Source organism: Streptomyces sp. CBMA29, from assembly GCF_014596445.1.
In the GTDB taxonomy this organism is placed as follows: domain Bacteria; phylum Actinomycetota; class Actinomycetes; order Streptomycetales; family Streptomycetaceae; genus Actinacidiphila.
Map to the genome: position 1 here is coordinate 1 of NZ_MECL01000211.1, position 55954 is coordinate 55954.

50 protein-coding genes, 1 tRNA gene and 5 pseudogenes are annotated in these 55954 nt (G+C 72.9%); 30 read left to right on the forward strand and 26 right to left on the reverse strand.

Annotated features, from left to right (window positions below):
- The first annotated feature begins 82 nt into the window (after window positions 1-82).
- From BGM09_RS27800 to BGM09_RS39230, 7 genes and pseudogenes are all read left to right on the forward strand, one after another.
- Window positions 83-1363: an exopolysaccharide biosynthesis polyprenyl glycosylphosphotransferase gene (locus BGM09_RS27800; RefSeq protein WP_411158376.1), complete on the forward strand. Its 1281-nt coding sequence runs from the start codon at window positions 83-85 to the stop codon at window positions 1361-1363.
- A 3-nt stretch (window positions 1364-1366) separates the two neighbouring features.
- On the forward strand, window positions 1367-2848 hold the full coding sequence (locus tag BGM09_RS27805) for an O-antigen ligase family protein (RefSeq protein WP_188284461.1): 1482 nt from the start codon (window positions 1367-1369) through the stop codon (window positions 2846-2848).
- Window positions 2845-4653: a murein biosynthesis integral membrane protein MurJ gene (gene murJ / locus BGM09_RS27810; RefSeq protein WP_188284462.1), complete on the forward strand. Its 1809-nt coding sequence runs from the start codon at window positions 2845-2847 to the stop codon at window positions 4651-4653. The genes BGM09_RS27805 and murJ overlap by 4 nt, the downstream gene beginning before the upstream one ends.
- A gap of 358 nt (window positions 4654-5011) precedes the next feature.
- A pseudogene (locus BGM09_RS27815) lies at window positions 5012-5695 on the forward strand (polysaccharide deacetylase family protein); the annotation flags it as partial.
- A gap of 176 nt (window positions 5696-5871) precedes the next feature.
- Window positions 5872-7080, forward strand: a complete 1209-nt coding sequence (locus BGM09_RS27820) for a glycosyltransferase (protein ID WP_188284463.1) — start codon at window positions 5872-5874, stop codon at window positions 7078-7080.
- A gap of 8 nt (window positions 7081-7088) precedes the next feature.
- Window positions 7089-7790 (forward strand): lipopolysaccharide biosynthesis protein, encoded by a 702-nt coding sequence (locus tag BGM09_RS27825; RefSeq protein ID WP_188284464.1) that lies wholly within the window; start codon window positions 7089-7091, stop codon window positions 7788-7790.
- Between the two features lie 824 nt (window positions 7791-8614).
- Window positions 8615-9697 carry a GNAT family N-acetyltransferase gene (locus BGM09_RS39230; protein ID WP_188284530.1) on the forward strand — a complete coding sequence of 361 codons (1083 nt, stop codon included), beginning with the start codon at window positions 8615-8617 and terminating at the stop codon, window positions 9695-9697.
- Window positions 9698-10287: 590 nt separating this feature from the next.
- Here the strand turns inward: BGM09_RS39230 and BGM09_RS27835 are convergent.
- Window positions 10288-11505, reverse strand: a pseudogene (locus BGM09_RS27835) (glycoside hydrolase family 26 protein); the annotation flags it as partial.
- A gap of 400 nt (window positions 11506-11905) precedes the next feature.
- On the opposite strand from BGM09_RS27835, the gene BGM09_RS27840 reads away from it, so the two are divergent.
- Together BGM09_RS27840 and BGM09_RS27845 are read left to right on the forward strand one after the other, a co-directional pair.
- Window positions 11906-12379: a tyrosinase cofactor gene (locus BGM09_RS27840; protein WP_223187708.1), complete on the forward strand. Its 474-nt coding sequence runs from the start codon at window positions 11906-11908 to the stop codon at window positions 12377-12379.
- A gap of 128 nt (window positions 12380-12507) precedes the next feature.
- Entirely contained in the window at window positions 12508-13377 is an 870-nt protein-coding gene (locus tag BGM09_RS27845; RefSeq protein WP_188284465.1) for a tyrosinase family protein, read from the forward strand.
- A 92-nt stretch (window positions 13378-13469) separates the two neighbouring features.
- Here BGM09_RS27845 and BGM09_RS27850 read toward each other — a convergent pair whose 3' ends face one another.
- Complete coding sequence (locus BGM09_RS27850; RefSeq protein ID WP_188284466.1) at window positions 13470-13733, reverse strand: chaplin; 264 nt, start codon at window positions 13731-13733, stop codon at window positions 13470-13472.
- A gap of 242 nt (window positions 13734-13975) precedes the next feature.
- Window positions 13976-14692 (reverse strand): hypothetical protein, encoded by a 717-nt coding sequence (locus BGM09_RS27855; protein ID WP_188284467.1) that lies wholly within the window; start codon window positions 14690-14692, stop codon window positions 13976-13978.
- Between the two features lie 289 nt (window positions 14693-14981).
- On the opposite strand from BGM09_RS27855, the gene BGM09_RS27860 reads away from it, so the two are divergent.
- On the forward strand, window positions 14982-15485 hold the full coding sequence (locus tag BGM09_RS27860; RefSeq protein ID WP_188284468.1) for a DUF5949 family protein: 504 nt from the start codon (window positions 14982-14984) through the stop codon (window positions 15483-15485).
- Between the two features lie 130 nt (window positions 15486-15615).
- Here BGM09_RS27860 and BGM09_RS27865 read toward each other — a convergent pair whose 3' ends face one another.
- Window positions 15616-15888 carry a hypothetical protein gene (locus BGM09_RS27865; RefSeq protein ID WP_188284469.1) on the reverse strand — a complete coding sequence of 91 codons (273 nt, stop codon included), beginning with the start codon at window positions 15886-15888 and terminating at the stop codon, window positions 15616-15618.
- A 254-nt stretch (window positions 15889-16142) separates the two neighbouring features.
- On the opposite strand from BGM09_RS27865, the gene BGM09_RS27870 reads away from it, so the two are divergent.
- Window positions 16143-17225, forward strand: coding sequence for a hypothetical protein (locus tag BGM09_RS27870; RefSeq protein WP_188284470.1), 1083 nt, complete (start codon window positions 16143-16145; stop codon window positions 17223-17225).
- Here BGM09_RS27870 and BGM09_RS27875 read toward each other — a convergent pair.
- The 3 genes and pseudogenes from BGM09_RS27875 to BGM09_RS27885 all read right to left on the reverse strand — a co-directional run bounded on the left by BGM09_RS27875 (window position 17213) and on the right by BGM09_RS27885 (window position 20050).
- Window positions 17213-17794 carry a hypothetical protein gene (locus BGM09_RS27875; RefSeq protein WP_317452924.1) on the reverse strand — a complete coding sequence of 194 codons (582 nt, stop codon included), beginning with the start codon at window positions 17792-17794 and terminating at the stop codon, window positions 17213-17215. The genes BGM09_RS27870 and BGM09_RS27875 overlap by 13 nt on opposite strands.
- 141 nt (window positions 17795-17935) lie before the next feature.
- Window positions 17936-18331: pseudogene (locus BGM09_RS27880) on the reverse strand (DUF1992 domain-containing protein); the annotation flags it as partial.
- Window positions 18332-18379: 48 nt separating this feature from the next.
- Entirely contained in the window at window positions 18380-20050 is a 1671-nt protein-coding gene (locus BGM09_RS27885; protein WP_317452925.1) for a SpoIIE family protein phosphatase, read from the reverse strand.
- Between the two features lie 262 nt (window positions 20051-20312).
- On the opposite strand from BGM09_RS27885, the gene BGM09_RS27890 reads away from it, so the two are divergent.
- Both BGM09_RS27890 and BGM09_RS27895 read left to right on the forward strand, forming a co-directional pair.
- Complete coding sequence (locus tag BGM09_RS27890; RefSeq protein WP_188284473.1) at window positions 20313-21407, forward strand: alpha/beta fold hydrolase; 1095 nt, start codon at window positions 20313-20315, stop codon at window positions 21405-21407.
- A 101-nt stretch (window positions 21408-21508) separates the two neighbouring features.
- The gene (locus tag BGM09_RS27895; protein ID WP_188284474.1) at window positions 21509-22054 is read left to right on the forward strand and encodes a GNAT family N-acetyltransferase; all 546 of its coding nucleotides are present in this window, start codon (window positions 21509-21511) and stop codon (window positions 22052-22054) included.
- 27 nt (window positions 22055-22081) lie between these two features.
- On the opposite strand, the gene BGM09_RS27900 is transcribed toward BGM09_RS27895, so the two are convergent.
- The gene (locus tag BGM09_RS27900; RefSeq protein ID WP_188284475.1) at window positions 22082-23770 is read right to left on the reverse strand and encodes a helicase HerA-like domain-containing protein; all 1689 of its coding nucleotides are present in this window, start codon (window positions 23768-23770) and stop codon (window positions 22082-22084) included.
- A gap of 97 nt (window positions 23771-23867) precedes the next feature.
- Between BGM09_RS27900 and BGM09_RS27905 the strand changes: the two genes are divergently transcribed.
- Window positions 23868-24164: a type II toxin-antitoxin system VapB family antitoxin gene (locus tag BGM09_RS27905; RefSeq protein WP_188284476.1), complete on the forward strand. Its 297-nt coding sequence runs from the start codon at window positions 23868-23870 to the stop codon at window positions 24162-24164.
- A 21-nt stretch (window positions 24165-24185) separates the two neighbouring features.
- On the forward strand, window positions 24186-24905 hold the full coding sequence (locus BGM09_RS27910; protein ID WP_188284477.1) for a LytR C-terminal domain-containing protein: 720 nt from the start codon (window positions 24186-24188) through the stop codon (window positions 24903-24905).
- A 151-nt stretch (window positions 24906-25056) separates the two neighbouring features.
- Here the strand turns inward: BGM09_RS27910 and upp are convergent, their stop codons facing one another.
- Complete coding sequence (gene upp / locus BGM09_RS27915; RefSeq protein ID WP_188284478.1) at window positions 25057-25692, reverse strand: uracil phosphoribosyltransferase; 636 nt, start codon at window positions 25690-25692, stop codon at window positions 25057-25059.
- 169 nt (window positions 25693-25861) lie between these two features.
- Between upp and BGM09_RS27920 the strand changes: the two genes are divergently transcribed.
- The 4 genes from BGM09_RS27920 (at window position 25862) to BGM09_RS27935 (ending at window position 27495) form a co-directional block, all read left to right on the forward strand.
- Window positions 25862-26074, forward strand: a complete 213-nt coding sequence (locus BGM09_RS27920) for a hypothetical protein (protein ID WP_188284479.1) — start codon at window positions 25862-25864, stop codon at window positions 26072-26074.
- A 293-nt stretch (window positions 26075-26367) separates the two neighbouring features.
- On the forward strand, window positions 26368-26907 hold the full coding sequence (locus BGM09_RS27925) for a hypothetical protein (RefSeq protein ID WP_188284480.1): 540 nt from the start codon (window positions 26368-26370) through the stop codon (window positions 26905-26907).
- A gap of 32 nt (window positions 26908-26939) precedes the next feature.
- On the forward strand, window positions 26940-27374 hold the full coding sequence (locus tag BGM09_RS27930) for a nucleoside deaminase (protein ID WP_188284481.1): 435 nt from the start codon (window positions 26940-26942) through the stop codon (window positions 27372-27374).
- Window positions 27375-27405: 31 nt separating this feature from the next.
- A tRNA-Ser gene (locus tag BGM09_RS27935) sits at window positions 27406-27495 on the forward strand.
- A 102-nt stretch (window positions 27496-27597) separates the two neighbouring features.
- Here BGM09_RS27935 and BGM09_RS27940 read toward each other — a convergent pair.
- Entirely contained in the window at window positions 27598-28203 is a 606-nt protein-coding gene (locus BGM09_RS27940) for a Uma2 family endonuclease (RefSeq protein WP_317452926.1), read from the reverse strand.
- Between the two features lie 352 nt (window positions 28204-28555).
- Between BGM09_RS27940 and BGM09_RS27945 the strand changes: the two genes are divergently transcribed.
- The 6 genes from BGM09_RS27945 to BGM09_RS27970 all read left to right on the forward strand — a co-directional run bounded on the left by BGM09_RS27945 (window position 28556) and on the right by BGM09_RS27970 (window position 34147).
- Window positions 28556-30460, forward strand: a complete 1905-nt coding sequence (locus BGM09_RS27945; RefSeq protein WP_188284482.1) for an alkaline phosphatase family protein — start codon at window positions 28556-28558, stop codon at window positions 30458-30460.
- Between the two features lie 205 nt (window positions 30461-30665).
- On the forward strand, window positions 30666-30806 hold the full coding sequence (locus BGM09_RS27950; RefSeq protein ID WP_223187731.1) for a hypothetical protein: 141 nt from the start codon (window positions 30666-30668) through the stop codon (window positions 30804-30806).
- A gap of 83 nt (window positions 30807-30889) precedes the next feature.
- Window positions 30890-31183 (forward strand): Dabb family protein, encoded by a 294-nt coding sequence (locus tag BGM09_RS27955; RefSeq protein ID WP_188284484.1) that lies wholly within the window; start codon window positions 30890-30892, stop codon window positions 31181-31183.
- 257 nt (window positions 31184-31440) lie between these two features.
- On the forward strand, window positions 31441-32262 hold the full coding sequence (locus BGM09_RS27960) for an RNA polymerase sigma factor SigF (RefSeq protein WP_391042301.1): 822 nt from the start codon (window positions 31441-31443) through the stop codon (window positions 32260-32262).
- A 167-nt stretch (window positions 32263-32429) separates the two neighbouring features.
- The gene (locus BGM09_RS27965; RefSeq protein ID WP_093712083.1) at window positions 32430-33272 is read left to right on the forward strand and encodes an RNA polymerase sigma factor SigF; all 843 of its coding nucleotides are present in this window, start codon (window positions 32430-32432) and stop codon (window positions 33270-33272) included.
- 53 nt (window positions 33273-33325) lie between these two features.
- Window positions 33326-34147, forward strand: a complete 822-nt coding sequence (locus BGM09_RS27970) for a hypothetical protein (RefSeq protein ID WP_223187710.1) — start codon at window positions 33326-33328, stop codon at window positions 34145-34147.
- Window positions 34148-34281: 134 nt separating this feature from the next.
- On the opposite strand, the gene BGM09_RS27975 is transcribed toward BGM09_RS27970, so the two are convergent.
- Window positions 34282-34467 (reverse strand): hypothetical protein, encoded by a 186-nt coding sequence (locus BGM09_RS27975; protein WP_188284486.1) that lies wholly within the window; start codon window positions 34465-34467, stop codon window positions 34282-34284.
- A 279-nt stretch (window positions 34468-34746) separates the two neighbouring features.
- Between BGM09_RS27975 and BGM09_RS27980 the strand changes: the two genes are divergently transcribed.
- The 3 genes and pseudogenes from BGM09_RS27980 to BGM09_RS27990 all read left to right on the forward strand — a co-directional run bounded on the left by BGM09_RS27980 (window position 34747) and on the right by BGM09_RS27990 (window position 37723).
- Window positions 34747-35229: a MarR family winged helix-turn-helix transcriptional regulator gene (locus tag BGM09_RS27980; protein WP_188284487.1), complete on the forward strand. Its 483-nt coding sequence runs from the start codon at window positions 34747-34749 to the stop codon at window positions 35227-35229.
- 12 nt (window positions 35230-35241) lie between these two features.
- Window positions 35242-36927 (forward strand): annotated as a pseudogene (locus BGM09_RS27985) (MDR family MFS transporter); the annotation flags it as partial.
- Window positions 36928-37261: 334 nt separating this feature from the next.
- On the forward strand, window positions 37262-37723 hold the full coding sequence (locus BGM09_RS27990) for a PPOX class F420-dependent oxidoreductase (RefSeq protein ID WP_188284489.1): 462 nt from the start codon (window positions 37262-37264) through the stop codon (window positions 37721-37723).
- 103 nt (window positions 37724-37826) lie between these two features.
- Here the strand turns inward: BGM09_RS27990 and BGM09_RS27995 are convergent, their stop codons facing one another.
- From BGM09_RS27995 to BGM09_RS28045, 11 genes and pseudogenes are all read right to left on the reverse strand, one after another.
- A complete protein-coding gene (locus BGM09_RS27995; RefSeq protein ID WP_188284490.1) occupies window positions 37827-39056 on the reverse strand; it encodes an ABC transporter permease in 1230 nt (409 codons plus the stop codon).
- 157 nt (window positions 39057-39213) lie between these two features.
- Window positions 39214-39783, reverse strand: coding sequence for a hypothetical protein (locus tag BGM09_RS28000; protein ID WP_188284544.1), 570 nt, complete (start codon window positions 39781-39783; stop codon window positions 39214-39216).
- Between the two features lie 91 nt (window positions 39784-39874).
- A pseudogene (locus BGM09_RS28005) lies at window positions 39875-40564 on the reverse strand (ABC transporter ATP-binding protein); the annotation flags it as partial.
- 32 nt (window positions 40565-40596) lie between these two features.
- Window positions 40597-41667, reverse strand: coding sequence for an efflux RND transporter periplasmic adaptor subunit (locus BGM09_RS28010; protein WP_188284491.1), 1071 nt, complete (start codon window positions 41665-41667; stop codon window positions 40597-40599).
- Window positions 41660-42187: a hypothetical protein gene (locus BGM09_RS28015; protein ID WP_188284492.1), complete on the reverse strand. Its 528-nt coding sequence runs from the start codon at window positions 42185-42187 to the stop codon at window positions 41660-41662. Before BGM09_RS28015 ends, BGM09_RS28010 begins: the two co-directional genes overlap by 8 nt.
- 90 nt (window positions 42188-42277) lie before the next feature.
- Entirely contained in the window at window positions 42278-43531 is a 1254-nt protein-coding gene (locus BGM09_RS28020; RefSeq protein WP_317452927.1) for a HAMP domain-containing sensor histidine kinase, read from the reverse strand.
- Window positions 43528-44220 carry a response regulator transcription factor gene (locus tag BGM09_RS28025; protein ID WP_188284493.1) on the reverse strand — a complete coding sequence of 231 codons (693 nt, stop codon included), beginning with the start codon at window positions 44218-44220 and terminating at the stop codon, window positions 43528-43530. The genes BGM09_RS28020 and BGM09_RS28025 overlap by 4 nt, the downstream gene beginning before the upstream one ends.
- Before the next feature lie 161 nt (window positions 44221-44381).
- Entirely contained in the window at window positions 44382-46625 is a 2244-nt protein-coding gene (locus tag BGM09_RS28030) for an ArnT family glycosyltransferase (protein WP_188284494.1), read from the reverse strand.
- Window positions 46622-48061 carry a bifunctional glycosyltransferase family 2/GtrA family protein gene (locus BGM09_RS28035; protein ID WP_188284495.1) on the reverse strand — a complete coding sequence of 480 codons (1440 nt, stop codon included), beginning with the start codon at window positions 48059-48061 and terminating at the stop codon, window positions 46622-46624. The genes BGM09_RS28030 and BGM09_RS28035 overlap by 4 nt, the downstream gene beginning before the upstream one ends.
- A 25-nt stretch (window positions 48062-48086) precedes the next feature.
- On the reverse strand, window positions 48087-49727 hold the full coding sequence (locus BGM09_RS28040) for a sensor histidine kinase (protein ID WP_188284496.1): 1641 nt from the start codon (window positions 49725-49727) through the stop codon (window positions 48087-48089).
- Between the two features lie 20 nt (window positions 49728-49747).
- Window positions 49748-50524: a response regulator transcription factor gene (locus BGM09_RS28045; protein ID WP_188284537.1), complete on the reverse strand. Its 777-nt coding sequence runs from the start codon at window positions 50522-50524 to the stop codon at window positions 49748-49750.
- 252 nt (window positions 50525-50776) lie between these two features.
- Here BGM09_RS28045 and BGM09_RS28050 point away from each other — a divergent pair, with 252 nt between their 5' ends.
- On the forward strand, window positions 50777-51673 hold the full coding sequence (locus BGM09_RS28050) for an MEDS domain-containing protein (protein ID WP_188284497.1): 897 nt from the start codon (window positions 50777-50779) through the stop codon (window positions 51671-51673).
- Here the strand turns inward: BGM09_RS28050 and BGM09_RS28055 are convergent.
- From BGM09_RS28055 to BGM09_RS28065, 3 genes are all read right to left on the reverse strand, one after another.
- Window positions 51633-52118, reverse strand: coding sequence for a cytidine deaminase (locus tag BGM09_RS28055; protein ID WP_188284498.1), 486 nt, complete (start codon window positions 52116-52118; stop codon window positions 51633-51635). The two genes, BGM09_RS28050 and BGM09_RS28055, sit on opposite strands and share 41 nt — an antisense overlap.
- 42 nt (window positions 52119-52160) lie before the next feature.
- Window positions 52161-53420, reverse strand: coding sequence for a helix-turn-helix domain-containing protein (locus tag BGM09_RS28060; RefSeq protein ID WP_188284499.1), 1260 nt, complete (start codon window positions 53418-53420; stop codon window positions 52161-52163).
- A 70-nt stretch (window positions 53421-53490) separates the two neighbouring features.
- Complete coding sequence (locus BGM09_RS28065; RefSeq protein ID WP_188284500.1) at window positions 53491-54336, reverse strand: AraC family transcriptional regulator; 846 nt, start codon at window positions 54334-54336, stop codon at window positions 53491-53493.
- 114 nt (window positions 54337-54450) lie between these two features.
- On the opposite strand from BGM09_RS28065, the gene BGM09_RS28070 reads away from it, so the two are divergent.
- Window positions 54451-55287, forward strand: coding sequence for an alpha/beta fold hydrolase (locus BGM09_RS28070; protein ID WP_188284501.1), 837 nt, complete (start codon window positions 54451-54453; stop codon window positions 55285-55287).
- Here the strand turns inward: BGM09_RS28070 and BGM09_RS28075 are convergent.
- On the reverse strand, window positions 55265-55474 hold the full coding sequence (locus tag BGM09_RS28075) for a hypothetical protein (protein ID WP_188284545.1): 210 nt from the start codon (window positions 55472-55474) through the stop codon (window positions 55265-55267). The genes BGM09_RS28070 and BGM09_RS28075 overlap by 23 nt on opposite strands.
- Between the last annotated feature and the right edge of the window lie 480 nt (window positions 55475-55954).

Consider the following 55954-nt stretch of genomic DNA (forward strand, 5'->3'; position numbering starts at 1 on the left):
GTTTCGGCAGCGGGTGGCGGGGCCGCTGGTGGCGGCGGACTGTGCGGCGGCGCTCGTGGGGGCGTTCGCGGTGCGGGCCGATGTGGGGCCGCTGCTGCTGGCGCCGCTGCTCGGGTGTCTGGTCCCGGCGCTGCGCAGGGCGCGGCTGTACCGGCCGGGGTTCGCCCCGACGGCGTCCGACGAGCTGCCCGCGCTGGCGCTGTGCGCGACGCTGGCGTGGGGCCTGGTGGCGGTGACGGCCGCGGCGACCGCGCCCGAAAGCGCCCTCGGGTGGGGCGAGTTGCTGACGGCGCTCGTACTGACCGTGCTGGGCCAGTGGGCGCTGCGCGGGGTCGTGCACGGCGCGCGGCGCCGGTACGCGCGGCTGCACCCCGGATCGACGCTGATCGTGGGCGGCGACGGGTCCGTACGGGAGGTCGCCGCCGTGCTGCACGCGCATCCCGAGTACGGGATGCACCCGGTCGGCATCGCGGCCACCGGCCAGGTGCCGGGGCAGGAGCAGGGCCCGGGGCCAGGACACGGCACCGCGCCCGACGACTTCCCGCTGCCGGTGCTGACCGGCCACGGCGACATCACGCGCGCGGTGATCCAGAACTCGGTGCGGTACGCGGTCGTCGCGGGACCGCAGCCGCTCGACGCGCGCACGACCGCGACGGTACGGCTGCTCGCCGCGCAGGGCGCCTGCGTGTGGCAGGTCACCGCGGGCCCCGGCAGCGGCCAGGCGGCGCCCGGCCACCTGTGGGGCTTCGCGTGCCGCCGCCTCGACCCGTATCCGCCCGCGCCGCCCGGCCGTTGGGGCAAACGCGCCCTCGACATCGTGCTCGCCTCGGCCGCGCTGCTGGCGCTCGCGCCGGTCCTCGCGGGATGCGGCCTCGCGGTACGGCTGACCGACGGCCCCGGCGTGCTGTTCCGGCAGGAGCGCATCGGCCTGGGCGGACGCCCGTTCACGCTCCTGAAGTTCCGCACGCTGCGGCCCGCGGACCCCGGCGAGTCCGCGACGCGCTGGAGCATCGCGCACGACCGCCGGGTGAGCCCGGTCGGCCGGCTGCTGCGGCGCACCTCGCTGGACGAGCTGCCGCAGTTCTGGAACGTGCTGCGCGGCGACATGAGCCTGGTCGGCCCGCGCCCCGAACGCCCGTACTTCGTCGAGCAGTTCAGCCAGACCCACCCCGGCTACCAGGACCGGCACCGGATGCAGGTCGGCATCACCGGGCTCGCCCAGGTGCACGGGCTGCGCGGCGACACCTCGATCGCCGACCGCGCGCGGTTCGACAACCACTACATCGACAGCTGGTCGCTCTGGCAGGACGTCAGAATCCTCGCCCGCACGGCGACTTCGCTCTTCCGGCTCGGTGGGAGCTGAATCATGGCCACGATCGCCACGCCCGCGCCCGCGCCCACGCCCACGCCCGCGCGACACGCGGTGCCCGCGCACAGCGCAGGGCCCGCCCCCCGTATCCCCCCGGGCCTCGCCCGATACCGCTGGCTGGCACCGCTGTTGCCCGCCCTGGCGACCGTGCTGCTGCTCGCGGCGCCGGTCAGCACGGGTGACGTCAGCACCTCGGGCAAGGTCACCCCGGCCGACGCCGCCTCCGCCGTACTCATCCTGACCGTCGCCGTACGGCTGCTGCGCGACCGGGCACGGCCGCTGACCGCGACCGCCGCGATGGTGCTGGGCGCGCCCGTCGTCGGCTTCGCGCTGTCCGCGATGACCTCGGTCGACCCGGCGGCCGGACTCGCCGGATTCCTGCGCTACGCCCAGGTGTTCGTGCTGGTGCCTGCCTCGCTGGTGCTGCTGCTGCGCGACCGGCGGGACTTCGCGGTGGTGGCCGGAGCGGTCGTCGCGGTCGCCCTCGTTCAGGGCGCGATCGGCGTGTGGCAGTACGCGACCGCGACCGGCGCCTCCTACATGGGCGAGGACATCAGGGCGGTCGGCACCTTCGGCCCCTCGGACATCATGGGGATGGCGACGGTCGTCGCGTACGGCCTGGTCATCGCCACCGGCTGCGCGCTCGTACCGGCCGCGGCGGGCGCGCCCCGCTGGCTGCGCCCCACCGCGCTGGCCTGCGCGGCGGCGCTGCTCGTACCGCTGGCGGTGTCCTTCAGCCGCGGTACGTGGATCGCCACGGCCGTCGCGTGCGCGGCGATGATCGTGCTGTCGGGACGGCGCCAGGCGCTGCGCGTCTTCGGCGTACTGACCGCCTCCGCCGTGCTGTTGGTCGGCGGGCTCGGCGTGGGCTCGCAGATGATCGGGCAGCGGGTCAGCAGCATCACGCAGGTCACCGCGGACCCGGACCCCTCGGTCACCGACCGGTACACGCTGTGGGCCGCCGCCGTCAGCATGTGGCGGCAGCACCCGGCGACCGGCGTCGGCCTCAAGCGCTTCCCCGACGAGCGCGACGGGCACGCGTCGCTCGCGCTGTCGTCGGGCAGCGACACGGCGGGCGCCGGGCAGCGCTTCACCCGTGAACCGCTGCTGTCGCCGCACAACATGTACCTGCTCGCGCTCAGCGAGCAGGGCCTGATCGGCTTCGCTCTCCTCGTCGGCGGCTGGGCCGCCTTCCTCACCCGCGGCACCGACCGGCTGCTGCGCGCCCGCCGCGCGGGCAACCGCGCACCGGGCGCCGCCGCGAGCGGGCTGGCCGCCGTCGGGCTGCTGATCTGGCAGTGCGTCGACTTCCTCTACGCCGACATCGGCGGGCCCTCCACCGTGCTGACCGCGGTGCTGCTCGGCCTGACGGCCTGGTGGGCGCTGTCGCCCGCGGCGGACGCCGCTGCCGACCTCCGTACTGGCCTCGGTACTGGCCTCGGTGCCGGTGCCGGTGCCACGGACGGCCGCCGCCGATGACCGCGAGTGCGGCGACCGCCGCCCACGAGGACGACGCGCCGACCGGCCGTACGCTCCGGGCCCCGGGGACGGCCCCCGGCGGCGGCACGGACGTCGATTCCGGGGGCGGCGCCGGTTCCGGGGGCGGCTCGGGAGGCGACCGGGGGTCGAAGGGCCTCGCGCGGGCCGCCCTGGTCACCGCCGTGCTGTCGGTGGCCGGTTCCGTGCTGGGGCTGGTGCGTGACCAGGCCATCGCCCACCTCTTCGGAGCCGGGGCGGCCAGCGACGCGTTCCTCGTCTCCTGGACGGTCCCGGAGCTGGCGGCGACCGTCCTGATCGAGGACGCGATGGCGCTGCTGCTCGTACCGGCCTTCGCCGCCGCCCTCAGCAGGCGGGCGGACGGAAGGGCGGCCGACGGCCGGACGGCGCGGGCGGGCGATCCCGTACGGGCCCTGCTGGCCGCCACTTTGCCCCGGCTGACGCTGCTGCTGGCCGCCGTCGGAGCCGCCATCGCGGTGGCCGCGCCGCTCGTGGTCGACGTGCTCGCGCCGGGACTGACCGACCACCGCCTCGCGGTGGACTGCACGCGGCTGACCGCCGTGACGGTCTTCACCTTCGGCCTCGCCGGATATCTGAGCGCCGCGCTGCGCGCCCACCGCCGCTTCCTGCCGCCCGCCGCGATCTACGTGGCGTACAACGTCGGCATCATCGGCACGCTGTTCGCGCTGCACGCCCACTGGGGCGCACGGGCCGCGGCGGCGGGTGTCGCGGTCGGCGGCCTGCTGATGGTGCTCGTCCAACTGCCCGCGTTTCTTGCCGAGTTGCGTATGGGCCGGCAGAGCGTACCGGCGGCGACCGCGGCCATTCCCGAACAGCCGCAGCACGAGGGGCAGTTCAGGGACAGGGCCCGGTCCCACCGGGCCCCCCGCGTCCGGCGCGGGCCCCCACTCCCCTCGCGCCCCAAGGCGTCCCGCCTCGGCCTCGCCCTGGTCGCGCCCGTCATCTTCTTCACCGTCAGCCGCCAGGCCCAGGTACTGATCGAGCGGTTCTTCGCCGCGCCCCTGCCGTCGGGCGCGATCTCGCACCTCAACTACGCGCAGAAAGTGGCGCAGATGCCGATGGCGCTGTCGGTGATGATCTGCACGGTCACCTTCCCCGTCGTCTCGCAGGCGCTCGCCCGCGGCGACCGGGAGCGGGCCAGGCGGCAGGTGCAGCGCGACCTGACGGTGGTGTGCGTCGTGGTGCTGCTCGGCACCGCCTTCATCATCGGCTGCGCCCCGCAGATCATCCACGTGCTCTTCCAGCGCGGCGCGTTCGACGCCTCCGACACCGCGGCGACGGCCGCCGTGATGCGGGTGTACGCGCTCGGGCTGCTCGGCCAGAGCCTGGTCGGCGCGCTGATCAGGCCGTACTTCTCGGCCGCCCGGCCGACCTGGTATCCGGCCGCCGCGATGTCCGCGGGCCTGCTCGTCACGATCGGGGCGGACGTGGCGACGGTCGGGGCGTGGGGCGCGTACGGGATCGCGGCGGGCAACGCCGCCGGGATCACCGTGACCGCGGGACTGCTGGTCCGCGGCCTCGCGGCGCACACCATCGCGATCGGCGCACGCCAACTCCTCACCGGCGTAGGCCGGATCACGCTTGCCGCGGCGGTGGCCACCGCCGCCGGCTGGGGCCTCGGATCCCTGATCCCCGATCCGCTGGCCGCGACGGCGGTGTGCTGCATCGCCGTGCCCGTCACCTTCGCCGCGGCGGCCGCCGCGGTGCGGGTGCCGGAGGTTCCGCACCTGCTCGCCACAGCGAAACGAAGGCTGTCCCATGCCTAGTTCGAACGCCATGCCCGGCTCCGCGCCGGAATCCGTACTCCGTTCCGTCCGCAGGCCGTCCCCCGGCCCGCTCCCCGAAGCCGCGCCCGTGTCCCCCTGCGCACAGACCTCCGCACAGACCCCGGTACACACCTCGGCACCCACCTCCGCACAGACCCCGGTACCCACCTCGGCACAGACCTCGGTGCGTACCAGCGCGCGTACGACCGCGGTCCGCCCGTCGCCCGTGCGCGTCTCCGGCGCCCGCTCCGGCTCAGGACCCGTCCCAGGTCCCCGGCCCGACGGCGCCGCCGACCGGGCCCGCGCGCACAGCGCAGCGCGCAGCCGCAGGCGGCAGGCCGCGCTGCCGTGGACGCTGATGTACCACTCGGTGGGCGACTGCCGGGACGACCCGTATCTGGTGACCGTCTCGCCGGAACGGCTCGGCCGCCAACTGGAGTGGCTGCGCCGCAGGGGCCTGACCGGCGTCGGCGTCGGCGAGTTGATGCGCGCGCACGCGGCCGGACGCGCGAGCCGCATGGTCGGGCTCACCTTCGACGACGGTTACGCCGACTTCCTGGAGTACGCCGTCCCGCTGCTGCTCCGGTACGGCCACACCGCGACGGTCTTCGTGCTGCCCGGCAGGCTCGGCGGCGTCAACGCCTGGGACGAACAGGGCCCGCGCAAGCCGCTGTTGACCGCCGACGGCATCCGCGCGGCGGCGGCGGCCGGCATGGAGGTCGGCTCGCACGGCCTGCTGCACCTGGACCTCACCGCGGTCGACGAGGACGAGCTGACCGTCGAAGTCACCGAGAGCCGCGACCTGTTGCGGGAGATCACCGGCCGCGAGCCCGACGGCTTCTGCTACCCGTACGGCGCGACCGACGCCCGCACGGTGGCCGCCGCCCGCGGCGCCGGTTACCGCTACGCGTGCTCGGTCGACCCCGGCCCGCTCGCCGGGACGTTCGCGCTGCCGCGCGCGTACGTCGGCCAACGGGACGCGGCGGGACGGCTGAACGCCAAGCGGCTGCTGCACAAGCTGCGGACGGCGACGGCCGCCGGAGGGCCGCCCGCCGCGCCCGCGCCGACTCCCGTGCCGGGAGACGGGATCAGCGTCCTGCCCGGCGGGCGGGACGGCGCGCGGGACGGCGTCCTGCCCGGCGGGCGGGACGGCGCGCGGGACGGCGTCCTGCCCGGCGGGCGGTCCGGCCGGGGCACGGCCGCTCCTGAGGAGCCCAGGTGAAGGTCCTGCACATCATCACCGGTCTGGGCATCGGCGGCGCGGAGCAGCAACTGCGGCTGCTCGTACGCCACCTGCCCGCCTCGTGCGAGAGCGAGGTGATCACCCTCACCAACCCCGGTCCGGTCGCGGACGCGCTGCGCGCCGACGGCGTACGCGTCACGCACCTGGGCATGACCGGCAACCGCGACCTGTCCGCGCTGCCCCGGCTGACCCGGCTGATCAGGGCGGGCCGGTACGACGTCGTGCACACCCACCTCTACCGCGCCTGCGTGTACGGCCGCCTCGCCGCGCGGCTGGCCGGGGTGCGTACGGTCGTGGCCACCGAGCACTCGCTCGGCGACTCCCAGATCGAGGGCCGCCCGCTCACCCGTGGCACCCGCGCGCTGTACGGGGCGACCGAACGGCTGGGTGTCGCCACCGTCGCCGTCTCCTCGACGGTCGCGCGCAGGCTGCGCGAGTGGGGCGTGCCCGACCCCCGTATCCACCTGGTGCCCAATGGCATCGACCCGGCCCGCTTCCGTTTCGACCCGGCGGTACGCGCCGTCACTCGGGCCCAACTCGGCCTGCCTGAGCGGGCGTTCGTCGTCGGCGGGGCCGGCAGGCTCGTACCGGGCAAGAACTTCGACACCGTCGTCCGCGCGCTGGCCGGTGTCCCGGACGCCCATCTCCTCGTCGCGGGCACCGGGCCGGAGCACGACGCCCTGCTGCGGCTGGCCCGTTCGACGGGCGTCGGGCCGCGCGTCCATCTGGTGGGCGCGGCGGGCGGGGACGACGGCGGCGGTGTCATGCCCGACATGCCCGCGCTGCTGTCCGCGATGGACGTCTTCGTGTCCGCGTCGCGCGAGGAGTCCTTCGGGCTCGCCATGGTCGAGGCGCTGGCGGCCGGGCTGCCGGTGCTGCACACCGCGTGCCCGGCGATCGAGGACCTGCCGCCGGACAGCGCGCCCGGCGCCCGCCGGATCGGCACCCGCCCGCGGGACCTCGTCTCCGCACTCCACGCCCAACAGGGCGCGGGCGTAAGGCGGTTGCCGGTGCCCGCCGCCGTCGACAGCTACCACATCGCCCGCACCGCCGACCGCGTGATGGGGCTGTACGCATCCGCATCCGCATCCGCGACCGCGACCGCGACCACATCCCCGACCGCAACCGCAACCGCAGCCGCGGAAGCCACCGCCACCGGCGTGGGGCCGGGACAGAAGAAATGAGACCGCTCATGCAGGACACCGCAGTGCAGGAGAAGGCCGCGATCCGCGACGAGGGCCGCGCCCCCGCGGGCAGGCAGGGACGCGGGCGCCGCGCTTCGTGGCGGACGCCGCCGCGCTGGCTGCCGCTGCCCCTGTGCCTGGGCATCGGCCTCGCGGGCGGCCTCGGTTACGGCCTGACGGCGGCCCCGCAGTACGCCGCCACCAGCTACGTCATCGTGGTGCCGCAGCACGGCGACGCGACGACCACCACCGGTTTCGCGCAGGCGTACGGGCGGGTCGTCACCGGTTCCGCGGTGCTCGCGGGGGCGCAGGCCGCGTCCGGGATGGCGGTGGACGACCTCAAGGGCAGCGTGCAGGCCGCGACCTCGCCCGACGCGCCGATGATCTCGATCACCGGGACGGGCCGGCGCGGCGCGACCGCCGCGAAGGTCGCCAACGCCGTCGCCGATTCGCTGGCCGCGACCGGCAACCGCAACGCCGCCAGCACCGGCGTCCGCCTGCTGGTCTTCTCCCCCGCCACCGCTCCGACCTCGCCCTCCTCGCCCTCCACCGCCCTGTCCGCGGCGGTCGGCGCGAGCGCGGGCGGCCTCCTCGGCGCGCTCTTCCTCCTGGTCCGCCCCCGCTCCCGCCGCGAGCCCGCCTACGGCGCCTCCCTCCCGGCCCCCACCCCGGGCCACGCCCCGACAGCGATGCCCAGGGAATCCGTATGACCACCCCCACCGCCGCCGGCTCCGCCACTCCCCACGAACCCGCCACCGCGCCCACGCCCGTCCGCCCACGGCCTGCGCCCGAGACGACACCGGAGCCCGCGCCCGCCGCCGAACCCCTGCCCGGACGCACGGCCGACGCCGAGCCCGCGGCTACAGCTACGGCTACGCCCGGCACCCCCGTCGCGCGCGAAGCTGCGCCCGCGCCAGCACAGACACCGCAGACGCCCACCGGCAGCACGGACGGCAACCCAGGCGCCGACATCGGCGCACCAGCCGCCCGCGAGACCTCGCCCGCCTCGGCGGAGGCACCGCAGACGCCCACCGGCAGCACGGACAGCGGCGCGGCCACACGCGTATCCGAGCCACGCACCACACCTGACACCCAGGTCGCGCGCGAAGCTGCGCCCGCGCCAGCACAGACACCGCAGACGCCCACCCGCAGCACGGATGGCAACCCAGGCGCCGACATCGGCGCACCGGCCGGGCGCGAGACCTCGCCCGCCTCGGCGGAGGCACCGCAGACGCCCACCGGCAGCACGGACGGCGGCGCGGCCACACGCGTATCCGAGCCACGCACCACACCTGACACCCAGCTCGCGCGCGAAGCCGCGGCAGCGCCAGCACAGGCAACCACCGGCGGCACAGGCCGCGGCTCGGCCGGACGCGTATCCGAGCCACGCACCGCCCCGGGCGCCGGCGTCGGCGCCCAGGCCGCCCGCGAGACCTCGCCCGCGTCGGCGGAGGCACCGTGGGCAGCCGACGACCGCGCGGCCGGGGACGGGCTCAGGGTCGAGGTCTGGCGGGATGCCGAGGAGTTCGGGGGGATGGCCGCGCAGTGGGGGCGGTTGTACGGGCGGTGCGGGGCGGCGACGCCGTTCCAGAGTCACGCGTGGCTGTATTCGTGGTGGCTGTCGTACGGCAGGCGCGGGCGGCTGCGGGTCGTGGTGGTGCGGCGGGGCGGGGAGTTGGTCGCGGCGGCGCCGTTGATGGTGACGTACCGGCCGGTGCCGGTGCTGGTGGCGCTCGGCGGGGCGATCACGGACTACGCGGACGTGCTGGTGGACGACGCGGATCCGGCGTACGCGACGGCGTTGACCGGGGCGCTGCGGCGGTTGGCGCGGACGGCCGTGATCGACCTGCGCGAGGTGCGGCCCGGCGCGGCGGCCGAGCGGGTGTACGGCGCGTGGCGCGGTCCGCGCAAGGACCTGGAGGACTCGGTCTGCCTGGAGCTGCCGGGCCTGCCGATGGACGGGCTGATCGCGAGGGTCGGCAGCTCGCGCGGCCAGCGCATCCGCTCGCAGTTGCGCAAGCTGGACGCGGCGGGCGTCGAGGAACGCGCGGTGCCCGCGCACGACGTGGCGCCCGCCGTCGAGACGATGCTGCGGCTGCACCTGCTCCAGTGGCAGGGCCGCGGGGTCACCCCGGAGCACGTACGCCCGCGCTTCGCCGAGCACCTGACCCGCGCCGCGCGGCTGATGGTGGCGAGCGGCGACGCGGCGATCACCGAGTTCAGCCTCGGCGGCGAGGTGGTGGCCGCGAATCTCACCGTGCTCTGCCCGAGCCTGGCGGGCGGCTACCTCTACGGCGCCCACCCCGGCCTGCGCGCCGCCAAGGTCGACGTCACGACACTGCTGATGCGACACGGCGTCCGGCAGACCCAGGACGGCGGCCGGGCCGCCCTCAGCCTGCTGCGCGGCGCGGAGCCGCACAAATTCCACTGGCGCCCCGACCACCTCGCCAACCGTCGCCTGCTGCTGACCACCCGCCCGCTGGCCGTCGTCCTCCACACCCGCGTCGCCCTGGCCGCCGCCCGCACCCGTCTCACCGCGACCGCCAAGCGCCGCCTGCCGGTGCTGCGCGCCTGGCGGGCCGGACTGAACGACCGGCTCGCCAGGCGCGGCGACTAGGACGTGGCCGTCGGCGGCAACGTCGGTGTCGGTGTCGTCGGCACGGTCGGTGTCGGCGACTCAGGCATCGGCACGGTCGGAGTCGGTGACTCAGGCGTCGGCACGGTCGGAGTCGGCGTCGCCGTCTGCTCGCCCGGCGCCTTCGGTTGCAGCTTGATACAGACCTGACCGCTGGCGTACTGCTTCTGCATCTCCTCGCTGAGCTGGAGCGGCAGGCACGCCTCCACCACGGGCGGCAGCGGCGAGGGCCCGGCCTGCGGTACGGGCGTCGGGCCCGGCGTGATGGCCGGAAGCGTCGGTACGGCCACGGGAGTGAGCGCCGGGGTCGGCGTCACGGGCGGCAGCACGCTGGGCGTCGGGCTCGCGCTCGGGCTGACCGCCGGGCTCGGCGACAACTCGGGGGACGGCGACACCGAGGGCGTCGTCGGCGCTGTCGGAGTCGGGCTCGGCGACAGCGACGGCTCCGGGGTGAGCGTGCCGCTCGGCGTCGGCGTCGGCGTCACCGTGGGCGTATCCGTGGGCGTCGGGGTCTCCGTCGGCGTCGCGGACGGGCTGACCGAGGGGGTCGGCGTGTCCGTGGGTGTCGCCGTCACCGTGGGCGTATCCGTAGGCGTCGGAGTGCCGGACGGCGTATCGGTGGGAGTCGGCGTGACGGTCGGCGTCGGGGTCTCCGTCGGCGTCGGAGTCGGCGTAGGCGTCGGCGTCTCCGAAGGCGTCGGCGCCGGCTTCAGGTCGAACAGCGCGTTGCGATACACCTTCGAGGACTTCGGGTTCTCCGTGCACTGCCACACGCCGTGCGGGCAGTAGTCGGTGATGGTCTGGTACACCGGCTGGTGGTCGTTGATCCACTGGAGCATCTGCCGCATGTAGTCGGGGTTGTCGCCGTTCCTGAACAGGCCCCACTCCGGGTACGAGATCTCCTTGCCGTGCCGGTCGGCGAAGTCGACCTGGGCCTGGAGCCCGTACGCCTCGTTGACCTGGTCGTAGAAGGTCTCGCCGGGGGGCTGGTCGTAGGAGTCCATGCCGACGATGTCGACGGTGGCGTCACCGGGGTAGCACTCGGTCCAGCCGATGGCGTCCTGGCCGCGGTTGGGGGTGAAGTCGAAGCGGAAGCGCTGGCCGGGCACGGCGCGCATGGCCTTGACGATCCGGTTCCAGTACGTCTTCCAGCCGGACGGGTCGGGGCCGCAGCGGTGGGTGTACGTGGTGCCGTTCATCTCCCAGCCGAGGACGATCACGGTGTCGGGCACGCCGAGGTCGACCAGCCGGTGGGCGAGCCGGGTGAAGTGGCCGTCGAAGTCGCCGCGCGCGCCCTCCTGGATCAGCTCGCGTACGTCGCGGTCGGGGACGCGGTCCTCGTTGTGCTCCTGCATCGGCACGTTGAGGACGAAGAGCCGGTCGGGCTTCGCGCGTTTCCAGGTGGCCCACGGCTGGAGCAGCCCGCCGCTGCCCTCGATGCCGGACCAGTCGTCGCCGGGCAGATACGTATGGCCGACCGTCGCCTCCGTACCGCCGAGCCAGGACTCCAGGGCGCCGATCCGTGCCACGCCCTCGGCGCCGGAGTCGGTGAAGGCACCCATGGGAGCGTACGAGGCGCGCGGCGGGGGCGTGGGCGTACCCCCGGAAGCACCGGCAGAACCGCCCGAGCCGTTCGGACCATTCGAGCCGTTCGAGCCGTTCGGACCGTCCGCGCCGCCCGGCCCCGCGGCGCCCTCCGCGCCGACGGCTCCGGCGAGCGCGGTGACGAGGCGGCGGCCCGCGCCCGGCGGGTCACTCGCGACGCCGGACAGTCCGGACAGTCCGGACATGATCAAGGCGGCCGACACGAATCCGACGCCCGCACCCGTCAGCCACTGGCGTCGGTTGGCCATGGTCACTCCTCGTCCGCTGTCCGCTGTGCGTGGTGCGTGGTGCGCTGTGCGTGGTGCGGTGACCGCCGGGCAACCGCACGGAAATCGCACTCCTAACGATCAGTCATAACGTATGAGTAATAGGCACGCCCCCTGACGTAGACCAAAAGCGGTTCCCCCGACAGTTCCTACCCGGGCTCAAACAACCTGGCGGTCCGTCAATACCGGCACCGGGCCGATCGCGATATCACTCGGGCGGATGAAATTCCTTGCATCGCCCACCGATTATCCGGGGGACTCACCCCTACGGCGGCATGATGAACCGCGGAAACGGCCGGAGGAGAGGAGTGTGTCGGACATGAGCGAAGCCATGGAGAACGACAGCGGAAGACCCTCACGGCCCCGGGTGGCGACGCGCCGTCGCTTGATCAGGCGCGGCATCACGACCGTGGCCGCCGTATCCGGGACCACCGCGGCGCTGCGTCCGATGCTGGCCGCGAGGCCGTCGGACACCGCGGTCGCCGAGCCCCCCGCCGGGTACGACAACGCCGCCGCCGGGTACGAGCCCGCTCCCGTGCCGGGCGCGGGGGCCGCCCTCTTCGACGAGGTCTACCGCGGGCGCCGCATCCAGGGGTTCAGCTCCGCGCGGGACAGCGGCGTCGACATCCGGATCGACGGGCGTCCGCTGCACGTGATGCGGCGCGTGGACGGCAGCTTCATCAGCATGGCCAACCACTACCAGCCCTTCCCCACCGCCCTCGGCACGGCCCGCGGCGCGGTCGACGTACTCGGCCGCGCCCAGCTGTCCACGACCGCGGAGCACCACCACTGAGCGCCACCGCTGAGCGCCGTCCACGGGCGTCGGCACCGAGCGCCACCACCGAGCGCCACCACTGAGCGCGGCACCGCGCGCCACCACTGACGGCTGAGCGCCGTACGACCGCCGAGGGGTCAGTTCCTGTGTACACGCGAATGAATCAGCGGCATCTGACCAGCAGCCAACGCTCCCGGTTCGTCGAGGCCGTGCTGGAGCTCAAGCGCGTGGGCGGCTACGACAAGTACGTCATCACGCACGGCAAGTACTTCGCCGCCGACGGCGAGAGCGGGCTGCGGGTCGCCCACATGGCGCCGACCTTCTTCCCCTGGCACCGCCGGTTCCTGCTCCAGTTCGAGGCCGATCTCCAGATGTTCGACCCGGGCGTCACCATCCCGTACTGGGACTGGACGTACGACAACGCGCAGAGCTCCTCGCTGTGGGGCCCGGACTTCATGGGCGGCAACGGCCGCGACAGCGACGGCCAGGTGATGACGGGCCCGTTCGCGTACCAGACCGGCGACTGGCCGATCAATTACGGGGTCACGCAGGAGAAGTACCTGACCCGCAACATGGGGCGGCCCGACCGGCCGATCGTGCTGCCGACGAAGGCGGAGCTGGACAACGCGCTCGCGATGCCGGTCTACGACGTCGCGCCGTGGAACTCCGCCCCGACCACCAAGGGCTTCAGGAACAAGATCGAGGGCTGGACGGTCAGCGACACCAAGGGCGGCTACCTGCACAACCGGGTCCACCAGTGGGTCGGCGGCCACATGATCGGCGGCACCTCGCCGAACGACCCGGTGTTCTGGATGCACCACGCCTTCCTCGACCTGGTCTGGATCCGCTGGCAGCGGCTGCACCCGAAGTCCCCGTACCTGCCGTCCATGCCGCTGTCGGCCAACGACCCCGAGCACGGCCGCGTGATCAGCAGCGACGAGCTGATGCCGCCGTGGGGCGAGAAGCCGTCGGACTACTTCGACCACCGCTCGTTCTACCGGTACGAGGAGAGCTGACGCGCTCGCGCCGAGGGCGCTGGGCCGAGGGAAAGAAACGGCCTCCCGCACACAAGGTGACGGGAGGCCGTTTCATGTGTGGGACCGCGGAATTACCACTCGCCGCCGTCGTGCCCGGAGACGTTGGCGCACTGGTTGCCGAACGCCGGGTTCAGCAGGCCGATGACGTCGACGGTGTTACCGCAGACGTTGACCGGGACGTGCACGGGCACCTGGATGAGGTTGCCGGACAGCACACCCGGCGAACCGACAGCGGCACCCTGCGCGCCGGAGTCGGCAACAGCCATACCGGCGCCGGCGGCCAGAACGGCACCCGCCGCGGCGGTGACGGCCGCCGCCTTTGCGATACGCGACATCAAGATCTCCCTGAGACGAAACCCAACCGCAAATACCTGCGGCGTTGACGCTGTGCGCAACGGGGGGAGATCACGAATAGTCACGCATGTTGGGCTGAATCGGTGACGGCGTATCACAATGGGCCGAAGGGGTGAGCGCTGTTCGCGCTCACCCCTTCGGGTGTCACATCCGGCCGGAGCACGGCTCGAAGCGCCGCTCAGGACCCCTGCGAACCACGGCTCCGGCTACGCCCGGCGCTCGGTCAGAGCGGCAGGCCGGGGGCCGAAGGGAGGCCGCCGGGCAGCGACGGGAGGGCGGGCAGACCGGGCAGGTTCGGCGCAGGCAGGCCACCGCCGAGGACGGTGGCGACGACGACGTTGACCAGGCCGGTGACGACGGCCGTGGCGGCGGTCAGCAACCCCGCCGGGTCACCGGCCGTGGACGCCTTGACCAGGTTGTCGACTGCCGTCTGGAGCGCGGTGAGGGCGTCGGCCTTCAGGTCCCGCGTGGCGGACGGCTTGACCGACGGCTGCGTGGCGACCTTGCCCGAGGGGCTGCCGAGGCTCGGCACCGCGGGGACGGCGGGGACGGCGGGAACAGCCGGAGCCGCGGGAGCCGCGGGGGCGGCAGGGGCGGCGGGAGCGGCGGGGACCGCCGGCGCGGCGGCCTTCGCCGCGTCGATCGCCGACTTGGCCCCGGCGGCGTCGGCGGTGATGGTCTCGGGCTTGACGGTGCCGGGCTTGGCGAGCACGTCCTGGACCAGTTTCGTGACCGGGGTGAGCACGCCGGCCATATCTCCCAGTGACTTGGCCTGCGCGAGCAGCGCGGTCGCGTCCGGCGCTGCCGGTGCCGCCACGGTGCCCGCGGGCTTGGTGTCTGCGGGGGTGGCGGCAGCGGCGGTCGTCGTGAGCGCGCCGCCGGCGATGGTGGCGACGAGCGCGGAGGCGACGACCACGCCGGTGATCCGGTGGGTACGCATGGAAAACAGTTCCCTTCGGTGGTTGAACAGCTACGCCACCACCGTGAAAAGCAGACGGTATTACCGCAACTGCTGAGAATGGCCGCCGCCCACTAGGGTGGCGGCGCGAACTGTGTGAACTGCGGATTTCCCGATTTCAACCGCTGCCGATCCACATCACCCTGATGGGCCGTTAGGGTGCGTACGCGCGGCCGACTTCTCCCCTAACGAAGGAATCCGGGAGCCTCGGGTCGCCCGCGGAGGTGATATCCGCTCCGGCCGGGCTCCGGCGGCGGTTAGGGTCCGGCGCATGAGCCAGACCAATACCGCCCTGAATTCCGCCCTCCAGCGCCGACTCGGCACCCTCGTGGTGATTCCGTGGGCCGGTGAACACCACGAGGACGGCCGCGACATGCCGTTCCTGATGGCCTATTCGCTCGGTGACGGGCCGGACGGCCCGGAGTCGGGACAGGAGGCGGCGCTGGCCGTCGCGGAGGAGGTCGGGCTGCCGGTCGGCGGCGTGATCCTCGACGTCGGGCAGGCGCCGAACGTCCCGGTGAAGGTGCTGGTCGAGGGCGGCAAGGCCGTGCTGACGATGCCTTACCTGCACGCCGCCTGCCCGGTGCCCGAGCAGTGGGTGGCCGCGGCGCAGGACCGGGGCTCGGTGTACTTCATCCTCGCCACCCGCCCGTGGCCCGAGGCGAAGCCGGGCACCCCGGTGACCGAGGAGACCCTCCAGGGCTTCGCCGGGGACACCGACGTCCTGGGCACCGCCGCACACTGCCTGGTGCCGGTGGGCACCCTCAAGAGCTAGGCCCCCTCAAGGGCTAGGACCCCTCAAGAGCTCGCCCCCTCAACAGCTCGCTAAGCGCGCGGGGGCGCCCCGCGGGACCCGAGGGTCCTGCGGGGCGCCCCTGTACGCGTACGGAGTCGGGCTCGGGCGGTCAGTGGACCAGGTCGTTGGCGGCGGTGACCGCGTCGGTGCCCGCCTGGGCGACGTTCTTCACGTCCTGGACCTTCTGGTCGACCTTGTAGTCGCCGAGCACGCTGGCGGTGGCGCCCTTGGCCTGCTCGCCCGCGGCGCTCGCGGTGATCGCGGTGCTGCTGAGGGTGGAGCCCAGGTCGGCGGACTGCTCGGCGGCCATGGCGGCGGGGGCGCCCGCCGCGATCAGGAAGGAACCGGCGGCGGCGGTGGTGAGGATTCGGCTTACGTTCATGATCGATACAACGCGCGAACCGCCCGCAGGGCACGCGGACCGTACCGGTCCGGGTCGGCACCGGGCCGCGGACCCTCCCGCCGCGAGCACCCCCGCTGTTGCACTGGCGTGACAACGGCAGCACAGGAGACGGACGTTGCGGGAGCACTCTTTGTGTCACCGGCGAAAACAGCCGGAGCCGGCCGGAACGGCGGGAGACCGCCGCGCGCGGTCGGAGGACGCCGCACCGCATCCGTTCCTGGGGGGAACCCGATATGTCCGTTCGTGCCAGTGGCCGTCGCAGCACCGCCGCCGCCATCGCGCTCACCGCCGGGATCACGGCTGGTGCCGCCCTGCTCCTGACGGCCTGCGGCCCGGCGGACGGCACCGCCTCCGACCCCGCGCCCTCGGCGACGAGCGGCGCGAGCGGTCAGCCCACCCCCAGCGGGAAGGGCGGCAGCGGCGGCACCGGGGGGAACGCGGGGGACGACGGCGCCAACGGCTCGGGGGCCAGCCCGGTCGGCAGCAGCCCCAAGCTCAACGGCACCGCGCACTCCGGTCTGACCATCAGCGACGGCACCCGTTACGTCGTCATGAACGGCACCCGGGTGGACTTCGGCACCGAGGTCCGCGACCTGGCCTGGTCGCCGACCGGCGCGAAGGCCGCCTTCATCGACGGCGACGGCGACCTCGCGGTCAGCGATCCTGACGGCGGCGGACGCGTGATCGTGGCCAGGAACCCGGGCAACCAGAACTGGTCGCACCCGACCTGGCAGGTGCGCGCGAACGACCCGCAGAACGGCCTTCCCGCCCTCGACAACCTCCTCTTCGCCGGCCGCCAGGGCAGCACCGCCCGGCTGTACGGCGTCCCGGCCACCGCGCACGACGGCACGCCCAAGGCGCTGAGCCTGAACCACGAGTCGGACGACAACGTGAAGCCGCTGCCCCAGACCGGCAACGTATGGCCCAGCTCGGCGGGGAAGTACGGCACCGCCGTCTACGCCAACACCGACGACGGCAAGGTCTACATCCGCGACGACTACCTGCGGCAGCAGGGCTACGCGCTCACCCCGGGGTCCGAGCCCGCCGTGGGACCGACCGAGGACGACGGCGTCGTCTTCGTCCGGTCCGTCGGCGGCCACGACCACCTGTTCCTGGAGACGCCCCAGGACGGCGCGCCGCGGTACGAGGACCTGACCCCGCAGGCGACCACCGACTACACCGAGCCCGCCTTCGAGCCCGACGGCAGGACGGTCGTGGCCCGTACGCCCAACGGCATCGTGCGGCTGCCCGTCGACGGCTCGCACGCGCCGGTCAAGGTCTCCGACTACGTCGGGCTCCCGGCCTACCGCGCCTGATCCAACTCGGCCCGCAGCGCGTCCAGATGGGCGTCAGCGGTGTCGTGCGGCAGGAATTCCACCACGTCGACGAAACGGAACAGCACCTGTGACGAGGTGACCGCGAACTCGTAGTCGGCGAAACCGACCACGGCGCCCAGCGTGCCGCGCACCGCGCCCCGGACGACATGAGCGGTCATGTCGTCCGGGCTCCGCGCGTCCAGACCGCGCCGCGCGTTGGGCCGCGCCAGATACGGGCAGACCATCGAGGCGTAGAGCATGCAGGCGCGGTGGCCAGGCCCTTCGAGGGTCGGCGCGAGATTGCGGTACGGGCGCCCGGCGGCCAGCGCCTCGCCGATCGCGGCGCTCTCGGAACCGCCCACCACCCGCCACACCGGGCCGCGCGGCATCAGCGTGTCGCACACCGAACACAGCCGCTGCCGGGCGCAGTTGGCGCTGCGGTCGTAGTCGGTCAGCGCGAACTGCGGCTGGTCGTCGTGCCACGGGGTGATCGCGGGCACCGGGTAGCCGCGCGGGTCGCGGGGCCTGACCTCGACGGTCGGCGGCATCGGCACGGAGTCAAAGCGCACGGCCCCTCCCTATCAGGCGGAACGGTCCCTGCGGAACAGCCGCCCGAACCCCGTCCGCCGCCCGCCACGGCCGGAATCCGTATCGGCGGCCGTACCCGTACGCGTATCCGTACCCGTATCAACGTCCGTACCCGTATCGGGGGTCCGTGCCGCGTGCCAGTCGGCCACGGCCTTCTCGACGTCGAACAGGCCGAGGTTGAGGGGCGGTCCCTCCGGAGGGCGGCGCAGGGCCTCGCGGATGCGGTCGTTGATCTCGGTGAGGATCTGCCGCACCTGCCGCTCGGAGCGCGCCCGCGCTACCGCGGCCGTCGCGTCCTCCGCGGCCTTGCGCAGCACGAGCGTCGGCGGCAGCGCGGACAGGCCCTCGCGGTGCATCTTGCCCTTGATCCACCACAGTTCGTCGTACGGGGTGTCCAGCGAGGCCAACGGCTGTCCCGCGCCCGGCAGTTCGGCGAAGTCGCCGCGCCGCTCCGCCTCGCGGATCTGCTTGTCCACCCACGTCTCGTAGGAGACACCGGCGGGTTTGCGTTCGGTCATACCTCGCTCCTCACGTGGGCGCACGCAGCGGGTGGCGTACCCACCAGGTTACGGCCGGGCCCGCGCGGCCAGCAGGGCGACGTCGTCCTCAGCGGCGGAGGGCGCGAGGCGGTGCACGATCCGGGCGAGGAGCGCGTCCAGCGGTTCACCGGCGTGCGGGAGGACGAGCGAGGCCAGCCGGGCGAGCGAGGCGTCGATGTCCTCGGTACGGCGTTCCACCAGCCCGTCGGTGTAGAGCAGCAGCGTCTCCCCAGCGCGCCACGGCACGTACACCGTCTCGTACGTGCCCCGCAGGTCCGCGCCGAGCGGCGGTCCCGGCGGCACGGCGAGCAGCCGGACGCGGCCGTCGGGGGTGACGACGGCGGGCGGGAGGTGGCCCGCGCTGGCGAAGAAGCAGCCGCCGCGCGCCGGGTCGGCGAGGCCCAGCAGGCAGGTGCCGGGCCGTTGGGCGCCCGCGGCGGCCAGCAGCCCGTCCATCCGGCGCAGGACGCGGTCCGGCGTGTCGCCCTCGCCCGCGATCACCCGCAGCATCGAGCGGTACTGGCTCATCTCGACGGCCGCCTCGACGCCGTGCCCCATCACGTCGCCCATGGCCAGCAGCGTCACGCCGCCGGGCAGTGCCAGGGTGTCGAACCAGTCGCCGCCGACCAGGTCCGTGGCGCCCGCCGGGAGGTAGCGGGTGGCCACCTCGACCCCGGGGTGCGGGGCGCAGGGCGCGGCCAGCAGGGCGCGCTGCAACTCGACCGCGATGCCGTGCTCGCGGGTGTAGCGGCGGGCGTTGTCGAGGCTGATCGCGGCCCGGTCGGCCAGCGCGCGGGCGATGGCGGTGTCCTCGTCGTCGAAGCCGGGCGAGTCCCCGGCCCTGATCAGCGTGACCGTGCCGATCCGGTCGCCGCGGGCGCTCAGCGGCACGACCAGCACGGAGTGGATGCCCGCGGCGCGGTAGGCGGCGACCCGCTCGGCGTTCGGCGCGGAGTGGGAGATCTCCTCGTCGCGCGGCAGATTCTGCACCACGGGACGCCCGGTCTCCAGGCAGGTCGGGATCGCCGAGCCGCGCTGGTAGACCACGTACTCCCCCGGCGTCCCGAAGATCCGCACCGGCTCGCGCAGCGATGGCCGCGCGGCCATAGCGGCCCTGCGCAGCCGCAGCGCGCCGTCCGGCGGGGGGCGGCGGCGGGCGCGCGGGCCGCTGTCCAGCACTTCCACCGTGGCGGTGTCCGCGATCACCTCGACCAGCAGGTCGGCCAGTTCCTGGCAGGTCGGGTCCATCTCCAGCGTGGAGCCGATCCGGACGGCCGCCGCGTCGAGCAGCAGCAGCCGCTCCTTGGCCCGTTCCAGCTCGCGCTGCGCCTCGTGGTCCTCGCTGACCTCGATGATCACCGCGCCGACCCCGCCCACCCCGCCGTCCCGGCCCTGGAGCCGGTGGTACGTGCACTGCCAGTAGCGCGTGGTGTGCGGCGAGTCGGCCCGGGTCTGGCCGCTGGAGAGCAGCTCGCGCGGTGCGCCGTCGGCGAGCACCATCCGCATGACGCCCTCGCCCACGTCCACGCCCGGCACCGTCTCCGCGATGGTCCTGCCGATGTGCGCGGCCGGTTCGACGCCGTTCATCCGGGCGAGCGCCGGATTGACGTATCTGTAGCGCAGGTCGGGGCCGAGTACGGCGACACCCGCCGCCGTCCCCTCCAGCAGCGCGTGCCACAGCGACTCATCCGGGTTCACCTGTTCCACAGTGCACGCAGGGCCGCGGGGCCGCGAATCGGGACGGGGGGGCCGCGCGGCGGCCGTTCCCAGAGGCGTCCGGGGGGCCGGGGGCGGTCCCGGGGGTCCGGGGGCGGTCCGGGGGCGGTCCGGGGGCGCGGAGGCGCGGCGGGTCCGGGGGCGGGGAGGCGCGGCGCGCGGGCTGGTATAACAGCGCTGTTAGATTAGCCGCCCGGCGCTTCGACGGTTGGGACGTCGCGCCCGTCGAGAGGAACGGACCGCCATGACCGAGCCGCAGCGGAGCTACCCGCCGATCGAGCCGTACGACCAGGGCATGCTCGATGTCGGCGACGGGAACCTCGTGTACTGGGAGACCTGCGGCAACCCCGCGGGCAAGCCGGCGCTCGTCGTGCACGGCGGCCCCGGCTCGGGGTGCCGGCCGTCGCACCGGCAGGACTTCGACCCGGAGCGCTACCGGGCGGTGCTGTTCGACCAGCGCGGCTGCGGGCGCAGTACGCCGCACGCGAGCGACCCGGCGACCGACCTCACGCACAACACCACCGACCATCTGATCGCCGACATGGAGCGCCTGCGGGTCCGCCTCGGCGTCGACCGCTGGCTGCTGACGGGCGGCTCCTGGGGCTCGACGCTGATCCTGGCGTACGCGCAGCGGCACCCGGAGCGGGTCTCGGAGATCGTCATCAACGGCGTCACGACCACCCGCAGGGCGGAGATCGACTGGCTCTACCGGGGCGTCGGCCGCTTCTTCCCCCAACAGTGGGCGGCCTTCCGCGCGGCGGCCGGTCAGGCGTGCGACGGCACGGGGTCACGTACGGCGCCCGGCTCCGCGCCCGGCACGGGGTCCGGAACGGCGCCCGGCACGGCGACCGGAACGGCGTCCGGCGTGACCGTCATGCCGTCCGATACGGCGGGCGGCATCGCGGGCGGGCTCGTCGCCGCGTACGCGCGCCTCACCGAGGACCCCGATCCGGCCGTACGGGCCAGGGCCACCGCCGACTGGTGCGCGTGGGAGGACGCGGTGCTCTCCCTCGAACCCAGCGGCTCCGCCCGCCCCTACAGCGACCGCCCCTCCGCCGCCCGGCTCGCCATGGTCCGGATCTGCGCGCGCTACTTCTCGCACGGCGCCTGGCTCGAAGAGGGCGCCCTCCTGCGCGACGCGCCCCTGCTCCGGGGCATCCCCGCCACCCTGCTCCACGGCCGCCTCGACCTCAGCTCACCGCCCGACACCGCCTGGCGCCTCGCCGCCGCCTGGCCGCAGGCCACCCTCACCGTCGTGGACGACGCGGGCCACAAGGGCAGCCCCACGATGTCCGGCCACGTACGGAACGCGCTCGACGAGTACGCGCGTACGCGCTAGTGGCGTGTCCGTTCACCCTTCTCCGTGCGGGGTCTCTGGGACGATGATGGAGGTCACCGCCCCGGGCCGCCGGGACACGGGGCCGATGGGGGAGGGAACACGTGGCCGAGGTCTTCACGCGCCGCATGTCCAGGTGGCAGGCGGAGCAGCAGCGCGAGGCCGTCGCGGATGTCTACGTCGAGGCGTACCGAGGTGTGCCCGGCCAGGAATTCCACGACCGGGAGGATTTCCTGCGGCGCTTCGCCGAGGCCACGCGGCGGCCCGGCTTCGACATGATCGTGGCCAGCGAGCGGCGGCTGACCGGGGTCGCGTACGGCTACGTCCTCGACCGCGCCGACGGCTGGTGGCGGGACTTCACCGTCGCGGGCACCGACGGCGCGGGGCCGCACGGCACCGACATCGAGGAACTCACCGCCTCGGGACAGGTCTTCGCGCTCGCCGAGCTGATGGTCGTGCCCGCCTACCGCAGGCAGGGCATCGCCACCGGTCTGCTCGACCAGCTCCTGCTGCGCAGCGACGCGGCCCTCGTCACCGTCCTCACCGCGCCCGACGCCGACGCCGTCCACGCCCTGCGCGCCTGGGAGTGGACCTGTCTCGGCGACACCAACGGCTCCCGCCAGGCATGGAGCCGCACGCTGCGTCGGTGATCGTCGCCGCCATGTCCGCCGGCGTCGCTACCTCTTCCGGACGCCGAACAGCGAGCGGCTGATCTCGCGGCCGAGCTGCGTACCCATGGAGCGGGCGAGGGACTTGAACGCGCCGCTGTGGACGACCTGTTCGACGATCCCGGCGTCGGCGGAGGAACCCTTGGCGGCGGAACGGCCGCCCTTCGGGGCGGCCTTGGGCGCGTTCTCGGCCGTGGTCTCGGCCGCGTTCTCGGCCGCTTCGGCCTGCGCGGCGGAAGCCGCTTCGGCGGCGGCCAGCTTCTCGTAGGCGGACTCGCGGTCGACCGCCTCGGCGTACCGCCCGTACAGCGGCGAGGACTTGACGGCGGAGTCGAGCACAGCCGCGTCCACCGGACCCATCAGCGACTCGGGGGCGCGCAGCCGGGTGGCGGCCACCGGCGTCGGCGCGCCGTTCTCGCTGAGGACGGTGACGACGGCCTCTCCGGTGCCGAGCGAGGTGAGCAACTCGCCGAGGTCGTAAGCGGAGTTGGGGAAGGTGGAAACGGTGGCGCGCAGCGCCTTGGCGTCGTCGGGCGTGAAGGCGCGCAGGGCGTGCTGGACGCGGTTGCCGAGCTGGGCGAGCACGTCGCCGGGGACGTCCTTGGGCGTCTGCGTGACGAAGAAGACGCCGACGCCCTTGGAACGGATCAGCCGTACGGTCTGGGTGATCGCGTCGAGGAACGCCTTCGAGGCGCCGTTGAAGAGCAGGTGCGCCTCGTCGAAGAAGAAGACCAGTTTCGGCCGGTCGAGGTCGCCGACCTCGGGCAGGTCCTGGAAGAGGTCGGCGAGCAGCCACATCAGGAAGGTCGAGAAGAGCTGCGGCTTGTCCTGCACGGCGGGCAGCTCCAGCACGGAGACCAGCCCGCGCCCGTCGGACGCCGTACGCAGCAGCTCGCTCGTGTCGAACTCCGGCTCGCCGAAGAACGCGGCGGCGCCCTGCGCCTCGAAGGCCGTCAGGGTCCGCATCAGCACCCCGGCGGTCGCCGACGAGATCCCGCCGATCTCCTTCAGCTCCGGCTTGCCCGCGTCGGAGGTCAGAAAGGCGATGACCGCCCGCAGGTCCTTGAGGTCGTACAGCTCAAGACCCTTGGTGTCGGCGTAGTGGAAGATCAGGCCGAGCGACTGCTCCTGAGTGGTGTTCAGGCCGAGCACCTTGGACATCAGGACGGGGCCGAAGGCGGTGACGGTCGCCCGCACCGGAATGCCGGGGCCGAGGCCGCCCAGCGCGTAGAACTCGGCCGGAAAACCGGTGGCCGTCCAATTCTGGCCGACTTCCGCCGCTCGCTGCTCGACCTTCTCACCCGGTTGGCCCGGCGCCGACACGCCGGAGATGTCGCCTTTCACGTCCGCGAGGAAGACCGGGACGCCCTGCGCGGAGAGCTGTTCCGCGATGAGCTGGAGCGTCTTGGTCTTGCCGGTGCCGGTGGCGCCCGCCACCAGGCCGTGCCGGTTGAGCATGCCGAGCGGGATGCGGACCGGCGCGTCGGCGTGGCACTCGCCCTCCCACAGCAGCGCGCCGAGGTCCAGCGCGGGGCCGGTGAAGGCGTAGCCGCGGGCGATGTCGGCGGCGGGGGACGGAGCTGACGGTCCGGACGGTGCGGGCGTCGGTGCGGACGGTGCGGCTGTCGACCCCGGTGTCACGGCCGCCTCACCCGTGACGGCCTCACCGGCGGAACTATTCGGCTGGGGATCGGTCATCACAGGCTCCCGATTTATACGACGATGAGGCTTTTGCCACCATCGCACCCCGGCAGCGGTGCTGCGCCCGGACAAGCCGGGCCGGTAGGCTTTCCGTGTGATCTTCAAGCGCATCGGAAACGGGCGGCCGTACCCGGACCACGGCCGGGTGAGTACGCGCGAGTGGGCCGACGTCGCCCCACGTCCCGTGCGGCTGGACCAGTTGGTGACCACCAAGGGACAGCTCGACCTGGAGACACTTCTCGCCGAGGATTCCACCTTTTACGGCGACCTCTTCGCCCATGTCGTGAAATGGCGGGGCGACCTCTATCTCGAGGACGGACTCCACCGGGCGGTACGCGCCGCGCTCCAGCAGCGCCAGGTGCTCCACGCCCGGGTCCTGGAGATGGACTGACAATCCGCTTACGCTGCGCTCATGAGCATGCTGACCCCCTCCGGTATGGGCGGGAAGTACCGGGTCACCGGCAAGCAGTACCCGAGGATGCGCCGCCCGCGCCGCCGCGGCCGTGTCGTGACCGCCGTGATCGCCTCGGTCGTCGTGCTCGGCCTCTTCGGTTACGGGGCGCTGCAACTCGTCCATGTCTTCCGCGGGGACGACAACGGCGACACGAAGGCGAACGCGGCACCGCAGAACCGCCCCTGCGTCACCGTGGCCCCCACCGCCCCCACGGGTAGACCGGCCGCGCTGCCGCAGCCCACGGGCGTCACGCTGAACGTCTTCAACGCCACCGCCAAGGGCGGTCTGGCCAAGACCACAGCCGACGAGCTGGCCAAGCGCGGCTTCAAGGTGAACAAATTCGGCAACGCGCCCGACCCGTACGACAAGAAGGTCGGCGAGTCCGCGCTGATCGTCGCCGGGCCCGCGGGTGAGGCGGCGGCCCGCACGGCGGGCACCCAGGTGGCGGGCTCGACCGTGAAGATCGACCCCAAGCGGACCGACAAGACCGTCGATGTGATGATCGGCACGGCCTTCACGGCGCTTTCCGGTCCGACCGACGTGGCGAAGGCCCGGATCGTGGCGGCGAACCCGCCGCCGCCGAAGCCGGTGTGCGTGACGCCGAGCCCGAGCGCGTCGGGTGGCGCCCCGGGCAAGACCGGGGCCACGACGAAGGCGGGCGCGCCGGCGAAGCACTGAGCCGCCGTGGCGGGCGACCTGGCGCGCGGTGGCCTCACGCGGGTGGCTTGGCGCGGGCGGCATGGCGGCCGACCGCGTACATGCGAGAGGGGGGCGTGACCTCAAGTCAGGTCCCGCCCCCCTCGCTGTCGCTTGTCAGCTCTCGCGCTTGTCAGCTCACCGTGCCGTACATCCGGTCGCCCGCGTCGCCGAGGCCGGGCACGATGTAGCCGCGGTCGTTCAGCCGCTCGTCGACCGCGGCCGTGACCACCGTGACCGGCTTGCCCGCCAGGGCCCGCTCCATCGACTCGACGCCCTCGGGCGCGGCCAGCAGGCACAGCGCCGTGACATCGTCGGCGCCGCGGTCGATCAGCAGATCGATCGCCGCCACCAGGGTGCCGCCGGTCGCCAGCATCGGGTCGACCACGTACACCTGCCGTCCCGACAGGTCCTCCGGCATACGGGTGGCGTACGTCGCCGCCTCCAGCGTCTCCTCGTCGCGGACCATGCCGAGGAAACCGACCTCGGCGGTGGGCAGCAGCCGCACCATGCCGTCGAGCATGCCGAGCCCGGCGCGCAGGATCGGCACCACGAGGGGGCGCGGGTAGGAGAGCCTGACCCCGGTGGTCGGGCCGACCGGGGTGCGGATGTCGACCTGCTCGGTCCGCACGTCGCGGGTGGCCTCGTAGGCGAGCAGGGTGACCAGCTCGTCGGCGAGCCGCCGGAACGTCGGCGAGTCGGTGCGCTCGTCGCGCAGGGTGGTGAGCTTGTGCGCGACCAGCGGGTGGTCGACAACATGGAGACGCATGAATACGACTGTATCCGCCGGGTGGGGGGCGCGTCGCCGGTGCGATGAGCAGCCCGCCTCCGCGCACCTTCTGCGCCTGGCGTGGGGTAAACCGCGCGAACGAGGGAAACTGGCCTGATAGGCCCGGTGTGCCTTCCGGGTGAAGCGAGCCCCAGGGATGGTGCCCGAGATGCCGGAGCCCGACCGAGACGCCGATCACACTCCTGACCGCACTCCCGACCGGGCCCAGGCCCGCGACACGGACGTCGAGCGCCGCCGCAAGCGCGCGCTGTTCCTGCGGGAGCTGAACGAGGCCAAGGAGCTGCGCGAGCGGGTCCAGCCGCGACGCGCCCGGGTCGCCCGGCTCCGTCAGCAAATGCGGATGCGCACCTTCCGTTGGTGACCGCGTGGTGAGCGCGTGGTGACCGCGCCGCGCGGGTGACCGGGTACGGATCGCGTATACACCGCGTACGCGCCGCGTACACAGCGTGACGGATCAGTGCCGTACGGGTGACCGTTCCGGGCCTCCGACCGCCGGACTTTCCACAGAAGTGACGAAGACCTGGCACGTCGCGGTGCAGAAGACCCTTCGCAACGCCCCGGTTTCTGCCACGATGCCGAGTGGGTGGGGCCAACGGAAGTCGAAAGCGGCCCCCATCCGGTCCGGACGGCCTGAGACCCTGTGGGAGAGTCACGGTGTACTTCGCCGCACTGCTCGCGCGCACCGAGGACGGTTGGCAAGCGAGCGAACCCGATCTCGACAATGTGGAAACCCTCGCCGATCTGAGCGATCTGGCCCGCGCGGCCGGCGACGAGGAGGAAACGGTTCTGGTCTTCATCGAACAGGAGGACGCCTGGTTCGGCGTCATCCGTGTGGACGGTGAAGAGGATCCCAGGATCTATGTGTCCGACGCGGCTGCCGCCGCCCGCAGTTCGTACGGGGAGATCCTGCTCACCGACGAAGTGCTGGGCCGCGACCCCGAGGACCTGGACGAACTCGTGGACCTCGACGGCACCGAGGACGGCGAGGACGACGAGACCGAGGACGCCGTGGCGGGCCCCTCGGAAGACCATGTGCCGACCGGTCCGCTCGGCGAGACCGACATCCTCACGGATCTCGGCATGAGCACCAGGGAACTGCTGGCGCTCAGCGGTGACGGCGCGCTGACCGGTGAGGCGCTCGGCGAGATCGCCGACGCGCTGGGGTGCGGGGACGTGCTGGAGGCGGTCCGCTGACAGACCCTCTGAAGGACCCCTGGGCCGCCGCGATGCGGCTGGCCCTGGAAGAGGCGGCGCAGGCCCCGCTCACCGGTGACGTGCCGGTGGGCGCGGTCGTGCTGGCCCCCGACGGCACGGTGCTGTCCCGTGCCCGCAACGAGCGCGAGGCCACGGGCGATCCGACCGCCCACGCCGAGGTCCTCGCCATCCGCCGCGCCGCCGCCTTTGTCGGCGGCTGGCGGCTGACCGGCTGCACCCTGGCGGTCACCCTCGAACCCTGCACCATGTGCGCGGGCGCGATCGTCCTCTCCCGGCTCGACCGCGTCGTCTACGGCGCCGCCGACGACAAGGCGGGCGCCGCCGGTTCCCTCTGGGACGTCGTCCGCGACCGCCGCCTCAACCACCGCCCCGAAGTCATCCCCGACGTCCTCCCCGCCCCCTGCGCGGCCCTCCTCACCCGCTTCTTCCGTACAACCGATTTCTGACCACGCCCCCGCGTGGGCTAGGATCTCTCTCGGTAGCGTGTCCGAGCGGCCTAAGGAGCACGCCTCGAAAGCGTGTGAGGGGGCAACTTCTCCGTGGGTTCAAATCCCACCGCTACCGCCATGAACAGCACGAGTTGAGGGCACCTACCCGTTCGGGTAGGTGCCCTCAGCCGTCTCCGTCTCGGTCCCCGTCCCATACGGCCGGCAGGTGCGCTCGCGGCCCCTACTCGTCGTCGTAGCGCTTGAAAGCGCTGGTGTCGATGGCCCAGGGGCCGAAGGGGACCCGGTCGCCGAAGACGTATGGGAGAACGGTCGAGTAGTGCGGGCCGCTGGAGCCGGGGGCAGGGTCGGCGTAGGTGAAGACGAGGCCCTTGCGAGGGTCGACGAGCAGGTAGAGCGGGATGCCCATGGCGGGGTAGTCGGCGGCCTTCTCGACGTAGTCGTTGTCCGGGTTGGACTCGGAGACCACCTCGACCACGGCGAGCAGGTCGGCGGGGTCGACTGTCGATCTCGGCTCTTCCAGAATGTCGAGCGGGACGACAACGGCATCCGGTCGGCGCATCCGCCCCACCGCCGGGTGCTCCACTTCGGCACCTGACTGGGCGACGATGTCACGGTCCGGATGCGTGGCCGGGAGCTGAGCGTTCATCTGACGCACGACGCGGGTGGCGATGGCCTCGTGACGGTTGACCGGGCTCATCATCACGACGACCCCGGCAGCTCCGATCTCGATCGCCCAGGCACCTTGCATGCGGTCCGCCAGTGGCCAGAGCTCCTCCGCGATCTTCCGCATACGTGCGTAGACCTGCGGGTCCACTGCTTCAGTCACGACTCCTCCGTGCGCTGGGGTCAACCGGCAACCGAGCCAGTGATGGGCCCCGACCGGCTGGCGGGGTTGCTACTGAGAGTCTGCATGCCACCGCGGGCATCGCCAAGGCGGAGTTGTTTGCCCATCGCCCCTCACGCCCTACCTCGCGGGGCTCACCGGCGTGGCCTGATCTCGTCGGTTGGGTGGTGGTCGGGGCGGGGCGGGGCGTTCCCCTTGGGGGGTGGACTCCGTACGTTCGTACGGAGTCCGGGTCGCGTTCACCGAAGGGCGGATCAGCGAAGGCGGCGGGACGGTCGGTGTGTCCTGATATGTCTGGCGTGGGTGGCACGAGAGCGAAGGTGGGATCGGGAGCATGGAGCTGGCTGAGCGAGCGAAGAGCCGAGGGCGGGGGCGGGGCCGGATCGCGCTGGCCGCTTCGGCCCTGACCGCCACCGCCGTGCTGGCCGTGGCGCCGGGGGCGTCCGGCGCTCCGGAACCCGAGGCCGCGACGGCCACGCCGGTCAGACACGTCGTGGTCGTCTTCGACGAGAACGTCTCCTTCGACCACTACTTCGGCACGTATCCGAAGGCCGCGAACACCGACGGCACCCGCTTCACGGCCGCCCGCGGCACCCCGGCGCCGGTGAACCTGCTCAGCGACGGCGCCCGGCTGCTGACGCACAACCCGAACCAGTACCAGCCGCGCCGCCTGAGCCCCTCGCAGGCGCTCACCTGCGACCAGAACCACAGCTACACGCCCGAGCAGGAGGCGTACAACGGCGGCGCGATGGACCAGTTCGTGCAGCACACGAGCAGCGACAAGTGCTCGGGGCTGTACGGGAGTCCGGGCCTGACGATGGACTACTTCGACGGGAACACCGTCACCGCGCTGTGGAACTACGCCCAGAACTACACGCTGGGCGACAACAGTTTCGGCGACGTCTTCGGCCCCTCCACGCCCGGCGCGCTCGGCCTGGTCTCCGGGCAGACGCACGGCGGCGTCTCGATCGATCCGAAGACCGGCGAGCAGGTCCCGGTGGAGCGGTCCACGACCGTGCGCAGCCCCGACCCGACGACCGGGGTCGGCACCGTCATCACCGACCCGGACCCGGCGTACGACGACTGCTCGGACAACAACCGCACCGCGAGCGGCCAGCTCACCGCGATGCGCGGCCGTAACATCGGGGACCTGCTCAACGACAAGGGCGTGAGCTGGGGCTGGTTCCAGGGCGGCTTCGCGCCGACGTCCTCGCCGGGCGGCACGGCGGTCTGCGGCGCGACCCACGCCAATGTGGGCGGCAACGCGTCGGTGGACTACTCGCCGCACCACGAGCCGTTCCAGTACTACGAGTCGACGGCGAACCCGCACCACCTGCCGCCGACCTCCGCCGCGATGATCGGCCGCCAGGACCGGGCCAACCACCAGTACGACCTGACCGACTTCGACACGGCGCTCGCGGCCGGGAATCTGCCCGCGGTGTCGTTCCTGAAGGCGGCGCAGTACCAGGACGGGCACGCGGGCTACTCCGACCCGCTGGACGAGCAGCACTTCCTGGTCCGCGAGATCAACGCGGTCCAGCGGTCGCCGCAGTGGGCGAGCACGGCGGTGGTCGTGGCGTACGACGACTCCGACGGCTGGTACGACCAGGTCGCCGCCGCGATCACCAACGGTTCCACCGACGCGGGCGCGGACACCGCGATGTGCGCCGACGGGCCGCCCGCGGCGGGCGGCTACCTCGACCGCTGCGGTCCGGGCCCGCGGCTGCCGCTGCTGGTCGTGTCCCCTTACACCCGGCGCAATCACGTCGAGCACGCGCTGACCACCCAGTCGTCCGTCCTGCGCTTCATCGAGGACAACTGGGGGACGGGCCGGATCGGCGACGGCTCCTTCGACGCGACCGCGCACCCGCTCGACCCGATGTTCGACTTCGCCCGGCCCCAGCAGCGCGCGGTGCTGCTGAACGCGGACGGCTCGGTCGCGAAGACCGTGCCGGTGCGGGTGGCGCCCGGCCGCAGGACCCCGCTGCCGGAAGGCGCGTCGGGCGGTACGGCGAGCGGTACGAGCAGCGGTGCGGCGAGCGGTACAGCCAGCGGTACGACCAGCGGTGCGGCGTCGGACGCCGACGCCACGACGTCGGGTCCGGGTACGGGGGCACCCGCCGCCTCGGGGCCGAGCACCCGCCTGACCGGCACGGAGATCGCCGGCGGCTCCGCCCTGGTGGTGCTGCTGGCGGCGGCGGGCGGCACATGGCTGCTGCTGCGGCGCCGCAGGACATGACGGCCCGGCCGCCCGTGCTCCGCCGGACAGATCCTGGGGCGTGTCCCCAGCCAGACCTTCATCTTCTAAGCGGATGATTGGGACAACAGGCCGTCTGATTACGCCATCTGATGGATAGACTCCCGTGATTGCACACTTGTGACCGTCGGTGCGGGCTGCGGGCTGGGGAGGGCAAAGACGCATGGCGCAGGCGAAGAAGATCACCATGTACGTACTGGTGATCTTCATCCTCTACACGATCATCAATCAGCCGGCCCGAGCCGCTGATCTCGTCCAGGTAGGCTTCCAGGGCATATCGAACGCCGCGAAGAGCATCGGGAAGTTCATGCACGACCTGGCCAACTGACCGGCGGGCCGTCCCGGCCGCTCCGGCGGCGCACCATCAGTACCCAGCGGCACGCGGCGGCATGCCGGCGGCGAGGGAGTCCCATGATCCGGCATCTGGTCCTGTTCAGGCTCAACGAGGGCGTGCGGCAGGACGAACCGCGTGTCCAGGCGGGCGCGCGGGCCTTCGCCGAGCTCGGCGGGAAGGTGCCGGAAACGCTCTCCTGGGAGTGCGGCTGGAACATCACGGACCGCCCGATCGCCTACGACTTCGCCATCAATTCCGCCGTCGCGGACGCGGCGGCGCTGACGGCGTATCTCGAACACCCGGAGCACCGGGCGGCCGTCGCGCTCTGGGCGGAGTTCGCCACCTGGGTGATCGCGGACCTGGAGATCTGACCTCCCGGCCGAGCGCACGACAAGCGTTCGCGCGCCCCCCGCCGACCGGTGGGGGGCGTTTTCGCACCCCCTGAGCCCCCCTCGCGCGCCGCCTCCGCGCACCCTTCGCTCCGGATTCACACCGCCGGACGGGGGACTTCCGGGCCGCCGGTTCGTACAACACGGCAATATGCGGTGCTTGCACAAAGCGGACATGAATTGTGATGCTATGACCGCTTTTGCCGGATGAGTGGACCGATGAGGGGTGTGGTGTGCCGGTGTCGGCCCATACGGCGTCAACAACGTATCCCCGAGGCAGAACCCGTACGCCCAGTGCCAACGCGGCGGACGCGAGAGCGCTCACCCAGGTGCTCTTCGAGCAGATCACCAAGCTGGAGCCCGGCACTCCCGAGCACGCACGGGTGCGGGCCGCGCTGATCGAGGTGAATCTGCCGCTGGTGCGCTACGCGGCGGCCCGCTTCAGGAGCCGCAACGAGCCGATGGAGGACGTGGTCCAGGTCGGCACGATCGGCCTGATCAACGCGATCGACCGGTTCGACCCGGAGCGCGGCGTCCAGTTCCCGACCTTCGCGATGCCGACCGTGGTCGGCGAGATCAAACGTTACTTCAGGGACAACGTGCGGACCGTGCACGTGCCGCGCCGCCTGCACGAGCTGTGGGTCCAGGTGAGCGGCGCGATCGAGGACCTGACCGTGCTGCACGGCAGGTCGCCGACGACGGCCGAGATCGCCGAACGGCTCAAGCTCGCCGAGGAGGAGGTGCTGGCCTGCCTGGAGGCGGGCCGCGCCTACCACGCGACCTCGCTGGAGGCGGCGCAGGAGGGCGACGGTGCGCCGGGGCTGCTCGACCGGCTCGGCTACGAGGACCCCGCGCTGTCCGGCGTCGAGCACCGCGACCTCGTCCGCCATCTTCTGGTCCAACTTCCCGAGCGGGAGCGGCGGATCCTGCTGCTCCGCTACTTCGGCAACCTGACGCAGTCACAGATCAGTGCGGAACTGGGGGTTTCGCAGATGCACGTGTCCCGTCTGCTGTCCCGGAGCTTCGCGCGGCTGAGGTCCGCAAACCAGCTCGAAGCGTAGCTGAAGAGGATTAAGTCACCTGCACAGATATGTCGACATGGCGCTACAGCGTGTTGCCGACATGTGACATTCTGCGGGTACCGCGTTTGTCGCGAGCCGGCCTCCGGTATTCCAGTGGAGGAACAACCGTCGCTCGCGACACCCGTCCGCGACCTCAAGGGGGTGGCATGTCCGTACAGGTGGGCAGTCCCAAGGTGCTCAAGCCCGACACGGCGACCGCACCGCACGATGCTCTTCACGGCGAGGCCATCGACACCCGCACGCTGTCCCGATCGCTGTTCCTGCGCCTCGCGGAACTGCCGGTGGACAGCCCGGAACGCACCTATGTACGTGACACGCTCATCGAGCTGAATCTGCCGCTCGTGCGGTACGCCGCCGCTCGCTTCCGCAGTCGGAACGAGCCGATGGAGGACATCGTCCAGGTCGGCACGATCGGCCTGATCAAGGCGATCGACCGCTTCGACTGCGAGCGCGGGGTGGAGTTCCCGACCTTCGCGATGCCGACGATCGTCGGTGAGGTGAAGCGATTCTTCCGCGACACCTCCTGGTCGGTCCGGGTACCGCGCCGCCTCCAGGAACTGCGGCTGGCGCTCACCAAGGCCAGCGACGACCTCTCCCAGAAACTGGACAGGTCGCCGACGGTCGCCGAACTGGCGGTCTGCCTCGGGGTGTCGGAGGAGGACGTCGTCGACGGCCTCGCGGTGGGCAACGCGTACACCGCCAGCTCGCTGGACTCCCCGCCGCCCGAGGACGACGGCGGCGAGGGCACCCTCGCGGACCGCCTCGGCTACGAGGACACCGCGCTCGAAGGCGTCGAGTACCGCGAGTCGCTGAAGCCGCTGCTGGCCCAACTGCCGCCGCGCGAACGCCAGATCATCATGCTGCGGTTCTTCGCGAACATGACGCAGTCGCAGATCGGCGAGGAGGTCGGCATCTCCCAGATGCACGTCTCCCGGCTGCTCACCCGCACCCTCGCACAGCTCCGTGACGGCCTCACCGCAGAGGCATGAGGTGGCACTGACGGGGTGGTGACGACCTGACACCCCGTCAGTAAACTGACGTGATGGTCGCGTTGGTCTCGTACGTCGCGTTGAGGAAGACCCAAGTCCAAGCCCGAGTCCAAGCCCTGCTGCGCACCACGGCTCCGGCGCTCGCCGCGCTGGGCCTGTTCGTCATGGCCACCGGCTGCGCGGGGGGCGGCGGCACCGGCCATGTCGCGATCGGCGGCGTCGGCCCCTCCCCGAGCGCTCCCCACGACGTCCCCCCGGACGGCGACGTGATCCTGGTCCCGCTCGACGGCCCGGCCCCCGGCGCCCCGAAGCCGTCCCGTACGCCCTCGGGTACGGACACCGGCACGAGCGCGGGTCCGCGCACACCGTCCTCCGGAGCGCCCCGGTCGCCCTCCTCGCCCCACGGGACCCCCACGACCCCCGGCGGCCCCGGCAGCGGCTCGACAGCCCACGCGGGCGGCGGCACGGACTCCGGTACGGGCTCGGGCTCGGCCACGGGCGGCGGTACGGGGTCAGGCGGCACGGGCTCAGGCGGGTCCGGTGCGCCCGGCGGGGCCACGACGGCGCCGCCGTCGGCCGCGCGGCTGACCGTGAGCGCGCCCACGCGTACGGCGGACGCGGACCGCTGGTGCGAGAAGGTCGCCGTCACCTTCACCAACGCCGGGGGTCTGCCGGTGACGGCGGGCACCGTCACCTTCGGCACCCACGTCGTCGGCGGGCTCGGCGTCGACTGGGCGACCGTGGAGACGGCGAAGCCCGTACCGGTGCCACTGGCGGGCGGGGCGTCGCGCACCGCGTCCTGGGACCTGTGCGTGGACGCCTGGCGGGTGCCGCTGGGCATGCACATCGAGACCAGGGACGTCACGCTGTCCTGACCGGCGCCTTCACAGCGCGGGCCCGGCCCCGGCTACTCCCCCGAACCCTCCACGGACCTGTCTGCGGATGTCTGCGGCGATATGCCCCCGTTGGCACATCCTGCTGCGTAGGGACGGGCAGGGCGGGCGGGCGGTCAGCGCATCGCGAGCGCGACCACCGCGATGACCACGACCACCGCCACGATCACACCGATCACCAGGCCGACCTTGCTGCGGCCCTGCGCCCGCTGCACCTCGGCGGCGGGCGGCTGCTCGTCGACGAAGGCACGGAACATCTGAGTGTTGCCGGCCGGGTCGTAGTTGTTCTCAGGGTTCGACATGCCGCCTGACCCTAGCGTCTCGACGGAAGGCCCCGCACCCCCGCCCGGCACGGTGGCCACGCGACCTTCGGCCCGAGCCGTTCAGGCAACCCAGACACGTACCTCTTGGGCGGATACAGGCGGTTCCTTTGCTGAATCTTTGCCGCGATTCCGGGCAAAGAATTTGTCTGGCACAACCAACTACTTTACAGTTGCTTCAGGCAACCAAAGATCACAGCGGACTCACAGGATCACAGACTCACAGGCAGCTCCCGCAGCGGAAGGACAGGTGACCGTCGCATGGCGGACCGCGAGCAGTGCGTGGAACTCGCACACCAGCTCCGCGCCACCTTCGTCGTCAGCCGCGAGATCGCCCGGGGGATGCCGGCCGAGACCCCGCTCACGGCGGTCATGGTGCTCGGCGCCCTCGACCGCCACGGCGAGCTGCGGATGAGCAGGCTCGCCGAACTACTGGACGTCGACATGTCCGTGACGAGCCGTCATGTCGCCTTCGGCGTCGAGCGCGGCTGGATCGACCGGGCCCCCGACCCGCTGGACCGCCGCTCGCGGCTGCTGCGGCTCACCGAACACGGCACGCGGACACTGCGGTCCTCGTCCGACCGGGCCGCCGCCGTGGTCGCCGACCATCTGGCCGACTGGCCGGACGCCGACGTGGCCCGGCTCTCCGAACTTCTCGCCCGGCTGCGTGACAGCTTCGGCGACTGCCGCACCGCCACCGCGCGCCGCGGCGCCCACCACATAACGCGCGCCCAGACGGGCTGAAGAGGACTGAAGATGGCAACAACAACCCAGGCCGGCAAGCGGGACGGGCAGGCACCGGAACCGGGCCCCGGCGCCACGGACGCCGCGCCCATGTCGCACCGGCAGATCATGGAGGCGCTGTCCGGGCTGCTGCTCGGACTGTTCGTGGCGATCCTGTCGTCCACGATCGTCTCCAACGCCCTGCCCCGCATACTCGCCGACATCGGCGGCGGGCAGAGCGCGTACACCTGGGTGGTCACCGCCTCGCTTCTCGCGGTCACCGCGACCACCCCGATCTGGGGCAAGCTCTCCGACCTGTTCAGCAAGAAGCTGCTGATCCAGCTCTCGCTGGTGATCTACGTGGTCGGCTCCGTCGTGGCCGGTTTCTCCACCAGCCCCGGCATGCTGATCGCCTGCCGCCTGGTCCAGGGCGTCGGCGCGGGCGGTCTCTCCGCGCTGTCGCAGGTGATCATGGCCGCGATGATCTCGCCCCGGGAGCGCGGCCGTTACAGCGGCTACCTCGGCGCGACCTTCGCCATCGCGACCGTCGGCGGCCCGCTGATCGGCGGCGTCATCGTCGACTCCACGCTCGGCTGGCGCTGGTGCTTCTACGTCGGTGTGCCGTTCGCCGTCGCCGCGCTGATCGTGCTCCAGAAGACGCTGCACCTGCCGGTGGTCAAGCGGAAGGTACGGATCGACTGGACCGGCGCCTTCCTGATCACCGCCGCCGTCTCGCTGCTGATGGTGTGGATCTCGCTCGCCGGCCAGAACTACGCGTGGGTGTCCTGGCAGAGCTACGTGATGGTGCCGCTGGCCCTCGTGCTCGGCGCGCTGTTCGTCTACACCGAGACCCGCGCGGCCGAACCGATCGTCCCGCTGCGGCTGTTCCGCAACAAGACGATCACCCTCACCTCGATCGCGAGCCTCTTCGTCGGTATCGCGATGTTCGCCGGCACGGTCTTCCTGAGCCAGTACTTCCAGCTCGCCCGGGGCAAGACCCCGACGATGTCCGGCATCATGACGATCCCGCTGATCGGCGGGCTGTTCATCGCCTCGACCGTCTCCGGCCAGATCATCACCCGCACCGGCCGCTGGAAGGCGTTCCTGGTCTCCGGCGCGATCCTGCTCACCGCGGGCTCCGCGACCCTCGGCCTGATCCGCAACGACACCCCGTACTGGGAAGTCGGCGTCTACATGGCCCTGTTGGGCCTCGGCGTCGGCATGATGATGCAGAATCTGGTGCTCGCCGTGCAGAACCAGGTCTCCGTCGCGGACCTCGGCTCGGCCAGCTCCCTGGTCACCTTCTTCCGCTCGCTGGGCGGCGCGGTCGGCGTCACCGCGCTCGGCGCGGTGCTCGGCAACCGCGTCACGCACTTCGTCACCACCGGCCTGGCCGACCACCACATCACCGGCGCCGGGACCGGCGGCGGCATCCCGGACGTCGAGCGACTGCCCGCCCCCGTCAGGGGGATCGTGGAGAGCGCGTACGGCCACGGCATCGGCGACGTCTTCCTGTACGCCGCGCCCTTCGCCCTGCTCTCCTTCCTGCTGGTGATCTTCGTCAAGGAGACCGCCCTGCGCACCAGCAGCGGTTTGCAGCAGGCTGAGGCGGGTACGGGCCGAGCGGCGGAGATCGCGGTCGCGGAGCTGGCGGCGGCCGAGACCGGCGCGGCGGACATCGCCGCCACCCAGCCGGGTACGCCCGAGGCGGAAGCCGTCCGGGACCGGTCGGGCGACCAGACCCGGTAACCCGGAGGGCCGGTCACCCGGCCCGCAGGAACTCCCGGCCGACTGTCCTGTTCCCACAGCGGAGAGGTCCAGGGCGGCGGACGGGACCGGGTCCCGGAGGACGGCCGGAGCAGGGGACGGCCGAGGCCGTCCACCGGGACCCAGCACGAAGGGTGTGCCGCCGGAGCCGATGTCACGGCACGGCGGCCCGCCCGGCACGGCGCCCCGCACGGACCGCGGGCATCACGAGCGCGCCCCGCACGGACCGCGCCCCGCACGACCGCGCCGGAGGCGATCCGGCGGGTGCCCGGCGTAGGGTGCTGGCATGGCTCCCAACATCGCCACGAATACGTCCGTCACGCTGGATGAGCTGCTGGAGTTCGTACGGCCGCGGCACCGCGCGATCCTGCTCACCACCCGTTCCGACGGCAGCCCGCAGGCGTCCCCGCTCACCTGCGGGGTCGACGACTCCGGCCGGATCGTCGTGTCGACCTACCCCGAGCGGGCCAAGACGCGTAACGCCCGCCGTGATCCGCGCGCCTCGCTCGTGATCCTCTCCGACGAGTGGAACGGCCCCTGGGTGCAGGTCGACGGCACCGCCGAGGTCATCGACAGCCCCGAGTCGGTCGAGCCGCTGGTCGAGTACTTCCGCAACATCTCGGGGGAACACCCCGACTGGGACGAGTACCGCTCCGCGATGGTGCGGCAGGGCAAGTCCCTGATCCGCGTCTCCCCGGAGCGGTGGGGTCCCATCGCCACCGGCGGTTTCCCGGCCCGGCTGGCGTAGGACGGATTCCCGGTCCCGCCGGGGGGGTCAACCCCCGTGCCCCGAGCGGTCGTTGACCTCAGCCGCTCGGGGCTCGACCGCTCGGGGCACGACCGCTCGGGGCTCAGCCGCTCAGGGCGGCGGTCGGGTGGGTGCGGGCGGCGCGGATCGCCGGGTAGAGCCCGGCCACCGCGCCGATGAACAAGGTGGCGCCGACCGCGATCAGCAGGGTCACCGGCGGCACCGACAGCGGCCAGTCCTTGATGACGGCGAAACCCGCCGTCACCGCGACGCCGAGGGCCGAGCCGAGGACGCCGCCGAGCGCCGAGAGCAGCAGGGCCTCCGCGAGGAACTGCGCCCGGATATGGCGGCGGGTGGCGCCCAGCGCGCGGCGCAGCCCGATCTCGCGGCGGCGTTCCAGCACGGAGATGATCATCGTGTTGGCCACGCCGATGCCGCCGACGAGGAGGGCCACGGAGCCGAGCCCGACGAGCAGCCCGGTGAACGCCTGGTCTGCGGCGTTCTTCGCGGCGAGCGCGTCGGAGGGCCTGGACACCGTGACCTCGTCGGGCGCCCGCGGGTTGACCGTACGGCCGAGGCGGGAGCGTACGGAGTCCACGGCCGCGTCCGCCGAGCGCTCGTACACCACGGTCGGGCTGCCGTCGTAGCCGAACTGCGAGCGCGCGACGGGCGTGCCGACCAGCGCCGAGGTGTCCAGCTCCGGGGCGAGCGGCACGGCTTCGAGGATGCCGACCACGGTGAAGTACCTTCCGCCGAGCCACACTTGGGAGCCGGGGGTGACAACTCCCAGCCGTTCGGCGGTCTTCGAGCCGAGGACGACGGCGGGGAATTTCGCGGTGGCGGCGTTGAGCCATGATCCGGCCGCGAGCCTGGCGCCCACGGTGTCGAGCAGGCGGAGGTCGGCCGCGCGGGCGGTGATGCCGCCGGTGGCGTCCTTGTCGGACAAGTGGCTGCGGTACACCGAGACGTCGAGGTCGCCGTAGCCGCTGGTGCTCTCGACGCCGTCCAGGAGGCCGACCTTCGCGATCGTGTCCTGCGGCAGCTTCGTGTCCTGCCCGAAGAGGCTCTTGCCCGCCTGCGCGGTCAGCAGATTCGTACCGAGCTGGGCGAGTTGGGCGTTGAGTTTCGCCTGACTCGACGCCGAGATGCCGACGACGGCGATCATGGCGGCGATGCCGATCGCGATGCCCAGCGCCGAGAGGATCGCGCGAGCGGGACGGGTCCGCAGCCCGACCGTGCCGAGCCGCAGCAGGTCGCGGCCGAGCAGTCGCGAGCGGGGTGGCCTCCGGCCCGGACGCGGTGGAGAGGCCGCCGCCGCGGCCGGGGCGCTCATGCGGACGCCCTTTCGCCGGAGGCACCGGAGGACGCGCCTCGCACCGCCCCCCCGCCGCCCGCCCCGGCGGCCCCAGCGGCCCCGGCAGCTCCGGCTGCTCCGGCAGCTCCGGCAGCTCCGGCAGCTCCGGCAGCTCCAGCTGGCTCGGCCGCTCCGGCTACTCCGGCAGGCTCGGCTGCTCCGGCAGCTCCAGCAGCTCCAGCGGCTCCCGCACCTCCGGCTGCTCCGGTTGGCCGGGCCGCTCCGGCCGTCGCAGGCGCTTCGGCCGCCCCGGCAGGCTCGGCAGGCTCGGCAGCTCCAGCAGGCTCGGCTGCTCCAGCCGCTCCAGCAGCTCCAGCGGCTCCAGCGGCTCCCGCACCTCCGGCTGCTCCGGTTGGCCGGGCCGCTCCGGCCGTCGCAGGCGCTTCGGCCGCCCCGGCAGGCTCGGCAGGCTCGGCAGGCTCGGCAGCTCCAGCAGGCTCGGCTGCTCCAGCCGCTCCCGCAGGCTCGGCAGCTCCGGCAGGCTCGGCTGCTCCAGCGGCTCCCGCACCTCCGGCTGCTCCGGGTGCTCCGGTTGGCCGGGCCGCTCCGGCCGTGGCAGGCGCTTCGGCCGCTCCGGCAGGCTCGGCAACTCCAGCGGCTCCCGCACCTCCGGCAGCTCCGGTTGACCGGGCCGCTCCGGCCGTCTCAGGCGCTTCGGCCGCCCCGGCAGGCTCGGCAGGCTCGGCTGCTCCAGCGGCTCCCGCACCTCCGACTGCTCCAGCCGCTCCGGCGGCTCCGGCAGCTCCGGTTGGCCCGGCCGCCCCGGCTTCCCCGGCCGTCCCGGCTTCCCCGGCCGTCCCGGCCGTCCCGGCCGACCCCGTCGACTTCGAGTCCGACAGGACTCGTCCGTCGCGGATCGCGATACGGCGGGGCAGGCGGGCGGCGAGGTCGGTGTCGTGGGTGATGACCAGGACGGTGGTGCCCTGGGCGTTGATCTCGTGGAGGAGCTCGACGACGCCCGCGCCGGAGGCCGAGTCGAGGTTGCCGGTCGGCTCGTCCGCGAGGAGCAGCGGCGGGTCGCCGACCACGGCGCGCGCGATGGCGACGCGCTGTCGCTCGCCGCCGGAGAGCTGGTTCGACTTGTGGTCGTGGCGGTGGGCGAGCCCGACGCGGTCGAGGACGGCCCGTGCGCGCTCGCGCCGCTCGGAGCGGGGGACGCCCGAATAGAGCAGCCCGTCGGCCACGTTGTCGAGCGCGGTGACGCCGTCGGCCAGGTGGAACTGCTGGAACACGAACCCGATCCGGTGCGCGCGCACGGCGGAAAGGGCGCGGTCGGAGAGGTCGTTCACGTCCACCCCTTCGATGGTGACCGAGCCCGCGGTGGGCCGGTCGAGGGTCCCGATCAGGTTGAGGAGGGTCGATTTGCCGGAGCCGCTGGGGCCGACGAGCGCGACCAGTTCGCCCTTCCGCACGGTCAGGCTCACCCCCGCGCACGCCAGCACCGGCGGTTCGCCGTAACCGCGCTCGACGTCGCGCAGCTCGATGATGGCGCCGGGCTCACTGCTTTCTCTGGTGGCGCTCACAGTCCCGGCACCACGACCCTCTGACCCTCGGCGACGCCGTCGCCGGAGATCTCCACCCGGCCGCCCGCGAACAGGCCGGTCTTCACGGGGACGCGCGTGGTCCTGCCGTCGGGGCCGACGACCTCGACGCCGAACCGGTCGCCGTCGAGGGCCTGGAGGGCGCCGACGGGTACGGACAGCACGTGCTCGCGCGTCGCCGAGGGGAACTCGACGGTCACCGTCGCCTGCTGGAGCGCGCCCACCGCGGCGGGGTCGGCCAGCGAGACGACGACGGGGATCACCACGGCCTTGCCGCTGCCGCCCTCCTTCTCCGTGGGCACCCCGACACCGGTGACCGTGCCCTTCGTGGACGTGCCCGAGGGCAGGTCGATGGTCACCTTGCCGCCCACGACGGCCAGTTGCTGATCGGCGAGCTTGAGGTCGACGTCCACCTTCTTGTCGAGTCCCGTGATGCCGAGGACCGGCGCGCCCGCGCCGAGCCGGTCGCCGACGGACACCTTCACGGCGGCGACGCGTACGTCCCCCGGCACGAAGACGACCCGGCCGAGTTCGACGGTGCCGGTACGGCGCTGGCCCGTGGCCTTCTGCCAGGCGCGGACCGCCTCCGCCGTGCGCGCGGTGAACTTCTCGTCGGGTTCGAGGCCGAAGTACCCGAGCTTGGCGAGGCTGCGCTCCAACTGCTTGACGTCGGGCCCGTCGTCCATCCCGGCGCGGAAGGCGCGCCAGGCGGGAAGCGGCCCGCGGAAGAGGAACACCGGCACGTTGTCGACCGCGAAGAGCCGCTGGCCGAGCCTGATCCGCGTTCCGGTGGCGGGCAGTTGGGTGACCGTGCCGTCCAGCCCGCCCGCGATGTCGCGCGCGACGGCGAAGGCGAGGGTGCCGGAGTTCTTGGTCGTACCGGTGAGCGTGCCGCGCTCGACCGGCGCGGTGTCGACGTGCGGGGTCTCCTCGGCGGTCGCGGGCGAACGGTCCCTGCCGTACGCGTAGATCCCGGCGGCGCCGCCGCCCCCCAGCAGCAGGACCACCGCGAGGGCGGCGCCGGTCACGGCGAAGCGTTTCCTAGCCATTGGGGCGCACGCCCCCCATGTCCGCGTTGCCGCCGCTCCCGCACTTGGCGACCACGTCCTTCGGCGCGTCCTGCGGGACGGTCAGGCCGATGACGCCCTTGCCCGGGTCGGGGACGTCGACGCCGTTGTCACGGAAGCACTTGGCGCTCTTGAGCGCGTCCTCCTGCAACTGCTCGTCCGACTTGTTCTGCGTACCGGGTACGGGCGGCGGGTCGCCGAGCGTCCCGCGGCACTTCGTACTGGCCTTCTCCAGCGCGGCCATGTCCGAGGCGTCCTGCGACTCGGTGACGGAGAGGCCGCCCTTGCCCGCGTCGGGGAAGTCGATGCCCTCGGCGCGCATGCACGCGGAGAAGGCGAGCTGCCAGTCCTCGAAGCTCTTCGCCTTGGCGGTGGGCTTGCCGGTGTCAGCCGTGCCGCCGCCGTCGTCGTTGCCGCCGCCGCAGGCCCCGAGGAGCACGATCGTCAGCGGGAGCGCGGCCACGGACCCGAGCAGGCGCCGGCGCTGCTTCGTAAGGAACATGGTGTCGTCCTTTCGGCGCGGCACCCCGTGGTGCCGCTCGTCCCGGACAGTCCACCGATCCCCCGGTTGCGAGGGAGTCAAGGGATTTTCTTAGGTTTTTATGACATCGCGTCTGACGACATCGCGTCTGACGACATCGCGCGCGGGCAGCGCGAACGTCACGGTCAGCCCGCCGCCGGGGTTCGCGGCGATGTCGAGCGCTGCGTCGTGCACCTCGGCGACGGCGGCGACGATCGCCAGGCCGAGGCCGTGATGCCGCTGCCCGCCCGTACGTCCCGTGCCGCGCACGAACGGCTCGGTGAGGGAGGCGACAGTGCCTTCCGGCACGACCGGTCCGGTGTTGGCCACGCGCACCTCGGCGCCGCCGTCCGGGGCCGGTCCCGTACGCACCTGGAGCGAGCCGCCCGCCGCATTGTGCCGCACCGCGTTCTGGAGGAGATTCGCGACCGCCCGGTGCAGGAGCACGGGATCGCCGACGGCCGCGGCGGGGCGGAGGCCGAGCTCGGCCCGGACGCCCGAGGCGTCGAGTTCGTCGTGCAGGTCGCGCAGCGCGTCCGCCGCGATCCGGGCGAGGTCGAGGTTGTCCCGGCGGACGCCGCGCGCGCCGATCTCGGCGAGGGTGAGCAGCGAGTCGACGGTCTCGATGTTGCGCCGGTTGGTCCGGTAGACGCGCTCGGCGACCTTGCGCAGTTCGGGGTAGCCGGCCTCGGGGTCGGGCTCGCGGTCGGCCAGCGCGACCTCCAGCATCGTCTGGTTGGCCGCCAGGGGGGTCCGCAGCTCGTGGGAGGCGTTGGCCGCGAACCGGCGGTGCGCCTGAAAGGAGCTGTCGAGCTTTTCGAGCATGTCGTCGAAGGTGTCCGCGAGGTCGTGCACCTCGTCCCCGGGACCGCGCATGCCGATGCGGTGGTCGAGCGCGCCCGTCGCGGCGAGCTTCGCGGCCGAGTTGATCGCCGCCAGCGGGCGCAGCACCCGGCCCGCGACGACCCAGCCGATCACCGCGCCGATCACCGCGAGGACGACGAGCACGACGGCCGAGACGATCAGCAGCGTGTTGAGGATGTCGGAGGCGCTGCTCAGGTGCAGGGCAGAGGCCGTGTCGGTGTCCCTGCTGGTGGGGCTGACCGGCGACGGGGTGGCCTTCACCCCCGGCAGGGACGTGCCGTCCTCCAGCTTCGACGGCAGGATCGCGTACGTCGGCACGTACCGCATGAAGACGTACACGGTGCCGAGCATCAGGGCGCCGGTGGCCGTCAGGAGGGTCGCGTAGGTGAGGGTCAGGCGGGCGCGCATCGTCATCCGCGGGCGCCAGGACAGCACGCCGAGGGGGGACGTCCTGTCGGTCACGGCCGGTCCCGGCCGGTCGCGTCGGGTACGGGGGCGCCGAAGCGGTAGCCGCTGCCGGGGACGGTCTGGATCACCCAGGGCCTGCCGAGCTTCTTGCGGAGGTTGGAGATGGTCACGCGGATGGTGTTCGTGAACGGGTCGGCGTTCATGTCCCACGCCTTCTCCAGCAGCCGCTCGGCGCTGAGCACCCCGCCGCCGGCCCGCATGAGCAGTTCGAGGACGGCGAACTCCTTGCGGCTGAGCCGTACCTGCCGTCCGTTCCTGCTCACCTCGCGGCGGTACGGGTCGAGGCCGACCCCGGCCGCCTCCAGGGACGGGGGCGCGGCTGGCTGGTTGCGCCGCTCCAGGGCGCGCAGCCGCATGACCAGCTCGGGGAAGTCGAACGGTTTCGCGACGTAGTCGTCCGCGCCCCGCTCGAAGCCGGTGACCTTGTCGTCGAGCGTCCGCGCCGCCGTGAGCATCAGCACGCGGGTACGGGGGTGGTCGGCGACGATCCGCGCGCAGACGTCGTCGCCGTGCGTGCCGGGGACGTCGCGGTCGAGGACGACCACGTCGTAGTCGTTGACCGCGACGTGTTCGAGGGCGGTGTCACCGTCGTGCACGACATCGGCCGCGATGCTCTCCCGGCGCAGGCCGGTCTGGATCGCTTCTGCCAGGAACACCTCGTCCTCGACGATGAGCACTCGCATGGCTTCCTCTCCGTTTCGGACCGCATGTGTCGCGCCGGATTCAGCCAACCATGGGCCGGATTGCGAAGCCGTAAAGGAACGTAAAGGAATACGCGCCGCGGCGGCGCCCCCCGGTGTGCGGGGCGCCGCCGCGGCGCGGTCGGGGGCCGTGGCCCGGGGGGTCAGGACGTGGGCGAGGTGAGGTCGTAGACCGTCGTGCCGCCCACCGTCTTGGCCGTGTAGTGGGCCTCGACCCAGGTGGTGATGGCGGACGCGGTACCGCTGCCGCCCATGCCACCGCCGCCGCCCTGGCCGCCGCCGAGGAAGTAGTGGATCTTCCCCGCGGCCACGTACTTCTGGAACTGGGCGAGGGTGGGCGAGGGGTCGCTGCCGTTGAAGCCGCCGATGGACATCACCGGCTTTCCGGTGGCGAGCTGGTAGCTGGCCTGGTTCTGGGAGCCGATCGCGGCGGCGACCCAGGTGTAGTCGCCGGAATCGGCGAGGAGCAGCTTCTTCATGGCGGAGCCGACCTGGGTGCCGTTGAGCAGGCCGCCCATGCCGCCGCCGTTGCCGCCGGGGGCGCCGTCCTGGCCGGTGCGGCCGGTGCCGGGCATGGTCTGGCCGGTCTGGCCGGTCTGGCCGTTCTGGCCGCCGCCGAAGGGGCCGCCTTGGCCGGTCTGGCCGGTCTGGCCGGTCTGGCCGCCGCCGGGCATGCCCTGGCCCTGAGCTTGGCCCTGGCCCTGCCCCTGGCCGTTGGTGGTCGTGCCGCCGCCCATGCCGGGCGGCATGCCGCCGCGGCCACCGCCGCCGCCACCGGGACGTCCGCCGCCGCCGAAGCCGCCCATGCCGCCCTGGACGGCGGGCCCGGCGGTCACGATGGAGCCGGAGTGCCCGGTGTTCACGGTGTTGAGGGTGTACGCGACGGGCCCGCCGAGCGCCGCGGCGACGCCGACGAACGCGGCGATCACGCCGAGCCGGGCCGCGGCCCGTACCCCGGGCATCGCACCCGCGAGCAGCCCCGCGGCGGCCACGAACCCGCCGATCAGGACCGCGCCGCGCAGCCACGGGAGCCAGTCGGAGGAACGGTCGAGGAGTACGTACGACCACACGCCGGTGCCCGCGACCGTCACGGCGAGCACCGCCGCGGCGGCGATGTGCGTGCGGCGGGCCCACAGCAGGGCCGTGCCCATGCCGACGACGGCGGCGATGTAGGGGGCGAGGGCGATGTTGTAGTACTGGTGGAAGATCCCGGACATGAAGCTGAAGGTCGCGAAGGTGATCAGCAGCGCGCCGCCCCATACCAGGAACGCCGCGCGGGCGGTGTCGGTGCGCTTGGCGCGCCAGGTCAGCCACAGTCCCGCGGCGAGCAGGACGAAGGCCGCGGGCAGCAGCCAGGCGATCTGGCCGCCCATCTCGGAGTTGAAGAGCCGCCCGATGCCGGTCTCGCCCCACATCCCGCCGCCACCGCCACCGCCACCACCGCCGCCGCCGCCGCCTCCGCCTCCGCCGACGCTGCCGGTCTCGTTGCCGGTGATCCGGCCGAAGCCGTTGTAGCCGAAGGTCAGCGACAGGAAGCTGTTGTCCTGCGAGCCGCCGATGTACGGGCGCGACGACTTCGGCCACAGCTCGACGACGGTCACCCACCAGCCGCCGGACACCACCATCACCCCGCCTGCCGCGAGGAGTTGGCCGATACGGCGGCGCAGCGTCGTCGGCGCGCAGACCGCGTAGACCAGCGCGAGCGGCGGCAGGATCAGCCACGCCTGGAGGGTCTTGGTCAGGAAGGCGAGGCCGAGCGCGACGCCCGCGATCAGCAGCCACTTCGTCCGGGCGTCCTCCAGCGCGCGCAGCACGCCGTAGACGGCGACGACCATCAGCAACGCCAGCAGCGCGTCAGGGTTGTTGAAGCGGAACATCAGCGCCGCGACGGGGGTGAGCGCGAGAACCGCGCCCGCGATCAGGCCCGCGCCCGCGCTGAACCGGCGGCGTACGGCCGCGTAGAGCACGCCGACCGTGGCCACGCCCATCAGGGCCTCCGGCACGAGGATCTGCCAGGAGCCGAGGCCGAACAGCCGTACTGACAAAGCCATCGGCCACAGCGCTGCGGGCGGCTTGTCGACGGTGATGGCGTTGGCGGCGTCGGAGGAGCCGAAGAAGAACGCCTTCCAGCTCTGGCTGCCGGCCTGGACGGCCGCGGAGTAGAAGGAGTTGGCGTATCCGGCGGCGCTCAGATTCCACAGGTAGAGGACCAGGGTGCCGAGCAGCAGCGCGAAGAACGCGGGGCGCACCCAGGCGGCGTCCTCCGCCCGGCCCCGCCAGGTCCGCCGCGCGAGCCCTCCCCAGCGTCCCGCTGGTCGCGCCGCCGGTTCCGCGACCGGATGCCCGAACACGTCCGTGTCCACTGTGGTGTTGCCCGGCGCGCTCATCGCGCCCTCCTCAAGTCGTCGCGGGGGGAAGGGGTTTCGTGGGACGGGAGCTCGGCGGACCGGGTCTCGTACGCGACGAGGCCGGTTCCGGCCCCGGTGCCGACAGCCGTCTCACCGTCGTGGAAGGCCGCCGTGGCCGTCTCACCGTCGTGGAAGGCCGCGCCGGCGGTCTCGCTCTCGGGGAAGACCCACGCCCGGAAGAGCAGGAATCTGAGCACCGTCGCCGCGAGGTTCGCCGCGATCAGTACGGCGAGCTCCGTGCCGTGGTCCGGGTGGGCGGTCGCCGCGTGCAGAGCGGCCAGTGAACCGCTGGTCAGGGCGAGGCCGATGGCGAAGACGACCAGGCCCTGCGCCTGGTGACGTACGGCCTGGTCGCGCCCGCGCACGCCGAAGGTGAGCCGCCGGTTGGCGGCGGTGTTGCCGAAGGCGGAGAGCAACAGCGCCAGGGCATTGGCCACTTGGGAGCCGGTGCCGAGCCGGAAGAGCGAGAAGAGCGCCAGGTAGACCAGGGTGCTGAGCACCCCGACGACGCAGAATCCGACGAGCTGCCGCGCCAACCCGGCGGGCACGCCGGTGAGTTCGCGGTCGCGCGGGTCGTCCCCGAAGGGCCGTCGCAGCCGGTCGAGCGCCAACTGCCCGGTGGCCAGGGCCCGGCCGACACGCCAGACGCCGCGCAGGTCGTCGGTGGCGGTACGGACGAGGTCGACGCTGCTGTCCGGGTCGTCGACCCAGTCGACCGGCACCTCGTGGATGCGCAGGCCCGCGCGTTCGGCGAGCACCAGCATCTCGGTGTCGAAGAACCAGCCGGTGTCCTCGACCATCGGCAGCAGCCGCTGGGCGACATCGCCCCTGATGGCCTTGAATCCGCACTGCGCGTCGGAGAAGCGCGCGGCCAGCGAGCCGCGCAGTATCAGGTTGTAAGCGCGGGAGATGAACTCCCGCTTCGCCCCGCGCACCACCCGCGAGGAGCGGGCGAGCCGCGAGCCGATCGCGAGGTCGGAGTGACCGGAGATCAGCGGCGCGACCAGCGGGAGCAGCGCGTTGAGGTCGGTGGACAGATCCACGTCCATGTACGCCAGCACGGGCGCGTCGGAGGCGGACCACACCGTCCTCAACGCCCGTCCGCGGCCTTTCTGTTCGAGCCTGAAGGACTCGACCTCGGGGAGTTCGGCGGCCAGCGCCTTCGCCACCGCGGACGTCAGGTCCGTACTGGCGTTGTCGGCGACGGTGATCCGAAAGGGATAGGGGAAGGTGCCCGACAGATGCGCGTGCAGGCGGCGGACGCAGGGCTCCAGGTCGTTCTCCTCGTTGTACACGGGGATGACGACGTCGAGGACCGGGACCGCCTGGGCACCGGGCCCGGCCGGGTGTTCCGGAGCTGTGCCCGCGGCCGGCAGGTGCTGCCGGGCGGGCAGATTGCCGAGTTGGGTTCGCATGATCCAACCCTCGGCGGGCGCCCTGTCACGACGTTGTGGCGAGCCTGAGCGGCGGCTGTGAGTGTGCGGCGCGCAGCCGGACGGTGAAGACCGTACGGCCGGGCACGCTGTCCACGGACACCTCGCCGCCGTGCGCGGTGACCACCGAGCGCACGATCGCCAGGCCGAGCCCCGTACTGCCGGACCGCGCGGCGGCGGCCGTTCGGGTACGGGAGGCGTCGCCGCGCGCGAACCGCTCGAAGACCTGGCGTCGCAGCTCGGCGGGGATGCCGGGGCCGTCGTCCTGGACCTGGAGCAGGATGCCGGGCCCGTCGCGTACGACCCGGGCGGTGACCGTCGTACCGGCCGGGGTGTGGGTGCGGGCGTTGGCCAGCAGATTGGTCAGCACCTGGTGGAGGCGCTGCGCGTCGCCGTGCACGGTGGCCGGGTCGTCGGGCAGGTCGAGCCGCCAGACGTGGTCGCGGCCGGCCGCGCGGGCGTCGCTGACCGCGTCCACGACCAGCGGCGACAGGTCGGTCTCGGCGAAGCTGAGCGGGCGGCCCGCGTCCAGTCTGGCCAGCAGCAGCAGATCCTCGACGAGGGTCGTCATCCGCCCGGCCTCCGACTCGATCCGGCCGAGCGCGTGCCGGGTGTCGGGGCCGACGGGTTCCCTGCCGCGGCGGGTGAGTTCGGCGTAGCCGCGGATCGAGGCCAGTGGCGTACGCAGCTCGTGGCTGGCGTCCGCGACGAACTGTCTGACCCGTGTCTCGCTCTCCTGCCGCGCGTGCAGGGCCGAACCCACGTGCCCCAGCATGCGGTTGAGCGCCGCGCCGACCTGGCCGACCTCGGTCCGCGGATCGGTGTCGGAGTCGGGGACGCGTTCGTGCAGCGCCACCTCGCCGCTGTGCAGCGGGAGTTCGGACACGCGGGTGGCGGTCGCGGCGACCCGGCGCAGTGGTTGCAGGGCGATCCGCATCAGCGCGGCGCCCGCGAGGCCCGCCGCGACGAGACCGGCGGCGGCGACCGAGAACTCCACCCAGATCAGGGTGTTGAGGGTGTCCTCGATCCCGCTGGTGGACAGGCCGACCAGTACGGTGCTGCCGTCCGAGGACTGCTGCGCCGATTCGACGCGGTACGTGCCGAGGCCGGGAACGCTGAGGGTGTGGGCCTTGCCGTCCCTCGGTACGGAGGCGAAGGCGGCGGTCTGCAGCGCGGTGAGCGGGTCCGCTTCGAGCGGGCCGCCGCCGGACGGTGTCGCGCTGACCGCGGCCCGCGTGACCGTGCCGTTCGCGCCGACGATCGCCCCGACGGTCTCGCCGGGCTGGCCGCCGCCCGCCAGGAATCCGAACGGCCGGTCGTTGAGCAGACTCTGCGGGAGCCGTGACGTGCGGTCGGCCTCCGGACCGTCCCCGGGACCGCCGTGCGGCCCCGCCGCCCGTACCGCCACGTCCTGCACCTTGCCGTCGAGCTGCCCGTACAGGTAGTCGTGCAGCGCGAATATGGTGACCGCGCCGATGACCGCGCACACGACGGCGACGAGCGCGACGCAGGACGCGACGAGCCTGCGGCGCAGGGACCAGGGGCGGGACCAGGCGCGGGACCACGCGCGCCTGCGGGTACGGGAGTTGGGCTTCGGGTCGGCGCGCGGCGCGGGGGGCGGGGCTTGGGGTGGGGAGGCGTGGGGCATCGTCTCGGCTTCCGGGGTCGTCAGGCGGCGGGCTCGCCGGGCTTGATCAGGTAACCGGCGCCGCGCCGGGTGTGGATCATCGGGGCGCGGCCGGCGTCGAGCTTGCGGCGCAGGTAACTGATGTACAGCTCCACGACGTTGGCCTGGCCGCCGAAGTCGTAGGACCACACGCGGTCGAGGATCTGCGCCTTGCTCAGCACCCGGCGCGGATTGCGCATCAGGTACCGCAGCAGCTCGAACTCGGTCGCGGTGAGGTGGACGTTGTCGCCGCCGCGGCTGACCTCGTGGCTGTCCTCGTTCAGCACGAGGTCGCCGACGACCAGCAGCGACTCGTTGCGTACGGCGGCGGCGCCCGAGCGGCGCAGCAGGCCGCGGAGCCTGGCCACCACCTCCTCCAGGCTGAACGGCTTGGTGACGTAGTCGTCGCCGCCCGCGGTGAGCCCGGCGATCCGGTCCTCGACCGCGTCCTTCGCGGTCAGGAACAGCACGGGGACGTCCGGGGTGTCGCGGCGCAGCTTCGCCAGCACCTCCAGGCCGTCCATGTCCGGCAGCATCACGTCGAGCACGACCGCGTCGGGCCGGGTCTCGCGGGCCGCCCGCAGCGCGCCCGCGCCGTCGGCCTCGGTGCGTACCTGCCAGCCCTCGTAGCGCAGCGCCATCGACAGCAGGTCGGCGAGCGGCGCCTCGTCGTCGACGACGAGGACGCGCACCGGCGAGCCGTCGGGGCGCGCGAGGTCGGTGGCGGTGGCGGTGGTGGCCGCGTGCGCGGTCGCGGTGGCTGCGGTGGCGGTGCTCATCGATGTGGAAGGCATGGTGTTCACCCTGTGCGCGCGCTATGAGAGGAGCCTTGGCCGATTCTGTGAATCGTCTGAGAATCGGGGTCGCCTCCGGCGCGGAGAAGGGTCGAGGGGTGAACGGTCGGAGGCGGACGGTCGGAGGTGAACGATTCCGCGGTCGTACAGGGCGTCTTCCCGAGCACTTCTCGTCATCCGCGACCGATATGCGGTGCGCGGGCCGAAAGGTTGGCGGGGGCGGCGTACGTTCGCTCCATGGGAGGTGGCACGTCGGTGGGCGAGGCGATACCGCGGGCGGTCGCGGTCGACCGTATGGGCCCCGGTGACCACGCCTGCCTCGGATTCCACAGCGACGACGACCGGTGGGCGGTGCGCGCCGCCTTCACCGTCGCGGGCCTCGCCCTCGGTGAGCGCGTCATGATCTTCACCGGCGGGGACACCGCCGCTCCGGACGCCCTCGCCCGGCTCTCCGCGCACGGCGTCCCCGCCGAACGCTGCGCGCACACCGGACAGTTGGCGCTCTCGTCCGAATCCCCCGGCTACGACCCCGCGTCCGGCGCCTTCGACCGCGCTGTCCGTACCGCCTTCTGGGCGGCGGGCACCAGCACGGCGCGGCGACGCGGCTTCACCGGCATGCGGGTGGTCGGCGACATGACGTGGGCCGCCGCCGCGCACTCCGGCCTCCCCGAGGCCGAACTCTCCTCGTACGAAGCGGAGTTGACCCCCTTCTCCGCCAGGACCGGCTTCACCGCGATGTGCGAGTACGACCACGGCGCCGTCCCCGCGCCCCTGCTCTCACGTATCGCCGCCCTGCACCCCCTCGCCGTTCTGCCCTCCCTCGACACCCTCCACGCCGACCGCACCGGCCGCTGCCTGCGCCTCACCGGCACCGCCGACCTCGCCACCCGCCTCCATTTCGGCCTCACCCTCCGCGCCGCCTTCACCGCCGACCCCCCGCCCGCCCTCCTCGACCTCACCCCCCTCTCCTTCCTCGACGCCCACTGCGCCACCGCCGCCCTCCGCCTCCCCCCGGGCACGACCGTGCGCTGCACCCCGTCGCAACACCGCATGCTCCGCGTCTGCGGCGCGGCCGAAGCCGAAGCCGAAGGGGTCACCTTCCAGGTGGAAGATCCTCCGGCGCGGTGTCGCTGAAGAGCGCCGGGTCGAAGGGCTGGGTGCCCCCGTCCGGGGTCCAGAGGGCGGCGAGGGGCATCAGGTCGGCGATGCGGACGCTTCTGACGCCGTCCGGGGTGGGGAGGAGGACGCGGATGGCCGGGTGGTAGTCGAAGAGGATCTGGCGGTCGCGGCCGCACGGACCGACGGTGCCACGGCCGCGGTCGCCGACGGCCACGATGGTCGTCAACTGCCGCGCTCCGCAGGCGCGGGCGTGGCCGAGGGCGACGAGTTCGGCGCACGGGCCGCCGGTGAAGTGGTAGAGGTTGATGCCGCCGTGCATGCGTCCGTCCGCGTCACGGACGGCGGCGCCCATGGTGTGGACGCCGCCGTCGCCGTCGGTGTTCTCGTCGACGACGGCGCGGGCGTACGCGATGAGTTCGTGGTCAGCGGGGGTCAGTTCTCGACTGGGGATCGTCAGCACGGGCCGGATGCTACGGACCCGGGCGGGCGGGGCGCGAGGGCTTTACGGGTGGAGCGCGGCCTGCCGGGGGCGGGCGCCGAGGCGGTGGGCGATCGTCCGGGCGGCGGCCGGGGCGAGGCCGGGGACGCGGGTCAACGAGGCGACGAGGGAGCCGGGTTCGGCTCCGCCGTCGAGGATCACCTCGCCCGCCGTGACGGCCCGCGCCAGCGCCGTCACGGTCTCAACCGCGCTCTCCGGCAGGCCCGTTGGCGCGTAGTCGGCGGCGGCCAGGACGTCGGCCGAGGGGAAGAGGCGGTCCAGGCCGTGGGTGAGGCCGGGCACCGGGCGGCCGAGGTGGTGCGCGAGGGCGCCCGTACGGCGGGCGGCCTCGGCGGCCGTACCGCTGTCGTGGGCCAGGACCGTCTGGACCGCCGTCTCCAGCGGGCCCCACGCGCCCGGCACCGTATCGGTATCCGTATCCGTATCCACGCCCGTATGGCTGACGCCGGTGACGCCGGTGCCGACCATCCGCTCCACGCGTTCCACCACGTGGATCAGGCCCTCCCAGAAGGGGAGATGGGCGCGGAGCAGCAAGTGCGTTACGGCGCCCGGCCGTTCGGCGCCCGAGTGCGCGGTGCCCGGACCCAGTTCCAGTACGCCCGCCCCGCCGTCGAGGCTGATCGTGCGGCGGTACGTCCGCCCCTCGACCGACTCCACGCCCGGCACCGCCCGTTCGGCGAGACAGCCGACGACGGCGTCCCAGTCGTACGACTCCTGGCACGGCAGCCGCATGCTCAACCCGCCGTCGGCCGCGAGCCGGTCACCCTTGCGGCGCCGTTCCCGCAGGTCGCGCGGCGAGGCGCGGAAGACCTGCCGCATGTCGCGGTTGAACTGCCGCAGGCTGCCGAAGCCGGAGGCGAACGCCACGTCCACCATGGTCAGTTCGGAGTCGTCCAGCAGCCTGCGGGCGAAGTGCGCCCGCCGCGACCGGGCCAACTGGTCGGGCGTCACGCCGAGATGCTGCTGGAACAGCCGCCGCAGGTGCCGGGACGACACGGCGAGCCGCGCCGCCAGCTCCGTCTCGTTGCCCCGGTCGAGCGTGCCGTCGATGACGAGTCGGACCGCCCTGCACACCAGCTCCGGCGCGTCCGCCGCGATCGGCCCCGCCACCCGGTACGGGCGGCACCGCAGGCACGCCCGGTACCCCGCCGCCTCGGCCGCCGCGGCCAGCTCGAAGGTGCGGACGTTCTCGGCGAGCGGCTTCGCCCCGCATCCGGGACGGCAGTAGATGCCCGTGGTCCGCACCGCCGAGTACGTCGTCATACCCCAGATATAGGGCGTGGCCGGACGGAAGACCAGCCGCGTTCGGACAGGCCGCGGGTGCCGTGCCGACTCACGCGCTGTCGCGCGCGGCGGCCGGGGCGGGCCAGGCGACGGGGTCGATGGTGAGGAAGGGTTCGGCGGCGAGGGCCGCGGGGGTGAGAGCGGTGAAGGTCCGGGTGTCGCGGTGGAGGTGGGACTGGTCGGTGTAGCCGGTGTCGGCCGCGACGTGCGACGGCGGGTGGCCGGCGACCAGGCGGTGGGCGGCGTGGTCGAAGCGGATCAGCCGGGCGGCGCGCTTGGGCGGGAGGCCGAGCTGGGCGTGGAAGCGGGTCCACAGGCGCTTGCGGCTCCAGCCGACCTCGGCGGCGAGGTGGTCGACGCGGACGAGGCCGCGGCTGCGGACCATACGGCGCCAGGCCCAGGCCACTTCGGGGTCGACCGGTGAACGGGCCTGCTGGCGAAGCCGGTTGAGCCAGGCGTCGGTGGCCGCGAACCGGGCCTGCCACGAGGGGAGTTCGTCCAGCCGCTCGCCGATGCGGGACGCCTGCCGTCCCCATACGTCGTCCAAGGCGACCATGGCGCCGCCGAGTTCGGCCGGGGACACGCCCAGGACCGTACGCGCGACGACCGGGGAGAGGCGGACCTGTACGCACGCCACGTTCTCGCCGCGCGCCCGTACCCCGCCGCCGAGGCCGAACCCCGGTCCCGCCACCAGGCTTCCGCGCTGCCGCCGACCGGCACCGTCCTCCACCAGGGGCGAACTCGCGCCGAATTCCAGGATCAGCATCACGGCCGGGTGCGGCACCATCCGCAGGCCACCGGCGGGCACGCCGGGCACGCGGAACCCCGCCATGCTGACGCCCGCGACCCGGCCGGGCCGCTCGGGGCGTGCGACCTCCCAGGCTGCCGAGCGCATGGCTCGATGGTACGGGGGCCGTACGCGGCGCGGGCGGCGCGGGCGGCGCGCACTGGCCAGGCGAGGGAACATTCGTCCAAGCCGGCGCCGCGGACCGGCGCCCACAGTGGACGAATGACCACTCCCAACGCACAGCACACCGGCACTCGCCGCTCCGACGACACCGAGGCCGAGGACCTCCACGTATGCCAGGACGGCTTCCGTGACGCCCCCGCCCTGCTCCTGATCCACGGCTCGGCGGCGTCCACCCGTTCCTGGGACGCCCTGGTCCCGCTCCTGACCGGCTCCCACCACGTCATCCGCGTGGACCTCCTCGGCCACGGCCGCTCGCCCAAGCCGCTCGACGCCGACTACTCCGTCCCCGCGCAGGCCCGCCGCGTCGCCCGGGTCCTGGACCGTCTCGGCGTCGCGCGCGCCGTCGTCGTCGGCCACTCCAGCGGCGGCTATACGGCCACGGCCCTCGCCGAGCAGCGCCCCGACCTGGTGACCGCGCTCGCCCTCGTCAACACCGGCCCGAGCCTCGACGCGTTCCTCGCCCCGGAAGCCGGGGCCGAGCCCCCGGCCCTGGACCCCGCCCACTGGCCGCCGACCGACGACCAGATCCGCGGGCTCGCCGCCAGCGGCTTCCGCGAGGGCTACGACATCCCCGACGACCTGCTCGCCGAACTCCGCGCCATGACGTTCCGCTCCCTCACCGCCACCATGGGCGCCTCCACCGCGTACCTCGCCCAACTCCCCCTCCCCGCCCGCCTGATGCCGCTCGGCACACCGCTCCTCGTCCTCTTCGGCGACCAGGACCGCCGCTGGCGGGCCGCCTCCGCCGCCGACTACCTGACCGTCCCGCACGCCACGGTGAACTGGCTCCCCGGCCTCGGCCACAGCCCCCTCATCGAGTCGCCGCCGCAGACCGCCGCTCAACTCCTCCCGTTCACCACGGCGCAACCCACGTAGCCGCGGGAGACGCCGTCGCCACCGGGGCGACGATGTTGCCGCTGTAGCCGGTGGCCCGGGAGTACGTGCCGGCGCAGGTGATCAGGCGGAGTCCGGGGCGGGTGGCCTGCTGGTAGACCTTCTTGCTCAGGAAGTCGTTGAAAACCGCCCACGGCCGTGGCGGCCAGAAGCAGTGCGAGGCCCGCATGGCAGCGGCCCCCAGGGACGAATCCCTGGGGGCCTTTGACCTGTGGTGCACTCGGCAGGATTCGAACCTGCAACCTTCTGATCCGTAGCTCTAGCTGGAACGGTCAACAGCGGCCATACAGGATGTTGTCGAGACGCTGAGAGTCGGATCCGGGCACCACCGGTTGCTGTAGTTGCTGTACTTCGCTGCTGTATCGCCGAGGGGTGGCGGCCAATCGGGCCATATCTGATTGCCCCTGCGATGAGGACCGTAGTTTGGCGGGCCGGTGCTCTCGCGCCGCTCATACTGCTACCGGCGGGGCTGGCGGTCCTATGACCGTACACACCTGAGAATCCGTCACCAAATGGCGTAGGGTCCTGCGACGCCACGCCCCTGCGGTCTCCTCTTGGTCGGTACGCTGTGGCGATAAGTACGAAGGGGTGCTCTTGTCTGCACAGTTGATCGTCTCCCTCGTAGTTGCCGTCCTCACACTCCTTGCGG

What these genes read in the sequence shown, in the direction of transcription:
- BGM09_RS27805 (WP_188284461.1), top strand. Translation starts at nt 1,367, where the DNA reads ATGGCCACGATCGCCACGCCCGCGCCCGCGCCCACGCCCACGCCCGCG.
- murJ (WP_188284462.1), top strand. Translation starts at nt 2,845, where the DNA reads ATGACCGCGAGTGCGGCGACCGCCGCCCACGAGGACGACGCGCCGACC.
- BGM09_RS27825 (WP_188284464.1), top strand. Translation starts at nt 7,089, where the DNA reads ATGCAGGACACCGCAGTGCAGGAGAAGGCCGCGATCCGCGACGAGGGC.
- BGM09_RS39230 (WP_188284530.1), top strand. Translation starts at nt 8,615, where the DNA reads ATGGCCGCGCAGTGGGGGCGGTTGTACGGGCGGTGCGGGGCGGCGACG.
- BGM09_RS27840 (WP_223187708.1), top strand. Translation starts at nt 11,906, where the DNA reads ATGAGCGAAGCCATGGAGAACGACAGCGGAAGACCCTCACGGCCCCGG.
- BGM09_RS27850 (WP_188284466.1), bottom strand. Translation starts at nt 13,733, where the DNA reads ATGTCGCGTATCGCAAAGGCGGCGGCCGTCACCGCCGCGGCGGGTGCC.
- BGM09_RS27855 (WP_188284467.1), bottom strand. Translation starts at nt 14,692, where the DNA reads ATGCGTACCCACCGGATCACCGGCGTGGTCGTCGCCTCCGCGCTCGTC.
- BGM09_RS27860 (WP_188284468.1), top strand. Translation starts at nt 14,982, where the DNA reads ATGAGCCAGACCAATACCGCCCTGAATTCCGCCCTCCAGCGCCGACTC.
- BGM09_RS27865 (WP_188284469.1), bottom strand. Translation starts at nt 15,888, where the DNA reads ATGAACGTAAGCCGAATCCTCACCACCGCCGCCGCCGGTTCCTTCCTG.
- BGM09_RS27870 (WP_188284470.1), top strand. Translation starts at nt 16,143, where the DNA reads ATGTCCGTTCGTGCCAGTGGCCGTCGCAGCACCGCCGCCGCCATCGCG.
- BGM09_RS27890 (WP_188284473.1), top strand. Translation starts at nt 20,313, where the DNA reads ATGACCGAGCCGCAGCGGAGCTACCCGCCGATCGAGCCGTACGACCAG.
- BGM09_RS27900 (WP_188284475.1), bottom strand. Translation starts at nt 23,770, where the DNA reads ATGACCGATCCCCAGCCGAATAGTTCCGCCGGTGAGGCCGTCACGGGT.
- BGM09_RS27910 (WP_188284477.1), top strand. Translation starts at nt 24,186, where the DNA reads ATGAGCATGCTGACCCCCTCCGGTATGGGCGGGAAGTACCGGGTCACC.
- upp (WP_188284478.1), bottom strand. Translation starts at nt 25,692, where the DNA reads ATGCGTCTCCATGTTGTCGACCACCCGCTGGTCGCGCACAAGCTCACC.
- BGM09_RS27920 (WP_188284479.1), top strand. Translation starts at nt 25,862, where the DNA reads ATGCCGGAGCCCGACCGAGACGCCGATCACACTCCTGACCGCACTCCC.
- BGM09_RS27930 (WP_188284481.1), top strand. Translation starts at nt 26,940, where the DNA reads ATGCGGCTGGCCCTGGAAGAGGCGGCGCAGGCCCCGCTCACCGGTGAC.
- BGM09_RS27945 (WP_188284482.1), top strand. Translation starts at nt 28,556, where the DNA reads ATGGAGCTGGCTGAGCGAGCGAAGAGCCGAGGGCGGGGGCGGGGCCGG.
- BGM09_RS27950 (WP_223187731.1), top strand. Translation starts at nt 30,666, where the DNA reads ATGTACGTACTGGTGATCTTCATCCTCTACACGATCATCAATCAGCCG.
- BGM09_RS27955 (WP_188284484.1), top strand. Translation starts at nt 30,890, where the DNA reads ATGATCCGGCATCTGGTCCTGTTCAGGCTCAACGAGGGCGTGCGGCAG.
- BGM09_RS27965 (WP_093712083.1), top strand. Translation starts at nt 32,430, where the DNA reads ATGTCCGTACAGGTGGGCAGTCCCAAGGTGCTCAAGCCCGACACGGCG.
- BGM09_RS27970 (WP_223187710.1), top strand. Translation starts at nt 33,326, where the DNA reads ATGGTCGCGTTGGTCTCGTACGTCGCGTTGAGGAAGACCCAAGTCCAA.
- BGM09_RS27975 (WP_188284486.1), bottom strand. Translation starts at nt 34,467, where the DNA reads ATGTCGAACCCTGAGAACAACTACGACCCGGCCGGCAACACTCAGATG.
- BGM09_RS27980 (WP_188284487.1), top strand. Translation starts at nt 34,747, where the DNA reads ATGGCGGACCGCGAGCAGTGCGTGGAACTCGCACACCAGCTCCGCGCC.
- BGM09_RS27990 (WP_188284489.1), top strand. Translation starts at nt 37,262, where the DNA reads ATGGCTCCCAACATCGCCACGAATACGTCCGTCACGCTGGATGAGCTG.
- BGM09_RS27995 (WP_188284490.1), bottom strand. Translation starts at nt 39,056, where the DNA reads ATGAGCGCCCCGGCCGCGGCGGCGGCCTCTCCACCGCGTCCGGGCCGG.
- BGM09_RS28010 (WP_188284491.1), bottom strand. Translation starts at nt 41,667, where the DNA reads ATGGCTAGGAAACGCTTCGCCGTGACCGGCGCCGCCCTCGCGGTGGTC.
- BGM09_RS28015 (WP_188284492.1), bottom strand. Translation starts at nt 42,187, where the DNA reads ATGTTCCTTACGAAGCAGCGCCGGCGCCTGCTCGGGTCCGTGGCCGCG.
- BGM09_RS28025 (WP_188284493.1), bottom strand. Translation starts at nt 44,220, where the DNA reads ATGCGAGTGCTCATCGTCGAGGACGAGGTGTTCCTGGCAGAAGCGATC.
- BGM09_RS28030 (WP_188284494.1), bottom strand. Translation starts at nt 46,625, where the DNA reads ATGAGCGCGCCGGGCAACACCACAGTGGACACGGACGTGTTCGGGCAT.
- BGM09_RS28035 (WP_188284495.1), bottom strand. Translation starts at nt 48,061, where the DNA reads ATGCGAACCCAACTCGGCAATCTGCCCGCCCGGCAGCACCTGCCGGCC.
- BGM09_RS28040 (WP_188284496.1), bottom strand. Translation starts at nt 49,727, where the DNA reads ATGCCCCACGCCTCCCCACCCCAAGCCCCGCCCCCCGCGCCGCGCGCC.
- BGM09_RS28045 (WP_188284537.1), bottom strand. Translation starts at nt 50,524, where the DNA reads ATGAGCACCGCCACCGCAGCCACCGCGACCGCGCACGCGGCCACCACC.
- BGM09_RS28050 (WP_188284497.1), top strand. Translation starts at nt 50,777, where the DNA reads ATGGGAGGTGGCACGTCGGTGGGCGAGGCGATACCGCGGGCGGTCGCG.
- BGM09_RS28060 (WP_188284499.1), bottom strand. Translation starts at nt 53,420, where the DNA reads ATGACGACGTACTCGGCGGTGCGGACCACGGGCATCTACTGCCGTCCC.
- BGM09_RS28065 (WP_188284500.1), bottom strand. Translation starts at nt 54,336, where the DNA reads ATGCGCTCGGCAGCCTGGGAGGTCGCACGCCCCGAGCGGCCCGGCCGG.
- BGM09_RS28070 (WP_188284501.1), top strand. Translation starts at nt 54,451, where the DNA reads ATGACCACTCCCAACGCACAGCACACCGGCACTCGCCGCTCCGACGAC.
- BGM09_RS28075 (WP_188284545.1), bottom strand. Translation starts at nt 55,474, where the DNA reads ATGCGGGCCTCGCACTGCTTCTGGCCGCCACGGCCGTGGGCGGTTTTC.